General features: G+C 42.0%; 53 protein-coding genes and 3 pseudogenes (1 of these 56 running past the window's edge). 33 read left to right on the plus strand and 23 right to left on the minus strand.

The window, feature by feature from the left end:
- The first annotated feature begins 215 nt into the window (after window positions 1-215).
- The 3 genes from F0249_RS10585 (at window position 216) to F0249_RS10595 (ending at window position 2,554) form a co-directional block, all read left to right on the plus strand.
- Window positions 216-623, plus strand: coding sequence for a hypothetical protein (locus F0249_RS10585; RefSeq protein ID WP_171756649.1), 408 nt, complete (start codon window positions 216-218; stop codon window positions 621-623).
- 94 nt (window positions 624-717) lie between these two features.
- A protein-coding gene (locus tag F0249_RS10590; protein WP_171756650.1) for an IS3 family transposase occupies window positions 718-1,868 on the plus strand; the annotation gives its coding sequence in 2 pieces (ribosomal slippage) (window positions 718-961 and window positions 961-1,868; 1,152 coding nt in all).
- Window positions 1,869-2,305: 437 nt separating this feature from the next.
- Window positions 2,306-2,554 (plus strand): DUF3297 family protein, encoded by a 249-nt coding sequence (locus F0249_RS10595; protein ID WP_029203587.1) that lies wholly within the window; start codon window positions 2,306-2,308, stop codon window positions 2,552-2,554.
- 403 nt (window positions 2,555-2,957) lie between these two features.
- Here F0249_RS10595 and F0249_RS10600 read toward each other — a convergent pair whose 3' ends face one another.
- The 3 genes from F0249_RS10600 to F0249_RS10610 form a co-directional block, all read right to left on the minus strand.
- A complete protein-coding gene (locus tag F0249_RS10600) occupies window positions 2,958-4,913 on the minus strand; it encodes a BCCT family transporter (protein WP_171756651.1) in 1,956 nt (651 codons plus the stop codon).
- Window positions 4,914-5,385: 472 nt separating this feature from the next.
- Window positions 5,386-5,799, minus strand: coding sequence for a VF530 family DNA-binding protein (locus tag F0249_RS10605; RefSeq protein ID WP_113795730.1), 414 nt, complete (start codon window positions 5,797-5,799; stop codon window positions 5,386-5,388).
- A 70-nt stretch (window positions 5,800-5,869) separates the two neighbouring features.
- The gene (locus tag F0249_RS10610; RefSeq protein WP_084654970.1) at window positions 5,870-7,477 is read right to left on the minus strand and encodes an ABC-F family ATPase; all 1,608 of its coding nucleotides are present in this window, start codon (window positions 7,475-7,477) and stop codon (window positions 5,870-5,872) included.
- 342 nt (window positions 7,478-7,819) lie between these two features.
- Here F0249_RS10610 and F0249_RS10615 point away from each other — a divergent pair, with 342 nt between their 5' ends.
- The 4 genes from F0249_RS10615 to pheT all read left to right on the plus strand — a co-directional run bounded on the left by F0249_RS10615 (window position 7,820) and on the right by pheT (window position 13,849).
- The gene (locus F0249_RS10615) at window positions 7,820-8,674 is read left to right on the plus strand and encodes a sulfurtransferase (protein WP_171756652.1); all 855 of its coding nucleotides are present in this window, start codon (window positions 7,820-7,822) and stop codon (window positions 8,672-8,674) included.
- A gap of 159 nt (window positions 8,675-8,833) precedes the next feature.
- Window positions 8,834-9,952 carry a GGDEF domain-containing protein gene (locus tag F0249_RS10620; RefSeq protein WP_171756653.1) on the plus strand — a complete coding sequence of 373 codons (1,119 nt, stop codon included), beginning with the start codon at window positions 8,834-8,836 and terminating at the stop codon, window positions 9,950-9,952.
- 453 nt (window positions 9,953-10,405) lie between these two features.
- Window positions 10,406-11,389, plus strand: a complete 984-nt coding sequence (gene pheS, locus F0249_RS10625; protein ID WP_113795726.1) for a phenylalanine--tRNA ligase subunit alpha — start codon at window positions 10,406-10,408, stop codon at window positions 11,387-11,389.
- An 18-nt stretch (window positions 11,390-11,407) separates the two neighbouring features.
- Entirely contained in the window at window positions 11,408-13,849 is a 2,442-nt protein-coding gene (pheT, locus tag F0249_RS10630; protein ID WP_171756654.1) for a phenylalanine--tRNA ligase subunit beta, read from the plus strand.
- A 177-nt stretch (window positions 13,850-14,026) separates the two neighbouring features.
- On the opposite strand, the gene F0249_RS10635 is transcribed toward pheT, so the two are convergent.
- The 4 genes and pseudogenes from F0249_RS10635 to F0249_RS10640 form a co-directional block, all read right to left on the minus strand.
- A complete protein-coding gene (locus F0249_RS10635) occupies window positions 14,027-15,172 on the minus strand; it encodes a hypothetical protein (protein ID WP_253825314.1) in 1,146 nt (381 codons plus the stop codon).
- Between the two features lie 42 nt (window positions 15,173-15,214).
- Window positions 15,215-15,385, minus strand: a pseudogene (locus tag F0249_RS20225) (hypothetical protein); the annotation flags it as partial.
- Between the two features lie 41 nt (window positions 15,386-15,426).
- Window positions 15,427-15,882 (minus strand): UvrD-helicase domain-containing protein, encoded by a 456-nt coding sequence (locus tag F0249_RS20135; protein ID WP_216599591.1) that lies wholly within the window; start codon window positions 15,880-15,882, stop codon window positions 15,427-15,429.
- The gene (locus F0249_RS10640; RefSeq protein WP_171756655.1) at window positions 15,875-18,115 is read right to left on the minus strand and encodes an ATP-dependent endonuclease; all 2,241 of its coding nucleotides are present in this window, start codon (window positions 18,113-18,115) and stop codon (window positions 15,875-15,877) included. Before F0249_RS10640 ends, F0249_RS20135 begins: the two co-directional genes overlap by 8 nt.
- A gap of 285 nt (window positions 18,116-18,400) precedes the next feature.
- Between F0249_RS10640 and F0249_RS10645 the strand changes: the two genes are divergently transcribed.
- Together F0249_RS10645 and F0249_RS10650 are read left to right on the plus strand one after the other, a co-directional pair.
- Complete coding sequence (locus F0249_RS10645; RefSeq protein ID WP_253825308.1) at window positions 18,401-18,643, plus strand: hypothetical protein; 243 nt, start codon at window positions 18,401-18,403, stop codon at window positions 18,641-18,643.
- Between the two features lie 13 nt (window positions 18,644-18,656).
- Entirely contained in the window at window positions 18,657-18,995 is a 339-nt protein-coding gene (locus F0249_RS10650; protein WP_136994501.1) for a cytosolic protein, read from the plus strand.
- A 171-nt stretch (window positions 18,996-19,166) separates the two neighbouring features.
- On the opposite strand, the gene F0249_RS10655 is transcribed toward F0249_RS10650, so the two are convergent.
- The gene (locus tag F0249_RS10655) at window positions 19,167-19,358 is read right to left on the minus strand and encodes a hypothetical protein (RefSeq protein WP_017052313.1); all 192 of its coding nucleotides are present in this window, start codon (window positions 19,356-19,358) and stop codon (window positions 19,167-19,169) included.
- Between the two features lie 483 nt (window positions 19,359-19,841).
- Here F0249_RS10655 and F0249_RS10660 point away from each other — a divergent pair, with 483 nt between their 5' ends.
- Together F0249_RS10660 and ihfA are read left to right on the plus strand one after the other, a co-directional pair.
- Complete coding sequence (locus F0249_RS10660) at window positions 19,842-20,972, plus strand: HD domain-containing phosphohydrolase (RefSeq protein ID WP_171756656.1); 1,131 nt, start codon at window positions 19,842-19,844, stop codon at window positions 20,970-20,972.
- Window positions 20,973-21,487: 515 nt separating this feature from the next.
- Window positions 21,488-21,784 carry an integration host factor subunit alpha gene (gene ihfA / locus F0249_RS10665; RefSeq protein ID WP_017052310.1) on the plus strand — a complete coding sequence of 99 codons (297 nt, stop codon included), beginning with the start codon at window positions 21,488-21,490 and terminating at the stop codon, window positions 21,782-21,784.
- 125 nt (window positions 21,785-21,909) lie between these two features.
- Here ihfA and F0249_RS10670 read toward each other — a convergent pair whose 3' ends face one another.
- Window positions 21,910-22,680 (minus strand): RelA/SpoT domain-containing protein, encoded by a 771-nt coding sequence (locus F0249_RS10670; RefSeq protein WP_171756657.1) that lies wholly within the window; start codon window positions 22,678-22,680, stop codon window positions 21,910-21,912.
- A gap of 300 nt (window positions 22,681-22,980) precedes the next feature.
- On the opposite strand from F0249_RS10670, the gene F0249_RS10675 reads away from it, so the two are divergent.
- Both F0249_RS10675 and F0249_RS20410 read left to right on the plus strand, forming a co-directional pair.
- Entirely contained in the window at window positions 22,981-23,628 is a 648-nt protein-coding gene (locus tag F0249_RS10675) for a thiopurine S-methyltransferase (RefSeq protein ID WP_113795739.1), read from the plus strand.
- Window positions 23,629-23,757: 129 nt separating this feature from the next.
- Window positions 23,758-23,829, plus strand: a pseudogene (locus F0249_RS20410) (pentapeptide repeat-containing protein); the annotation flags it as partial.
- Window positions 23,830-23,881: 52 nt separating this feature from the next.
- Here F0249_RS20410 and purT read toward each other — a convergent pair.
- The 5 genes from purT to sbcB all read right to left on the minus strand — a co-directional run bounded on the left by purT (window position 23,882) and on the right by sbcB (window position 28,996).
- On the minus strand, window positions 23,882-25,057 hold the full coding sequence (gene purT, locus F0249_RS10685; RefSeq protein WP_171756658.1) for a formate-dependent phosphoribosylglycinamide formyltransferase: 1,176 nt from the start codon (window positions 25,055-25,057) through the stop codon (window positions 23,882-23,884).
- Between the two features lie 207 nt (window positions 25,058-25,264).
- Window positions 25,265-26,152, minus strand: coding sequence for a cytidine deaminase (gene cdd, locus F0249_RS10690; protein WP_171756659.1), 888 nt, complete (start codon window positions 26,150-26,152; stop codon window positions 25,265-25,267).
- A 337-nt stretch (window positions 26,153-26,489) separates the two neighbouring features.
- Complete coding sequence (locus F0249_RS10695; protein ID WP_171756660.1) at window positions 26,490-27,167, minus strand: LrgB family protein; 678 nt, start codon at window positions 27,165-27,167, stop codon at window positions 26,490-26,492.
- Window positions 27,167-27,532, minus strand: a complete 366-nt coding sequence (locus tag F0249_RS10700; protein ID WP_017052304.1) for a CidA/LrgA family protein — start codon at window positions 27,530-27,532, stop codon at window positions 27,167-27,169. The genes F0249_RS10695 and F0249_RS10700 overlap by 1 nt, the downstream gene beginning before the upstream one ends.
- 39 nt (window positions 27,533-27,571) lie before the next feature.
- The gene (gene sbcB, locus F0249_RS10705; protein ID WP_171756661.1) at window positions 27,572-28,996 is read right to left on the minus strand and encodes an exodeoxyribonuclease I; all 1,425 of its coding nucleotides are present in this window, start codon (window positions 28,994-28,996) and stop codon (window positions 27,572-27,574) included.
- A gap of 197 nt (window positions 28,997-29,193) precedes the next feature.
- Here sbcB and F0249_RS10710 point away from each other — a divergent pair, with 197 nt between their 5' ends.
- Window positions 29,194-29,712, plus strand: coding sequence for a DUF2058 domain-containing protein (locus F0249_RS10710; RefSeq protein ID WP_171756662.1), 519 nt, complete (start codon window positions 29,194-29,196; stop codon window positions 29,710-29,712).
- Window positions 29,713-29,792: 80 nt separating this feature from the next.
- Here F0249_RS10710 and F0249_RS10715 read toward each other — a convergent pair whose 3' ends face one another.
- Window positions 29,793-30,500, minus strand: a complete 708-nt coding sequence (locus tag F0249_RS10715) for an NAD(P)H-binding protein (protein WP_171756663.1) — start codon at window positions 30,498-30,500, stop codon at window positions 29,793-29,795.
- A gap of 553 nt (window positions 30,501-31,053) precedes the next feature.
- Between F0249_RS10715 and cobT the strand changes: the two genes are divergently transcribed.
- From cobT to btuD, 8 genes and pseudogenes are all read left to right on the plus strand, one after another.
- On the plus strand, window positions 31,054-32,145 hold the full coding sequence (gene cobT / locus F0249_RS10720; protein ID WP_171756664.1) for a nicotinate-nucleotide--dimethylbenzimidazole phosphoribosyltransferase: 1,092 nt from the start codon (window positions 31,054-31,056) through the stop codon (window positions 32,143-32,145).
- Window positions 32,145-33,059: an adenosylcobinamide-GDP ribazoletransferase gene (locus tag F0249_RS10725; RefSeq protein ID WP_171756665.1), complete on the plus strand. Its 915-nt coding sequence runs from the start codon at window positions 32,145-32,147 to the stop codon at window positions 33,057-33,059. The genes cobT and F0249_RS10725 overlap by 1 nt, the downstream gene beginning before the upstream one ends.
- Before the next feature lie 140 nt (window positions 33,060-33,199).
- Window positions 33,200-33,739, plus strand: a complete 540-nt coding sequence (gene cobU, locus F0249_RS10730; protein ID WP_171756666.1) for a bifunctional adenosylcobinamide kinase/adenosylcobinamide-phosphate guanylyltransferase — start codon at window positions 33,200-33,202, stop codon at window positions 33,737-33,739.
- A 24-nt stretch (window positions 33,740-33,763) separates the two neighbouring features.
- Window positions 33,764-34,318, plus strand: a pseudogene (locus tag F0249_RS10735) (histidine phosphatase family protein); the annotation flags it as partial.
- Window positions 34,319-34,492: 174 nt separating this feature from the next.
- Window positions 34,493-36,301, plus strand: coding sequence for a M3 family oligoendopeptidase (locus F0249_RS10740; protein ID WP_171756667.1), 1,809 nt, complete (start codon window positions 34,493-34,495; stop codon window positions 36,299-36,301).
- A 222-nt stretch (window positions 36,302-36,523) separates the two neighbouring features.
- Complete coding sequence (locus F0249_RS10745; protein WP_113795694.1) at window positions 36,524-37,552, plus strand: succinylglutamate desuccinylase; 1,029 nt, start codon at window positions 36,524-36,526, stop codon at window positions 37,550-37,552.
- 79 nt (window positions 37,553-37,631) lie between these two features.
- Window positions 37,632-38,621, plus strand: coding sequence for a vitamin B12 ABC transporter permease BtuC (gene btuC / locus F0249_RS10750; protein WP_171756668.1), 990 nt, complete (start codon window positions 37,632-37,634; stop codon window positions 38,619-38,621).
- Window positions 38,614-39,381: a vitamin B12 ABC transporter ATP-binding protein BtuD gene (btuD, locus tag F0249_RS10755; protein WP_171756669.1), complete on the plus strand. Its 768-nt coding sequence runs from the start codon at window positions 38,614-38,616 to the stop codon at window positions 39,379-39,381. Before btuC ends, btuD begins: the two co-directional genes overlap by 8 nt.
- A gap of 83 nt (window positions 39,382-39,464) precedes the next feature.
- Here btuD and F0249_RS10760 read toward each other — a convergent pair whose 3' ends face one another.
- From F0249_RS10760 to F0249_RS10770, 3 genes are all read right to left on the minus strand, one after another.
- The gene (locus tag F0249_RS10760; RefSeq protein WP_171756670.1) at window positions 39,465-40,040 is read right to left on the minus strand and encodes a nucleoside triphosphate pyrophosphohydrolase family protein; all 576 of its coding nucleotides are present in this window, start codon (window positions 40,038-40,040) and stop codon (window positions 39,465-39,467) included.
- A 141-nt stretch (window positions 40,041-40,181) separates the two neighbouring features.
- Window positions 40,182-40,751: a DUF1415 domain-containing protein gene (locus tag F0249_RS10765; RefSeq protein ID WP_017052290.1), complete on the minus strand. Its 570-nt coding sequence runs from the start codon at window positions 40,749-40,751 to the stop codon at window positions 40,182-40,184.
- 67 nt (window positions 40,752-40,818) lie between these two features.
- The gene (locus F0249_RS10770) at window positions 40,819-42,024 is read right to left on the minus strand and encodes an MFS transporter (RefSeq protein ID WP_171756671.1); all 1,206 of its coding nucleotides are present in this window, start codon (window positions 42,022-42,024) and stop codon (window positions 40,819-40,821) included.
- A 194-nt stretch (window positions 42,025-42,218) separates the two neighbouring features.
- Between F0249_RS10770 and F0249_RS10775 the strand changes: the two genes are divergently transcribed.
- On the plus strand, window positions 42,219-43,088 hold the full coding sequence (locus F0249_RS10775) for a LysR family transcriptional regulator (RefSeq protein WP_171756672.1): 870 nt from the start codon (window positions 42,219-42,221) through the stop codon (window positions 43,086-43,088).
- A 30-nt stretch (window positions 43,089-43,118) separates the two neighbouring features.
- On the opposite strand, the gene F0249_RS10780 is transcribed toward F0249_RS10775, so the two are convergent.
- Entirely contained in the window at window positions 43,119-43,346 is a 228-nt protein-coding gene (locus tag F0249_RS10780) for a glutaredoxin family protein (protein ID WP_171756673.1), read from the minus strand.
- 134 nt (window positions 43,347-43,480) lie between these two features.
- On the opposite strand from F0249_RS10780, the gene F0249_RS10785 reads away from it, so the two are divergent.
- The 3 genes from F0249_RS10785 to F0249_RS10795 all read left to right on the plus strand — a co-directional run bounded on the left by F0249_RS10785 (window position 43,481) and on the right by F0249_RS10795 (window position 45,693).
- On the plus strand, window positions 43,481-43,993 hold the full coding sequence (locus F0249_RS10785; protein ID WP_171756674.1) for a YgjP-like metallopeptidase domain-containing protein: 513 nt from the start codon (window positions 43,481-43,483) through the stop codon (window positions 43,991-43,993).
- A gap of 6 nt (window positions 43,994-43,999) precedes the next feature.
- The gene (gene rlmF / locus F0249_RS10790) at window positions 44,000-45,385 is read left to right on the plus strand and encodes a 23S rRNA (adenine(1618)-N(6))-methyltransferase RlmF (protein ID WP_171756675.1); all 1,386 of its coding nucleotides are present in this window, start codon (window positions 44,000-44,002) and stop codon (window positions 45,383-45,385) included.
- Between the two features lie 104 nt (window positions 45,386-45,489).
- The gene (locus tag F0249_RS10795; RefSeq protein ID WP_084654949.1) at window positions 45,490-45,693 is read left to right on the plus strand and encodes a hypothetical protein; all 204 of its coding nucleotides are present in this window, start codon (window positions 45,490-45,492) and stop codon (window positions 45,691-45,693) included.
- Between the two features lie 123 nt (window positions 45,694-45,816).
- Here the strand turns inward: F0249_RS10795 and pilW are convergent, their stop codons facing one another.
- Complete coding sequence (pilW, locus tag F0249_RS10800) at window positions 45,817-46,545, minus strand: type IV pilus biogenesis/stability protein PilW (RefSeq protein ID WP_171756676.1); 729 nt, start codon at window positions 46,543-46,545, stop codon at window positions 45,817-45,819.
- Between the two features lie 215 nt (window positions 46,546-46,760).
- Complete coding sequence (gene metA / locus F0249_RS10805; RefSeq protein ID WP_017052282.1) at window positions 46,761-47,702, minus strand: homoserine O-succinyltransferase; 942 nt, start codon at window positions 47,700-47,702, stop codon at window positions 46,761-46,763.
- 241 nt (window positions 47,703-47,943) lie between these two features.
- Between metA and F0249_RS10810 the strand changes: the two genes are divergently transcribed.
- Both F0249_RS10810 and F0249_RS10815 read left to right on the plus strand, forming a co-directional pair.
- Window positions 47,944-48,315 (plus strand): AAA family ATPase, encoded by a 372-nt coding sequence (locus F0249_RS10810; RefSeq protein ID WP_017052281.1) that lies wholly within the window; start codon window positions 47,944-47,946, stop codon window positions 48,313-48,315.
- Between the two features lie 48 nt (window positions 48,316-48,363).
- Window positions 48,364-48,786: a DUF3859 domain-containing protein gene (locus tag F0249_RS10815; protein WP_017052280.1), complete on the plus strand. Its 423-nt coding sequence runs from the start codon at window positions 48,364-48,366 to the stop codon at window positions 48,784-48,786.
- Between the two features lie 75 nt (window positions 48,787-48,861).
- Here F0249_RS10815 and F0249_RS10820 read toward each other — a convergent pair whose 3' ends face one another.
- Together F0249_RS10820 and F0249_RS10825 are read right to left on the minus strand one after the other, a co-directional pair.
- Window positions 48,862-50,637 carry an EAL domain-containing protein gene (locus tag F0249_RS10820; protein ID WP_171756677.1) on the minus strand — a complete coding sequence of 592 codons (1,776 nt, stop codon included), beginning with the start codon at window positions 50,635-50,637 and terminating at the stop codon, window positions 48,862-48,864.
- Between the two features lie 570 nt (window positions 50,638-51,207).
- Window positions 51,208-52,317, minus strand: a complete 1,110-nt coding sequence (locus F0249_RS10825; protein WP_171756678.1) for a M20/M25/M40 family metallo-hydrolase — start codon at window positions 52,315-52,317, stop codon at window positions 51,208-51,210.
- A gap of 586 nt (window positions 52,318-52,903) precedes the next feature.
- On the opposite strand from F0249_RS10825, the gene hppD reads away from it, so the two are divergent.
- The 5 genes from hppD to F0249_RS10850 all read left to right on the plus strand — a co-directional run.
- Window positions 52,904-53,977, plus strand: coding sequence for a 4-hydroxyphenylpyruvate dioxygenase (hppD, locus tag F0249_RS10830; protein WP_171756679.1), 1,074 nt, complete (start codon window positions 52,904-52,906; stop codon window positions 53,975-53,977).
- On the plus strand, window positions 53,970-55,094 hold the full coding sequence (locus F0249_RS10835) for a homogentisate 1,2-dioxygenase (RefSeq protein ID WP_171756680.1): 1,125 nt from the start codon (window positions 53,970-53,972) through the stop codon (window positions 55,092-55,094). Before hppD ends, F0249_RS10835 begins: the two co-directional genes overlap by 8 nt.
- 12 nt (window positions 55,095-55,106) lie before the next feature.
- Window positions 55,107-56,129 (plus strand): fumarylacetoacetate hydrolase family protein, encoded by a 1,023-nt coding sequence (locus F0249_RS10840; RefSeq protein WP_171756681.1) that lies wholly within the window; start codon window positions 55,107-55,109, stop codon window positions 56,127-56,129.
- Window positions 56,130-56,174: 45 nt separating this feature from the next.
- Complete coding sequence (gene maiA, locus F0249_RS10845) at window positions 56,175-56,837, plus strand: maleylacetoacetate isomerase (protein WP_171756682.1); 663 nt, start codon at window positions 56,175-56,177, stop codon at window positions 56,835-56,837.
- 153 nt (window positions 56,838-56,990) lie between these two features.
- Window positions 56,991-57,671 carry the 5' portion of an ABC transporter substrate-binding protein gene (locus tag F0249_RS10850; protein WP_171756683.1) on the plus strand. It continues 144 nt past the right edge of the window, so only the first 681 of its 825 coding nucleotides appear in the window; it begins with the start codon at window positions 56,991-56,993; its stop codon lies off the right edge, out of view.

The raw sequence follows: 57,671 nt of genomic DNA on the forward strand, positions 1-57,671 counted from the left end.
TGACTCCTAACGCTTGGCGAGTTTACTCCGGTTTGAATTTTGTGTTTATGGCGCAGTGATTTAGCTTGGGTGTTATAGCGTTGTCGCACCTTAATTGGGCGTTATACGACGTACGGTCTGAAAAGTCGTTGCATATCATTTTCTTATGTTTAACAATGAGTCTAATCGTTTGTGGAAATATTTTTCTAACTCTTTAACCCAAACGAGGAAGTGGTATGTTTCAAATATCTGACTTTTCAATAGTTGATGGTCGATTGACGGTCAAAAAGGATAGTTATGCTCTTAGCCAGATTAAGAGCGTTAAAGTTGTTGAAAATAAGGTGTCTTCGCACTTAATTAAAGCAACTGTTACTTCAGCTATAGCTTCAAGTATTTTATGGTTGTTCGAGCCATTTTCTACTCCTTGGGGCTTTAGCATCAATGCTGGTTTAGTTGCTTTACTATTTACGTTCCCAGTTGTTTTGTTCCTTTCTATCATTCGCTCAAAGTACCAACTTCAAGTTGAATTTGAGCATCAAGATGAGGTTGGCCTCCAATGGATAACGGTTGCTAGCGGTAGAGCGGTTCAAGAATTAACAGCGTTTAAACGAGTTGAGCAGGACTTGGCGCGTGATATCGCTTAGTATCAAGTTTGAAGTGCGACACTTTCTACAGGTGATCCGCACCAGCAGTTTTGGACACTGAGTTAAGTGAGTACAATCACTAATGAGGTGAACCATGACAAGCAAGAAGAAACGTATTATCCATTCTCCTGAATTTAAAGCAGAAACCCTGAAGCTGGCAGATAAAGTGGGGGTAGCTGCAGCCGCAAGACAGCTCTCATTACATGAATCTCAGATCTACGGTTGGCGAAAAGCCACAAAGAAGAATTCTAATATTAGCCAACGAGAACAAGAATTAGCCGTTGAAGTCGCTAAGCTAAAGAGGCAGTTGGCAGAGCAAGCAGAAGAGCTAGAAATCGTAAAAAAGGCCGCCACCTACTTCGCGAAAAATCTAAAGTAAATTGCTATGAATTTATGCTCGAACACCTGCTGAGTTTTAGTGTTACTCGCATGGCTAAGGTGTTCAGAGTTTCTCGAAGTGGGTTTTATTATTGGGTTGAGAATCGTCACAAGGCGATTCAACGCGAGGCAGCTCGCCAAAAGCTTGATACCAAGGTCAAAGAAGCCTTTGACGTTAGCAAAGAACGAGATGGCTCAAGACGTATTCAAAAGGAATTGGCTGAGAGCGGTGACAACCATAATGTTAAGACCATTGCTGCCAGTATGAAACGTCAGGATTTAGTAGCGAAAGCAGCACGCAAGTTTAAGTGTACAACGGACAGTAAGCATAAAATGCCCGTTGCTCCAAACTTTCTCGCTCAAGATTTTAACGCAACAGCTCCGAATCAAAAATGGGCAGGAGACATCACCTATGTTGCCACAAGCGAAGGCTGGCTGTACTTAGCTGTCATTATTGACCTCTATTCAAGACAAGTTATTGGTTGGTCTATGAATACGAGAATGACGGCCTCACTGGTCTGCGATACCTTATCAATGGCTTTATTTCGCCGAGGTTTCCCTGGGCAGGTTATTACTCATAGCGATCGAGGTAGTCAGTACTGTTCGAAAGACTATCGAGACCTAATAAGCACTTATAATCTAAGGCAAAGTATGAGTAGGAAAGGAAATTGCTGGGATAATGCTTGTGTTGAGAGCTTCTTCCATTCTATGAAAGTTGAAGCAATCCAATACGAACCGATCATGACGAGAGAGCAGATGCGTCAAACGATCTTCGAGTACATCGAGGTTGATTATAATCGAACGAGAAGGCACAGTGCTCTTGGGTACCTAAGCCCAATGAACTTTGAAAAGCAAAATGTCGCTTAGTTAAGTGTCCAGTCTGGCTGGAGCAGATCACTGAGTGCAAAGCCAGTAGATTTGTAACCAATTCAGCACCTTGGCGCAAAACTTGGCTCTGTCGTGTGGGCAACTCATAACAAACAATTTAAGAGTGACTCCCAACGCGTGGCGAGTTTACTCCGGTTTGAATTTAGTGTTTACGTGCAGTGGTTTACTCAGCACGGTCATAGCTAGCAAAGCTTTGTCGGATGGAGAAAGTGGAACATATACTTTAGACTAAGCCTTGGTAGAACAGAGCTGTAATTTTCGTGTACGCCATGACCTTTTCACTTTAAGTTGATGTAATTGTAATCAGTGCATTATTTTATGTGCCATAGCCTTATTATGAGCTGACTTTTTAGGCTTGAGCGAAAGGCTTGTATTGTCTACAATGGCGCACTTTTTATTTACTTCAGGTCATGAAAATGAGCGATACTAACTCAAAACCAACTTTACCAGATCACCTTGCTGGCAACCCACGCAGCCCGCACCATGTGGCTGAATGTTTCGAATACCCAATCGGTATCCGTCTTAATGGTAAAGAACGTACTGATGTTGAAGAATACTGTATTAGCGAAGGTTGGGTAAAAATCCCATCACCTAAAGCATTAGATCGTCGTGGTCAGCCAATTCTGATCACACTAAAAGGTACTGTTGAAGCTTACTATATCTAAAATTAGCTTCTATATATTACTTATTATCAACACATAAGGTTTAGGGTTCTTCTTGCTTTATGTGTTGTATTTCAACCAATAACACTACTTGTTTTTCCTTTCACAAACTTACTCTTCAATTCCCCCAATTCCTTAATTCTCGATGTGACCAGTTGTAACCATGTGAACTGACTTAGTTTACCGTCTTTTCCACGCGTGGCGCCCTGACTATGAATCGATTTTAGCAGTAATATGTTGAGGTTGAATCACGGTGTAATACTGTGAAACGGTTCGTTAACACTAGAGTACATACTGCCGGAGGCCGAAATGGAAGCCGACAGCATGTTTGAGCGATCGTGACTTATCCTGAGGAAATAAAACTGTCGTTTACTCAGAACGATGCCACCAAAACCAGACTAAATGCTTACTCAATGTTGGAGTGTAACCTTGCTTGAATCGCGGCTTTTGTCTCCTCTTGGGCTAAGCTCGCCTCAGTTAACTCTTTGTCTTTCATAAGGTTGTTAAAAGCACTTCGAGCGATTTGAGCTTGCTCAGATGCATCAAGTTTCTGTGTTTTAGCTTTTGCTGCCACTTCGGTTAACAGACGTAACTCTTCGATGATCTCATCTGGAGCATTTCCCAGTTCCAAGCTCGATTCACCTCTCGATAGAGCTTCACGACGCAGTTGTTTTTTGAGTTTCCAAATGGCCTCAATGGATTCGCGTTCGATGTTTGCAGCGTCAATTGCACTATCGCGAAGTAGCTCAAAACGAGCGAGAGCTTGGCCTTCTTTGCTCCAAGGATCGACTTCAGGGAGATCTGATATGTTGATGACAGGATCAACGTAATCATCTTGATGGCTCAAATCCAGCATTGCTGCTTTTACGCCAGAGACCATCAACATGACCGCAATAACAAGCAGGGGTAAGCCTCCGACAATGGCCGCAGTTTGTAAGGTAGCAAGTCCACCCATAAACATTAGAACTGAGGGCATGAAGGATAGGGTGAATGCCCAAAATAGACGGTTCCAACGCATTGGGTCTTCAGTCACATTTGTCTGTACGACAGAGGCTAAGATATAAGAGATTGAATCGAACGTTGTAGCCGTGAAAATGATGCATAGCGCGGTGAACAACGCGATGATTACAGTACTAAATGGCAGTTGCTCTAAAATCGAGAAAATCGCCCGAGTTGCTCCTTCGGCATTCAAGATACCGACCACATCAAGTTGACCTGATAATTGTAGCGATAACCCATAATTACCTAAGATCATAAAGTACATCGCGCAACCTAACGAGCCAAAGAAAACGGCACCAGAAACCATCTGTTTTATGGTTCGCCCGCGAGAGATCCGCGCAACAAATAACCCCATACTTGGCGCAAACACGAGCCACCAAGCCCAATAAAAAATCGTCCAATCTTGAGGGAAGTGAGTATTGGCGAAAGTGCCCATGCCACCAAAAGGTTCTGCCCAAGTTGCCATCACAAAGAAGTTTGAAAGCATACGACCAATAGAGTCTAAACCGGTTTCCAGCATGAATATTGTTGGGCCACAGAATAGAACAAAAAGCAGAAGGCCAATCGCTCCCCAGAAATTGATATTACTGAGAACCTTAATGCCTTCGTCCATCCCTTTATAAGAGGAGTAGGCGAAAATAGCAGTACAAAGCAGTAAGACACCAATCTGACTTCCAGTGGTGGCAGGAATACCAAATAGATAGCTAATTCCTTCATTAATTAAAGGGGCGGCGAGTCCGAGAGTGGTTGCAGCGCCACCCAATAAACCGAAAATAAACAAGATGTCGATAAATTTTCCAAGCTTCCCAAAACTATGGGCTTCGCCAATCACAGGCATAAGAGCCGCTGACACTTTTAAAACCGGTTGCTTGCGGACATAAAAGAAGTAAGCGATAGGAATTGCTGGGATCATGTAAATACACCAAGCGATCGGACCCCAATGGAAGATACCGTAAGTCGCTGCCCAGCGTACGGCTTCTTCACTTCCTGCCTCTAATTGGAAAGGTGGGTTTTGGTAGTAATAAGCCCACTCAATCGTTCCCCAATATAGAATACTCGCCCCTATGCCACCACAAAATAGCATGGCTGCCCAAGAGGCCAATGAGAATTCCGCATCTTCATCGGGATCCCCCAGCTTGATCTGGCCAATGTCAGAAAAAACGATATAAATCATGAAAAAGAACGCCGCTAGCCCAAGCGCTAGATAAGCAAAACCTAACTTGTCTGTCATGAAAGATTTAGCGATTGAAATCCATTCTGCCCCCTCTGTAGGGAAAATGAGTAAAGGAGTGATCACTGAAAAAAGCAGTATTAAAGCACCGAAAAAAGTGGGTTTGTCGATAAGTTCAAAGTGTTTGTTCATGTTATGTTCCGTAACAAATAAACAGTATTAATCGAGCGCACACAGAATCGCCCCCACTACTTGAATATCAGGTAGGGGGTAATTGAAGCGAAAGTATAAATAGTGTGCGAGTAGTTAGCTTTGAAGCGTAAAACGTTGGTGAGAAGACCCTGAATTGGCGTGGTTAAATTTGCGCTAAAATAATCCCAAATTCTATTTTTGTCGATATAAATTTATGCTGATTTTTCATTATATTTGGCGTGAATATAATGATGGAAATTTAAAGAGATGAGTGATGGGTTTGGAAGTGGAAATAGTTATCGGATAGATAAATATTACTCGTGAGGAGAGTAAAAAATCTAAGAAAACAATCGTGCGTTTTGACTGAATTCAAACAAAAAAAAGCCAAATCAATATGGATGATTTGGCTTATCATTTTTGTAGTCAATTCACGTGAGGCTAATCGACATGTCGTTAATGAGGTCTGAGACAATTAGCGACGGTATTGACCTCTGCCACGAGATGCTCTCTCTTTATGAGCAGATGCCGATTTTGCTTGAGAAAGCAGGATAGACTCAACAGTCAATTCCATAGGTTCTCTTGGCTCAAGACCGTGTTTAAATGTACGAGAACGAGGAGGCATGTCGTATTCAAGATCGGATGCTTTTGGCATACGCTTGAAACGGTAAAGATAGAAATTTTCCACTTTCTCTCTTGCCCATTCCGTTTTTTTCAAATATTTGATACTGCTGGCAATGCTTGGTTTGGTATTAAAGCAGTTCAGACGCATTGCCGTATCTAGAATTTCCCAACCGTAGTGATCAACAAGCTCTTGCAGCAGAGTTTCTAGTTTAAGGCCATGTAGTGGGTTGTTCTGTTGAAGTTCGATTCTTTCTTCATCAGTCATAAAGAATTCCTTACGCAATAGCCGCAGTTTTCAGCGGCGGCTATGTATTTAAATTATTAAAATCGCTTAATTATAAAGCGACTTGCAGCATTTTTGTTTGGTGATCCAGATACTCTTCGTAGGTACCTTGGAAGTTGACAAGCTTTTTGTCTTTTACATCAATAATGCGCGTAGCCAATGATGACACAAATTCGCGGTCATGGCTGACAAAAATTAGTGTGCCAGTATACACTTTAAGCGCACTGTTTAAGGCTTCAATGGCTTCCATATCCATGTGGTTCGTTGGTTCGTCCATCACCAGTACGTTGATGTCTTGCATCATTAACTTACCGAAAAGCAGACGGTTTTTCTCACCACCAGAACAGTTTTTAGCTTTTTTGTTAGCATCATCAGCGGTAAAGAGTAAACGACCTAGAATGCCACGAACCATAAGATCATCATGCTTCGCTGTACGCCACTGAGAGATCCAATCGAAAATGGATAAATCGTTGTCAAAGTCAGCGGTGCTATCTTGAGGGCAGTAACCCACAGATGCATTTTCAGACCATTTAATGATGCCTTCATTTTGCTTAAGATCATTCACTAAGCAGCGAAGTAGGGTACTTTTACCGACACCATTTTCGCCGATGACCGCTAATCGAGTTCCAGCCTCAAGGATTAAGTTGCCGCCTTCGAACAGCACTTCATCTTCAAAAGCATGACCAACATTTTCAAGCTCAAGAGCAAGACGGTGAAGCTTTTTACCTTCGCCAAAATCTATAGATGGGCTAATACGGCTCGTTGATTTCACTTCATCAAGCTTGATCTTATCCATCTTTTTAGCACGAGAGCTCGCTTGTTTCGCTTTAGAAGCGTTTGCACCGAAACGGTTTACGAAATCTTGAAGTTCGCTGATTTCAGCACTTTTCTTAGCATTACTTGCAAGAAGCTGATCGCGGATCAAACCTGAAGCTTCAAGGAAGTATTCGTAGTTACCCGGGTAAATACGTAGCTCACCGTAATCAATATCAGCCATGTGAGTACAAACAGAGTTTAGGAAGTGTCTGTCGTGGGAAATAATGATCATCGTACATTTACGTTGATTCAGTTCCTCAGCCAACCAATTGATGGTGTGAATATCCAAGTTGTTGGTTGGTTCATCAAGTAGCAAAATATCAGGGTTCGCAAAAAGCGCCTGTGCCAAAAGAACACGAAGCTTCCAGCCTGGCGCGACATGTTGCATCAAACCAAAATGAAGTTCCTCTTCAATACCAGCTTGAAGAAGAATGTCACCTGCACGGCTCTCTGCGCTGTAGCCATCCATTTCCGCAAATTCACTTTCGAGTTCGGCTACTTTCATGCCGTCCTCTTCGCTCATCTCAGGTAAGCCGTAAATACGGTCACGCTCTTGCTTGATTTCCCAAAGTTTCTTATCACCCATAATCACAACATCAATAACATTATGCTGTTCGAATGCGAATTGGTCTTGGCTAAGAACACCAAGTTTTAGTCCAGGAGTGATAGAGACATTGCCTGAGCTTGGTGTCAGTGCGCCGCTTAGGATCTTCATAAAGGTGGATTTTCCGCATCCGTTCGCACCAATTAAACCATAGCGATTACCATTACCGAATTTGGCAGAAATGTTTTCAAATAAAGGCTCAGCGCCAAATTGCATTGTGATGTTTGCGGTAGATATCAAAGAAGTATTCCTAGGTGTGTACTGACAAGCCGATCAATTGACACGATAGCCAATTTTAGCGATGCGAAAGTAAGGGCAAATAGGCGGCGCATTATACAGAGTTGTAAAGATAAATGTAGTCTAGTTGCGGTTTATTTAAGTTTGATAGCAAAGAAATGATGGCTAACATTTGACAAAAATAGTAAAAAGTAGTGGCTTGGAGGGTGTTGATGCTCATTAGAGTCAGAAATCGGTATTGGGTGTAGGCCTGCATTTCGCATAATATGAGTATTTCATGTAGTGTCTCTCTTTCTGCGTGATGTAAGCGTGAATGTTATAATCTTTTGATTCTGGAGGTATAGGATGGGAAGTCCATTAGTGACGACCGAATGGTTGGCTCAAAACTTAAATAACAAGAATGTCATTGTATTAGATGCCAGTATGGAGACTGTCATTGGTAAAGAGCCTCTCGTCTATCAAACCCCTACTTTTATTCCTCAAAGTCGCAAATTCGATTTAGAAAACGTGTTCATCGATACAGAGTCGACACAGGTTCATGCCTTCCCAACCGTAGATCAATTTACGAAAGCAGCGCAAAAGCTCGGCATTCAACCAGACAGTATTGTTGTGATTTATGACAACCAAGGTATCTATTCTGCGCCTAGGGCATGGTGGATCATGCAATCGATGGGATTTGAAAATAGTTATGTTCTAGATGGTGGTTTACCTAAGTGGATAGAAGAAGGGAAAGCGACCACTGACTCTTTGGAAGTGTCTTCAAATGGTGCTGACAATCTAATAACCAATTATCAACCTCATCGCGTTTGCACATCAGATTTTGTTTTTGACAATCTCACATCAGCCAAATATATGGTTATTGATGCTCGTGGTTCAGAACGCTTTAGTGGTAATGCTGCCGAGCCAAGAGAAGGGGTGCGAAGTGGACACATCCCCAATTCAATCAACCTACCATTTGCACAAGTGCTTGACGGTCTCTGCTATAAATCAGTTAAAGAGTTGGATGAACTGTTTACTGTACATCTAAAGCATGAGAATAAGCCTCTTATTTTCAGTTGTGGTTCAGGGATTACGGCGTGCATCCTATTACTGGCGGCCTGCGTTGCAGGAAAAATGGATTGTCGTTTATACGATGGTTCGTGGGCAGAGTGGGGATCTTGCCCATCATTGCCTGTTAATTCGTTCAGTAATCGTACTTAAAAAAATAAAATCGTTAATTAAACAGGTTTGTTTGCGGATCTATGTCATTTTTTAAGTAGGTCAACCGAATGTAGGTTCTGCCTTTGTGTAAACTACCATTATATAAAATAATCATTTGTTCACTTGAACGATGTCGAGTGAATAGCAGGTACGATAGTAATGAAATCATTCCAGTGGGATAAAAACTTTGAAACGGGCCTCGATGATGTCGATGAACAGCATCAGTTTTTAGTCGAAATAATCAACAAGTATGGCTCATTATTATCAGAAAATACCTTGTCATTTAGCGATATTAACGTCGCTCTGTTTGAGCTTTCTCGCTATGCGGAGTTTCACTTTCGCGAAGAAGAAGCAATGATGAGGGATACCAATATCTATCCTGCACACCTTGAATACCACATTGAAATGCATCGGTCATTTATGTCTGAAGTGATGGGTATGCAAGCCTTTATCACCGAAGATGATCCAAAAAGTGCGGAGCTTCTTTTAGACTTCCTTATCCATTGGCTGGCTTATCACATACTCGGTATTGATCAAAATATGGCTCGCCAAGTGAAAGCGATTGAGTCTGGGGTTTCGCCAGAAGAAGCGTATAAGCAAGGTGAAAAAGAGGTTGATAGTTCAACAGAGCCATTACTTAACGCATTGAATGGACTTTTTGAGCAAGTCTCAGTCAGAAATAAGCAGTTGTTGAAATTGAATCAATCTCTAGAAGATATGGTAGAGAAAAGAACACAACAGCTTTTGCTTGCCAATAGAGAACTTGAACAGCTATCGCTTACTGATGTTCTCACGAAGTTGCCTAACCGCCGTCATGCAATGAAGCAGTTAAATAGCTACTGGAACGAGTCTACCGAGTTAGATTTGCCTTTGGTTTGCATCATGATCGATGCGGATCACTTCAAGTATGTCAATGACACTTACGGGCATGATGCCGGTGATATCGTCTTGATTGAATTATCTCAAGCGTTAAAAGATGCGTTCAGAAGTGATGATTTTGTGTGTCGTCTTGGTGGTGATGAATTTTTTGTTATATGTCCGCAAACCAATTTAGCTGGTGGATTGCATATTGCAGAGTTAACAAGGCTTGAAGTGGAAAAGCTGAACATACCGGTGGGTGATGGTCGCTGGAAGGGAAGTATTAGCATTGGAGTAGCGCAGCGTACCGAGAAAATGGTGACGTACAACGACTTGATTAAAGCGGCAGATGAATCCGTCTACTTAGCGAAACAAGCGGGTAAAAATTGCGTTAAGAGCAACGAACCAACAGAATCTTAAACTACATCGCAGAGTCAATAATCGTTAATGTGGTTTGGCCTATTTAACGTTGATTTACCACTCTTTCTGTTTACCACTTTTTCTGAGGTGAGTGTAAGGGATTAGAAGTCGCGTGAATGTAAAATATCGCGTCTATAAACCAAGCTCTCACCATCATTTCAACAGTATTACCCTCGCTTTGACACGAAAATACGGCAAAGCGCAGCGCAATTTTTACAATATTCGCAATCATTTCAAATATCCCGTTCTCTTTAAATTTGGCTAATTTTGGCCTTTTTCCACAAATTTCTATCCATTTGAATTTATTGTTTAAGGTTATTGATGAAATATCGTCCGATAACCGCTTCATTTCAATATTCAATTTGGCATTGCTTGTCTGTTTGATTACTATGTATAGCTATTCAAAATACCAATACTCCCTTATGGAACTACCACTGGGTAGATGAGGATACGATGCAACATCTAGAAGAGATCATTGCTAATGCAACGACAGCGATTGAAAGCGCTGATTCGTTAGTCGCACTTGATGACGTGCGAGTTCAGTATTTAGGTAAGAAGGGTGAATTAACTCTTCAATTACAAAGCCTAGGTAAACTTCCACCTGAAGAGCGTCGCACTGCTGGTCAAGAGATCAACAAAGCGAAAGGTGCTGTTCAACAAGCGATCGCAGCTCGTAAAGACGCACTACAACGTGCAGAGCTTGAAGCGAAGCTAGCTGCAGAAACTATCGATGTGAGCCTACCAGGTCGTCGCATTGAGAACGGTGGTCTTCACCCAGTTACTCGCACTGTTGAGCGTATCGAGCAGTTCTTTGGTGAGCTTGGCTTTAGCACTGAGTCTGGCCCTGAAATCGAAGATGCATTCCACAACTTCGATGCACTCAACATCGCAGACGATCACCCAGCTCGTACTGACCACGATACGTTCTTCTTTAACCCAGACTTAATGCTACGTACGCACACGTCTGGTGTTCAGATTCGTACTATGGAAAACGGCAAACCACCTTTCCGCTTTATTGCTCCGGGCCGTGTTTACCGTAACGATTACGACCAAACTCACACGCCAATGTTCCACCAAGTGGAAGGTATGTTAGTGGATGAGAACGTAAACTTCGCACAACTTAAAGGTATTCTTAACGATTTCCTTTGTAATTTCTTTGAAGAAGAAGTTGAAGTGCGTTTCCGTCCTTCATTCTTCCCGTTCACAGAGCCTTCAGCTGAAGTTGACGTGAAACGTAAAGATGGCAAATGGCTAGAAGTTCTAGGCTGTGGCATGGTTCACCCTAACGTACTTCGCTCTGTTGGTATCGACCCTGAGAAATACTCTGGTTTTGCATTCGGTATGGGTGTAGAGCGTCTAACGATGCTTCGTTACGGCGTAAATGACCTTCGTGCGTTCTTCGAGAACGACTTACGTTTCCTTAAACAATTCAAGTAATCCGGGGCAGTCAAAACTATGAAATTCAGTGAATCTTGGCTACGCGAGTGGGTTAAACCTGCAATTAACAGCGAAGAGCTAGCTCACCAAATCACTATGGCTGGTTTGGAAGTTGACGATGTAGAACCTGTTGCTGGTGAATTCACCGGCGTTAAAGTAGGTAAAGTGGTTGAGTGCGGTCAGCACCCAGACGCAGACAAACTACAAGTAACTAAAATTGATATCGGCGCTGTTGATGCAGAAGGTAATAAAGAACTTTTAGACATCGTATGTGGTGCATCTAACTGTCGTCTTGGCCTAACGGTAGCAGTAGCAACTGTTGGCGCAGTACTGCCTGGCAACTTCAAAATCAAGAAAGCAAAACTACGTGGCGTTCCATCGCACGGCATGCTTTGTTCTTTCTCTGAGCTAGGTATCGACGTAGAGTCAGACGGCATCCTTGAGCTGCCAGAAGGCACAACGCTAGGTATGGACGTACGTGAGCTTCTTGAGCTTAACGACGTAACTATCGACGTAGACCTAACAGCAAACCGCGCAGACTGCTTCAGCATCCGTGGCCTTGCTCGTGAAGTTGGCGTACTAAACCGCGCAGACGTTACAGAGCCAACAGTTGAAGCTGTTGCAACAAGCATTGAAGACACAGTATCTGTTGAAATCAAAGCAACTGATGCTTGTCCACGTTACCTTGGCCGTGTGGTTAAGAACGTAAACGTGAAAGCGGAATCTCCAATCTGGATACAAGAAAAACTGCGTCGTTGTGGTATCCGTTCAATCGACCCAGTTGTAGATATCACAAACTACGTGATGCTAGAGCAAGGCCAACCAATGCACGCATTTGATCTAGCTAAGATCGAAGGCGGTATCGTGGTTCGTCTAGCAGAGCAGGGCGAAAAGCTAACACTTCTAGATGGCAACGAAGCTGAACTAAACAGCAACACACTTGTTATCGCAGACCAAAACAAAGCACTAGCAATCGCTGGTATCTTTGGCGGTCAAGATTCAGGTGTGACTACTGAAACGACTGACGTACTTCTTGAAGCGGCATTCTTCGCACCGGATCACATCCGTGGTCGCGCACGTGCTTACGGCCTTCACACTGATTCTTCTCTACGTTTCGAACGTGGTGTTGATTCAACACTTCAAGCAGCAGCAATGGAGCGTGCAACACAGCTTCTAGTTGAAATCTGTGGTGGTGAAGTTGCGCCAGTAAACGGCAGCGAATCTGAAGCTGATCTACCTAAAGCAAACGTAGTCGCTCTACGTCGCGCTAAGCTAGACAGCCTACTAGGTCACGAAATCCCATCTACAGACGTAGTGGAAATTCTTACTCGCCTAGGTTGTGACGTTACTGTTGTTGAAGATACAGAAAGCACAGACGCAGGTTGGACGGCAACGTCTCCATCTTGGCGTTTTGATATCGCAATCGAGCAAGACCTAATTGAAGAAGTAGGTCGTATCTACGGTTACGATAACATTCCAAACCAAGCGCCTAAAGCGGCACTTAAAATGAATGACCACAAAGAAGCTGACCAACCGCTTAAGCGCGTTCGTGACCTTCTTGTAGACCGTGGCTACCACGAAGCAATCACATACAGCTTCGTAGAACCAGAACAGCAAAAGCTTGTTGTACCTGGTGTTGAGCCGCTAATCCTGCCATTCCCAATCTCTGCGGACATGTCAGCAATGCGTCTTGGCCTAATCCAAGGTCTTCTAAACACAGTTGTTCACAACCAGAAGCGTCAACAGTCTCGCGTTCGTCTATTCGAATCAGGCCTACGTTTCATCCCTGAAGCAACGGCTGAAAACGGCATGCGCCAAGAAATGATGCTTGCGGGCGTTATCTCTGGTACTCGTGGCGAAGAGCACTGGGACATTGCTACTAACACTGTAGATTTCTTCGATCTTAAAGGTGACCTAGAAGCAGTTCTTGAGCTTTCTGCAAACGAAATCGCATACAGCTTCAAGGCTCTTTCTTCTGAAGCAAAAGAGCGCAACCCAGCACTTCACCCGGGTCAATCGGCTACGATTATGGCTAACGGCAAAGAAGTGGGTATCATTGGTACTGTTCACCCAGAGCTAGAGCGTAAGTTTGGTCTTAACGGCCGCACTATCGTATTCGAAATCGAATGGGCAGCTATCAACACTCGCGTGCTTCCAGAGGCTGTAGCCGTATCTAAGTTCCCTGCAAACCGTCGTGATATCGCAGTAGTTGTTGACGAAGCCGTTGCTTCTGGCGACATCGTTGAAGCGTGTATCGCAGCTGGTGGCAAATTCCTAACAGGCGCTAAACTGTTCGACGTATACGTTGGTCAAGGCGTTGAAGAAGGTAAGAAGAGCCTAGCTATCGCACTTAGCCTACAGTCTGTAGAGCGCACACTAGAAGATGCAGACATCGCTGGTTCAGTAGATGCTATCGTAGCTTCAATCTCAGAGAAATTCGGCGCAGCACTTCGCGACTAATCTCTTCTGATAGATAGAAAAATCAAAGGCCTCGCATTGCGAGGCCTTTTTTGTGTGAATGGGCAAGGCGTTGAAAGTTAATGAATAGAAATACGTTAGCTATTTCATCAAAATATCACTTTGTATTTAGCTGTATTTTCGTCAGTAAATTGTATTCGGGCTAGGCATATACTTAATCTATATCATTTCAATTTCATCTTTCATAAACCAACCAGACGCTATGCTCTTATTCTTAACCGCTTCCGGTTCTTGCGTGTATGCAACTACAGCTAAACTTTTTTGAGCTCTACTACATATTACGTAAAATAGTCTTCTAGTTCGTGATATAACCCAATCTCGACCTTCGGCTTGGTTTTGGATGTCTGTCTTACTTAATGCCTTAGCACCAAACAACTTTTCATATTTAAATAGAAAACCATTTGAGTCATCGTCATCCATAATTGCAACAACACGGTTAAACTCTAGTCCTTTTACACCCTGGTGGGTTCCGAATCCTAATTTTTCACTAAGATATAAAGAATAGTTATTTAAATGACTCAATGGAGCATTTAACGCTCTTTCCCAAGCTAATGAACTATCACTAGATTCATCTTCGTTTTTATTTGGTTCACCATCAGCTTCAACAAAAAGTGCTTTAAGTGTATCTGGAAGGTAAATTAGGTTATTTTTATCTATCAACTTCAAAACTTCACTAATAGAAGGGTCACCATCTACGACCTTGGACGCAACACTACTAACGGAGTCGTCTATTTCTTTTAATGTTGAGATCGGGTCTGTACAGAACCGAGCATTATTAGAACTAATAACACTAGAGTGTTTTTTAATAATATTAGCTATCAAAAAGTCGTTTTGTTCCTTAATTGCGTTTACCAACGGTAAGAAGTGGTTACAGAGAAACCTAAGTGAAGTGTTAGTACCATTCAATAGAGCGTCCTTTAGATGATCCACTTTCGATAATGGCATGTAGAATTTGTCGAAGTTTCCGCGGCTAGCTGCCATAGCATGTTCTAAAGTTAGAACTTTAGTTTGATCTGGTTCCAACCACGCCAAATCCTCGGCAATTGATGACATTTTATGCCTAACATAGCTCTCCACTTCGGGTTTGTTGGCATTGAATGAATCTACGATGAATAACCTTACTACTCCTTGTGCTGCTTCAGCTGCAGGCTCTTGTTTTTTACCATCATCTTCATCCCTAATGTTATTAATTAATGACACTATTCTTTTGGGAGAGCGATAATTAACAATTTTAGATGGTGTCTTCCAATCGCTAGGGAGAGCATCTTCTAAATCATCTTTCCCTCCGCTATAGATCCTTTGCATGAGGTCGCCAAATAGTCCAATAGAGAATTTCGAACGATTTAAGCTTTGTGTCCTTATGAAAGCCTCCATTAACTCCTTTCTAGTGTCTTGACTCTCGTCAATTAGAAGTATGGGGTACCTATTTATCAGTATGTTTTGTAATAAATCACTTTCATTAAGTAACGTAGCTGTTATCTGAATAACTTCTTCATGAGAAACAGTACCTCTCTCCACTTTGTTGCTTGTCGGTGAATATGAAAACTCCCTAACTAAGCTCAATTCATCAGCCTTTTTAATTTAGAGCCTCTTTTCCTTATGTTTTGTTGAGCGGTTTTTCCGTTGATATCCTTCGCTTTCGAGATCTTTAAGTTAAGGACATCTATATCAGTTCTAAGTTTTTCTTTTAGCCAATCTTTTATATCTTCAGTGAATGGCGAAATTAGCTCCCAAACAAAGCTATGGATAGTCGATACATGAAACAAAGGGTCGTAAGATAAACGATGCTGTATTTCATCACATGCTGCGTTAGTGTATGTAATTACTCCAACTCGCTGTCCATTTCGGATCAAGCGAGCTAAGTTATTTTCACGTATCTCTTGAAGCACATTCACTAAAGATCTAGTTTTACCCGAGCCTGCCCCCGCAAATAAAAGAAAGCTCTTAGGTTGATCTAAACTTAGATATTCGTATATTTCACGATCTACACCGATTAAGGCTTTATAATTAGTCACTTAAGGACTCCTTGTTTATTTCAGGAATACTTGGGTCTGGAATCCATATGTATTCTAAACTCATAGTTTCTAATTTTTCTTCTAACCAATTCAAACCTTCTTTTATGTACTCCGGAACTAAGAGTTTTTCTGGTTCAACATCAAAAAGTAGGTCTAATGCCATTTTTGCTTTCTCTCCATCGAGAGCTTTATACATAGCATTACAACAAGCATCTAAAGTTTTCTTTTTTGTCGCCAAATGCATTTGCTTTACCATTCCTGATGATTTATTCAATGTCTTAAATAACTCAAGATTTGTAAGTGCTACAGCATCTTCAAATGTATAGGGGATAACCTCTTTTGGTTTTCTTGCTTTTGGCGTGAATTTTGTCTGAATACCATATTGAAAGGAAACACGTACATTATCTCGAATTTTTTGTTCAGGAGGTAAATCGATCAATTCATCAAAAGTTATATCGTTGAAGTTAAACCAACTTTTTAGAGTATCGCTACCAAACTCTAAAGATGCTCCTCTTTTGGGACGAGTTTTACTTTTTGATGAACTACATGCATCTGTATCTGTTATCACTAGTGTTGGTAGATCTAAGAGCTCAATTAGAGGCTTCAACCTTTGCGCATGTGCACCTCCAATTTCCAAAATAGAAATATAACTTCGTTGTAAGTTCTTGTGATGATGGGCAATAAAGTGCGGAAGTAACATACGCTCAGCTGCTCCCTCAACCAGAATAATCCCGTTTGCAAAAAATAAGTCACAATGAGTTGATTTTAAATACCTTGATACAAACTTTTGTGTGGCTGAAACATTAGACTCTCTTTTTTTCTGCGAAGGGAATACCGTTGAAAGATTCACGACTTCAGCTTGAGGGGTTGGTTGCTTCTCCGATGCTGGACTTCTTTTAAAGTACCGGAGGCTTTCAAACCCAGCTTCGTAAGCAACATAACTAGAGTGGGTGCTTATAACCATCTGTGTAGTTAGGTGCTCTTCAACGGTTCCATATTCTCTAAGTACCTTATAAGCCTTTCGTACAAATACTTGTTGTACTTGGGCGTGTAGGTGAGCTTCAGGTTCTTCAATTAATACTAAGTGTATCGGCTCGATAGCTATATCTTCGTCCGAGCGTCTTTTCCCTATTTTTCCTACCCGAAGCCAACGGTCACGGAAAGTGATCAACTGAAAGATAATGTGGATTAAGTTTTTATATCCTAGACCATTGTATTGCTCAGGAAGAGAAAACGTATGATCTCCAAAGTTTTGCTTTCTAATATCAAACACTACTGCAGCATCATGCTCTAAAGTATCGATGGGGTTTAATCGACTTGATAGTTTTATATCAGGATCTGTAAAACCTGGGTATCCTAGCTCTTTAATCTCCCCTAACGTTTTTTCAAATGCGGTATCTAACCGTTTATCGAACTCAGTTTGAGCTTTTTCAATTGCTTCTAACGCACCTAAGTCATCGGCTTCAGGCATATCCGACGGGTTTAAATGACGTTTATAATATTCATTGAGCTGAGATGATAAGCTGCTTGCTGGTTTACTTGATTCTGAATGAGGGTCAGAAAATCCTCGTTGTGCCTCAATTGTATCAACTCTAAATAGCCCCTTAAAAGGGTCAAAATCAAAACAGATCGAGTCGCTTGTAATTGCTTGAGTTTTGTCGATTTGAGATGGGTCAAGTAAATATGCCTTGATCTCAAATTCAATATGTAATTTTTCTTTTAGATAGTCTTTGAAGTCTCTTGGCCAAAGAGGTAGCTGTTTTTCCTTGTTTACCTCAACAACAGCATTTCGTTCTCGTACATAATTTTCACGTAATCTCTCGAGGTCTTTTGGTTGATATACCAGACGGACACCTAAGGGTTCTCCAGTCCACTTTAGTGTAGGGATGAGATGAGCAACTCTTTGAACTTCCTCAATACCTGCATCTATCCACACATCTAGAGAAGGACAGTAAGGCTGCCAATCTGCCAGATCTAAGCCAGAATGCATCGCTGTATCCTGTTTCATCCAAGATTGAGCAAACTTATTCAGAAACATCCAATTGCACAAAGTAAAATCGGTTGATGCTATCTTTTTGTTTTTATTCTTATCTAGAAAACAAATCAGGGCATCGGTCGCTGAAGTCTTCCCACTGTTATTTGCACCAACTAAAAGCGTTTGCTCCTCAGCGAATTCAACGCGACAGCGTTTTAACTTTCGAAAGTTTTGGATGTCTACAAAGCTAATTTTCATGAGTTTCTCACCAGATAAACATTAAGCAATTATTTTAATATAAAAATGTATATGAAATTTTGATCTATACAGTGAATAAACACTGTAGGTATCGGATTTATAAGTGGATCTGGATGATAAAATAGTTTGAGTAAGTCAATTGAATCGGAAATATTATGTTGTTATAACGTTCTTGCTTACATTCTAAATTCAACCTTGACCTGTCTACAACTTCACATTTTATAGTGACTTATTGATTGAGAGGGGCACTTTCTGTGTTCCCTCTAAAGTAAGTAGAGAGACACTATGAAACGTTTAATTCTAAACATCACACTCTTTGTATTCATGGCACTTGGTAGCATTAATGCCATGGCTCATGATTCAACGGTTAAGTACGGTATTGCTATATCTCACGATGGTGAGCAAATTGCGTATGGCAAAAACGGGAGCGGGGAGAAGGCGCTGATCTTGCCTTTAGCAACAAAATCGCTACTACGTTCTGCCCCTGATAGTGATAGAATCCCCGCATCAGAACTATCGAGAAACTAGGTATTTATCAACAATGTTTATCCATCATGTAAACGACATCGACTGGCTGGTGATTACAGCTTTTGAAGAACTAAAACCGATGTTTATCGAAGATGCAGGCCCAATCCCATCTTACTTCTCTATTAGCAGTGAATTGAGCCTGATTGATCAAGCTAAACGCAGCTATGGATTTTTGCCTACACTCCGTGGTGTGATCACCGATACTGGTACATATCAAAGCAAAGATCTTGATGAAGATTTAAACCCACAACTTGCCTGCCTAGTTGAAGGGCGTGGTCGGGTGTTTATCTATCACGGTGACTATGTGGCTTTTGTGGATGACGAGCAAACCTTTATAACCCGAATGGACTGAAATCGGCATCCCAACCAGTCTACAACTTCATACTTTATAGTGGCTATATTGATTGAGAGGGCGCTTTCTCTGCTCCCTCCAAAACATCACACTCTTGGTATACCTGAGGCATGGTAGCATGAGCGCCATAAGTCATGGTTTAAATGCTCAGCTCGGTACTACAACACAGAACTAACGAGATGCTTTGTTCTTTTTAAGGTACTTGAACCCAGCCCAGATGAGATAACTCACAACGCCGACGATGAGTGCTGAACGAATCAGAATAGGGGCGTCATGCTCAAGTTGAGTGGCATGAGGAACAATACTGGCAAACAACCGGCTCGTAAAAAATAGCCCCATTACTAACATAACAATTTTATTCATGTGACCTTTCCCCCTAATCGACTTGTTGTACAGAACAAACTGCTAATGAATTCACTCATAACGAAGTCTTTATTGTTCTGCATGGAAAGCAAAGAATGCGCCTCTCAAGCGTCGTCGTCAACGCGATATCAGCCAAAAGTAGGTAAGCTTAATTTCCATTTTTGGAACTAACAAACACCAAAAATGGAAATGAAAGGGAGAGAGTGTGAAAACTGAGTCGATGTGATTGGTGATAAATGGAGCGCATGGTGACAGTGATTCGACCGATGTTTATGAAATCAGTGAGATTTTGATCTTAAAAGCAGCGCTTAGGTAAGTGTTTTTATATCCATTTTTTTAACATTTTTTGATCACAGTTTGATAATTGTATTAACCCTATTTTTTAAGTGGCCTCTATATGCAATAGTAATGGTAGTTCAACACATAGTGTGACCGTAACGTTTGAATTTGAGATAAACATAAATATGAAAATAGGTTGGTTATATGTTTGATTACCAGCGACTAAATTATGTTGCGAACACAGAACAAGAACTATCTTCGACATTCACGCAGATATTTAAACTTTCAAAAGAGACTTACCAAAACCTTTCTCGCTTCTCTGTGACGCTGGTTGATGACGATCAGTTAGCGAATTTTTTTGTTTTAGACTCGCTAGAGGGCTCTGCAACCAACGATCTGTATAAAAAAGTGCTATCACTTAGGTCGAGTTTAACTTGTGTCGTTACAGAGCAAAATGTCCGTGTTGTGAGCGACTTAAAACGGTTGAATCAGAATGATCGAACCGTAAAACTTCTTCAGACTGGGCACCGAAGCAGTTACACATCACCGCTAATTTATGATGGAAAAACGATTGGTGTTCTATTTATCAATGCAGACACAGAGAGTTATTTCGATTGTCAAAAACTCCAACGAGATTGTGCATTTATATCGCAGGTTGTTAACGGCCTTATCCTTAAGCACTGCGAGCGTCAGCATCATCTTCGGTCAGCACTCGCGATTGCATTAAACATTGGGCATGCGCGGGATCCGGAGACAAAAGAGCACTTGATTCGAATGGGAAAGTACAGTGAACTGCTGGCAAGGCTGTTGGCGGACACTCATCCAATCGACAATAGATTTATTCATTTAATCGCTCATTACGCTCCTTTTCACGATATTGGCAAATACAAAATTCCAGATGATGTACTTTTTAGTGATAAACGATTTTCATCCGATGACAGAAAAATAATGTCAAAGCACACAATATATGGTGTTGAAATTATAGATGAAGTTCTTTGTTACATAGATAAAGATTGGGTGACAGGAAGCGATATAGGTCTACTCAAAAATATTATTCGACATCATCACGAACGCTATGATGGAAGTGGAAGCCCTGACAATTTGTCGGGCACAAACATTCCATTGGAGTCCAGAATTGTCACTTTAGCTGATGTGTTTGATGCACTATTGAGTAAGAGAGCTTATAAGGAGGCGTGGTCAATGGAAGGTGTAATTGCTTACATAAAAGAGAACAGTGGCTTACTTTTTGATCCCGAATGCGTTGATTTGCTTCTAGATAACCTAGACCAGTTTGTCGCTATTAGAGATAAAAACAGAGATGCAATTGGCGGATAGCACGATGGGTTTGGTGTTACGAAGTATCATGATAACTCAACGGGTTAAAGGTAGACGGTACGCTTGGAATATTTGTTCTCTTCGGGGGATAATATTGAGCATCAAAATGACTTATTCATGTTATGCAACTATTTCAGTGTGACCAATTGAGTATGCACTTTGAGTGTTCAACATACTGATTTTAGTAACTATTTATGAGTAAATACACAAATTGACAAAATTTTTAAGCGATCTATCAAATAGAGTTTTGTACTGATTATTTTGTTGTTTCTGAATTTAAATTCCGCAGTTGTCTATTTTTTGACTTTTGATGTGCTTTTTGTGCTCATTGTACCGAATTCTTATCTGTTTGATTTATATGATGTATATCTAGATGGACTGAAAAAAGTTGGCGAAAATCAGAAGCTTGGCATACACTTTCCAAGTAAAGCCGATATGTTGTTGATTGGCTAAGTGAAATGCTTTGGCGCTACTAATTAAGTAGCAATGTTTAACACACCTTTGAGGATAGTTTTATGGCGCTCACAAAGGCCGATTTGGCTGAAAACTTGTTTGAAAAACTTGGATACAGTAAGCGGGATGCCAAGGAAACGGTTGAAGTGTTTTTTGAAGAAGTTCGTAAAGCACTCGAAAGTGGCGAACAGGTTAAACTTTCTGGTTTTGGTAACTTTGATCTTCGTGAAAAAAGCGAACGTCCGGGCCGAAATCCAAAAACCGGAGAAGACATTCCAATTACTGCTCGCCGTGTAGTTACTTTTAGACCTGGGCAGAAATTAAAAGCTCGCGTTGAAGACATTAAGTTAGATAAGTAAGCTACGCCCAAGCAATTGACCACGCCTCGCGTGGTCTTTTTGTATCTAAAGAATCAAATTAAAAAGGCACGCTGATTAGCGTGCCTTTGTCGTTGTAGCGTTTAAACAAGTATTGTTAGCCGTGACTATGCTGCTTTAAGTTGAGTGGTAATGTAAGGCTGCCAAGCCTGTTGGTACAGTTCTAAAGATTGACGGCGCAAGCTTGTTATCTGCGCTGTTTCAATATCGTTTAGAGCTCGATTTTGTGCACTCGCCACTCGTTCAATGCCTTGGATTATTTCGTAAAGCTCATGTTCGGCCCCACTTTTCACTTCTGCTATTGCTTTTAAGTGCAATTGAACTTCAGCGATGATGTTTGTTTTTGGAAGGCGAACCAACAGGTTTAAATCACGGTAGCCTGAAGGGGCTGGGGATTTAAATCGGTTTTTGACTTTTACGATTTCAGCTTCACGACTAATGGTTTCGTATACTGTGACTAAGCTTTCTACATCGTCTGCAATTATCGTGGCACGAGCGAGGTCGGTGATTCTGTTTGTTTGACCATCAAGTTCTAGATTAATTTTCTCAATGGCACGATCTTGTGACTTCACACCAGCAAAGAGTGCAGAAGAATCAGTTAATAACGCTGTGCTTTTACAGATAGTTTCTAGCTCCAGTTGAGCTTGGTGTGCTTTGCTGTAAAGAATATCAAAATCATCATAAGGTTGAGTTGGTGATGATTGAATGGGTTTTATTCCGTAAAGTCCACTTAGGCTATGTTTGAAAAGCGTAGGAGAGACTTCATTCTGTGAGGATCGGTTTTGTTCAGTGGAAGGTGATGACACGGTTGCTGCAAATGCAGGCGCGCGACTGAGTACCAATAGCATTAATGCTGCTGTACGGAGAAAAGGGGCCATTTACACTCCTAGATTACTGTTACAAAAAAGGGCACTTAAAGGCAGTAACGTGTTTTCAAGAAATCTAACTGTATAACCAAATTTAACTATTAATGACCTTGGGGTAGAAAAACTAAAACCAACCCTGAAGTCTTAATACATCAATAAAATGTGAGCTACATTGCACTTTATTTCTGTTAAAACAGAGAGTAACAAACCTCTTCTTTCGTATGTCAATTTAATGCGAAGGTTTTGTCTGAGCTTGTAATCAGTTACTCTCTATTTGATGTATCCATTATCTACAGTGAATATGAATTAAACATGAACGATCCTGAATTTTGGCATAATAAATGGGCCGCGAATCAAATTGGCTTCCATTTAGAAGATGTAAACCCTCTTTTAACTCAGTTTTGGCAAGCGTTAGATCCATCACGCACACAAAACGTTTTTGTTCCTATGTGTGGTAAAAGCGAAGATTTGATCTGGTTGGCGTCTAAGCACGATAGTGTACAAGGCGTTGAGTTGAGCAAAATTGCTGTGCGGGCTCTGTTTGCTGAGCATTTGTACACGCCATTAGTGACAACGATGAACGGCCAATATGAACGCTATCAGTTTGATGAACTTGATATCTATGCTGGGGACTATTTCAATGCGCCAATTGATGATGTTGAGTTGATTTATGACCGAGCGGCTTTGATCGCTATGCCTGAATCTATGCGTCAAGCTTATGTTGAAAAACTGAAAAGCGTGTTGAAACCAGGAGGAAAGATACTACTGGTAGGCTTAGATTACGCACAAGAAGAGATGGCAGGGCCTCCATTCAGTGTTCCGCATGCAGAGATCAAGACACTGTTTGACGATTTTACTATTACACACCTTTATAGAGATGATGCTGACGAGAATCACCCACGAATTAAAAAAGGGCTGAGTCGATTTGCAGAAGAGGTTTGGCTGTTAGAAGCAAAATAGTGCTGAAACCGTGTGAATCTTTAGTGACGGCGTAACAATGTAATATTTGCTGCAAAGGCTTAGTGGAAAGGAATCCTAGTGGAAACCTAACGCTTTGCAGCAAAAGTTCATTCAGTAAGGGCTTATTTAGCCAAAATCTATCTATCCAGAACCGATCTAACCAGAACCGATCTAACCAGAACCGATCTAAACAAAACCTAGCTAGCAAATATTCATCAAGCACAGACTCGATAGCATTCCTAACATTGTTGGCCTAGAAATGAATAGTAACCTTACTGGCACTCAGTATGGCAGCGTCTACGGCTTCTTCGATAGTCTCACGGCGAGTCAATGCCACACCTAGACGACGCGTTCCATCAATGTCCGGTTTCCCAAATAATCTGATTTGAGTTTGAGGCATTGCCAGTGCATCCTGCAAACCGTCAAAGCAGATGTTGTCCGAAGTACCAGCCGCAAGAACAACAGCAGATGCCGACGGACCATATTGAGTAATGGTGTTGATTGGCATACCAGTGAACGCTCGAACATGCAGAGCAAATTCAGACAACTCTTGAGAAATCAGCGTGACCATTCCGGTATCATGTGGGCGTGGAGAGACTTCATTGAAAACAACGTTATCGCCTTTTACAAACAGTTCTACCCCAAAGATGCCATAACCGCCTAGCGCATTAACTACCGACTCTGCGACACGCTGAGCTTCTTTAAGCGCACTTTCAGACATACGCTGAGGCTGCCACGATTCACGGTAGTCGCCATCTTCTTGACGATGTCCAACAGGCGCACAAAAATGTACACCATCGACAGCACGCACCGTCAGCAGCGTTATTTCATAATCAAAATCGATAAAGCCTTCAACGATGACTCGACCAGCGCCAGTGCGTCCGCCTTCTTGTGCATAATTCCAGGCACAATCAACGTCATTATCGGTTTTTATGACACTTTGTCCCTTACCTGACGAACTCATGACAGGTTTGACGACACAAGGTAGACCGACAAACTCAACGGCGGAAACAAAATCTTCATAAGAATCTGCAAAGCGATAAGGAGAGGTTGGGAGTGATAACTCTTCGGCAGCTAAGCGGCGGATCCCTTCACGGTTCATCGTCAGCAGAGTCGCTTTCGCACTAGGCACCACATTTAATCCATTCGCTTCTAATTCGACCAGCTTATCAGTAGCAATCGCTTCAATCTCAGGAACAACATAATCTGGTTTTTCAAGCTCGATGACTTTCTCCAGAGCTTTACCATCTAACATATCTAGAACATGGCTACGGTGCGCGACATGCATTGCAGGAGCGTTAGGGTAGCGATCACACGCAATGACCTCTAAACCCAACCGCTGACATTCAATGGCGACTTCTTTACCAAGCTCGCCAGAACCTAGTAATAGAACACGAGTTGCGCTTTTGCGCGTAGCTGTACCAAACATGTTAACCCTTAAATTTATGCTTTTCAGAAAATGACTGCGGCGATAATACTGCATTCAAATCAAGAAGCAAACGTTTGCGCAACTGTTCGGTGAAATTTTAAACGTAAAAAAAGACGCTAATGAATAGCGTCTTTCTCAAAATGTAATCATTACGATGCTGAGTGATGTATCGTTACTTCAACATCGCTTGATTATGAGCGTCTCGAATTACAGCGCAGCATAACTAACAGGGATATCAGGGTTAATCGCTTCAAGTGTAGACTGAGTGTCTGCAAGGTGGCTGATTGCCCCTTCTGACATTTCAACTAGAGCAGCAGATTCAATATCCTGAATATCATTACCAGCCATCAGTAGTTGTACAATCGCAACTTGAAGTGGTGGTAGGCTAGGGTTGAATGCTGCATTTTCAGCGTAAGCGCCTAGGTAAGTATTTCCGTTGCTCACTTTAATCGCGACACCACTAAGGTTTTTAGTGTAAGGCGCATGGCTACGGTTTAAAGCACCCAGAGCACTGACAATAAGTGGATCACTTTCAGATGTGGTTGCTTGGTGATCAGTTTTTGTCATCAAGCCAGAAGTAATACCAAGATCAGCAGGGCCGAATGAATCTGGAAGGTACTGTTGAAGTGACATCTCTTCGCGTTCTGGAAGTTGGATCATCAACTCTTTTGCTGTTGTCAGTTCGTTCATAAACTGGCGACAGTGGCCACATGGGCTAAAGTTGATGGTAATGTCGCTCAGTCCTTCTTCACCTTTCATCCAAGCGTGGCTGATAGCCGACTGTTCTGCGTGAACAGTTTGACCAAGTTGTGCGCCAGCCACTTCCATGTTTGCACCGAAATACAAACGGCCAGAAAGACCTCGAACTACCGCTCCAACATAAAATTTGGAGATTGGTGCGTAAGAGTAAGCCGCAGCAAATGGCAGTAGTGCAATGCGCAGTTCGTTATCTTTCATTTGAGTAATAGAAAGAAGCTCATCAAACTGCTCTTTTGATATTGTCGCATCAAAATTGTCAGCAAGAAGAATAGGAGATAAGAACTCTGTAATGTTAGTTGGTGCGGCTTCTAATGCCTGAATAATGCGACTCTTCATGGTGAATCCTTGTATAAGCGTTGAAGTTAATTCTATGACATCAGCAAAATGATGCTGAGGTGCAGGTCACATTATTAAATGTAACGAGGTGTTCTGTTGCAATATTAGAGTGAGGTCACACATGATAACGATTACAAGGGAAAAATTGTTATTCACGTCATGTATTGGTGCCCCTGACTGCGACACAAAGTGGGCGAAATTAAAGAGGATAAGAAGTAAATGGTCAATCGCTGATGATTAATTGACCATATCTAAGGCGAGATTAGAGAATCAACGCCTTTATGACTGAAAGCCTAGTCTTCATTTGAAAGCTTGGTCTTAATTTGAAAACTTAGTCTTAATTTGATAGCCAAACGGCCAAATCAAAGAAAGAGGGCGCAAGAATAGAAGTAATCACACCGCACAGAACTAAGGCCAAAGAGCTAAACGCAGCATCTTTGGGATCGGTTTCTGCACATGTCGCAGTGCCTAATGCATGAGAAACGGTTCCCATGGTTAAACCTTTTGCAATCGGGTGTGTGATATTCAGTAAGCTATAGATAGGGTAGGCAGCAATCGCTCCAAACAATCCCACAATGAGCACCAAAATCGCGGCGATTGCAGGTTCTCCCCCTAAGTGGCTTGAGACTTCCATCGCAATTGGGGTGGTGACCGATTTGCCTAACAAACTTGCTATTAGTGTCATGTCTGCGGAAAAATAAACAGCAATTAGCGTGGCACTCAGCATAGACAGCACGCTGCCAACGCCACAAGCAAGCATGATGATGCGCCAATTCGCACGTATTTGTGGAAGTTGCTCATACAATGGATAAGCGAGGGCAACAACTGCAGGCTGAAGCAAAAAGCTGATCCATTCATTATCTGCATAGTACGTTTCAAATGGAACTTTCAAGAAAGTCAGCAGCGGTATAATGATCGCAATGCTGATCAGCAATGGATTCATAATCGGGCTATTTGATTTTATGCTAAGCCATCGAGCGAATAGGAAAACGGCAATCGTAACGAGTAACCACATTACTTGTTCCCCTTCTTCAAAAATCGGTCTAAACCCCAACCTAAGCTCACTAAAACAATAAGAGTACCGCCAACTGCACTGGCCATAATCGGCAGAGCGTTATTCAGCAGCATATCGAAATGTTCCATGAGCCCGACACTGATGGGCACAAACAGCAGTATCATAAAACGGATGAGTAGGCTTGCAGAAGGTTGAACCCAATGTACCGGAACTAAGCCAGAGGCCATTAACCCGAAAAGAATAAGCATGCCAATGACACTGCCAGGAATTGAGAGTGACAGTAAATGCTGGATCCCAAGCCCAGCGGAAAGGGATCCTAATATCAATGCAAAAGAGACAATGTAGCCAAGAAGCGTTTTCGCCATAGTGAGATATGTTCCATAGAAGATAAGCGTATTTTGTACTTAAGAGACGAGTTTCTCCACGTACTGGTATACCGATTTTAAAAGAGCGATCTTCTTTTCGTCACTTTCATGTTCGTGAACTAAGTTTTCCAGATTAAGCATATAACTTTCAATACGACTTTCGAAGTACTCGCGACTATGGTTTGCCCAGCGTTGTTGTTCTGACTCACTGAGTGTCCAAGGGTAGTTACGCGCACGGTAGCGGAATAACAGTGGCTCAATTCGCGGATCTCGGAATGTAATATCAAGAGATCCAAGATTTTGTGGATCGGCTTGACGAATAATGTCCATCGAAGCTTTGTCCGCTGGAGAGAAAAAGCCTTCGTATAATTTAGTATCTACATCATCAGACGATTCAAATTGACGCTCAATGTTGTGCAGACCAATCAGCTTTTCACGGATCTCAGGATTCTGTCTCAATAAAGCCAAGTGTTTTAAGCACTGCTCACGGTCAATGCCAATGTTGGCTGCATTTTCTGCGGTCAACGTTTTAGCCGGTGCCAGAATTGGGCATTTATTCAAATGGACTAATTTAACTGGAACAGGAAGTTCATCCGCTGCGAGATCGTCACGCTTGGTAAACATACGTTTATGCAGTTGATCAATATCTAGATCAAAAAGTGGGGTTGGATCTTTTGCTAAATCAACAACAATGACGGCATTGTTATTAGTTGGATGCCAAGCAACAGGCACAATCCAACTTGTGTAGGAACAATCTCGACCAAGCATACCTGAAACATGCATCAGAGGAGTCATGTTCACGATGTCCACCAGCTCGTTCAGTTTGCGTTTGTGGCGCATGTTGTAGAGATAATCGAACATCTTAGGTTGTGCTGCTTTGAGCTTTTTCGCCAGCTCAATCGTTGCGATCACATCGGCCATCGCATCATGGGCATTTTCATGTTCGATGCCATTCGCTTTTGAAAGGTGCTCAAGTTTAAAGCTTGGGTAGCCTTCATCGTTCTCAGGCCAAACAATCCCCTCAGGGCGTAAAGCATGACAGGCACGCATTACATCGAGCAGATCCCAGCGAGAGTTGCCGTTCTGCCAGCTCCATGCATACGGATCGATAAAGTTACGGTAACAAGTATAGCGTGTCACTTCATCATCGAATCGAATGCTGTTGTAACCCAAGCTGGTGGTATTTGGCTTTGACAGTTCAGCATGAATTTTAGCGATAAATTCAGGTTCAGGGAGGCCTTCTTTCATCGCTTTCTGTGGCGTGATTCGAGTAATTAAAGCCGCTTCTGGCCCCGGCAGATAATCTGATGGTAGTTGGCAGTAAATAACAAGAGGTTCACCAATAATATTGAAATCTTGGTCGGTACGTACACCAGCAAACTGGCTTGGACGATCCTTGGCAGGACTCACGCCCCAAGTCTCATAATCGAAGAAGAAGTATGTTGGTTGATTCTCTTGCTGCATTGTTAGTTACCAAGTCACTAAATTCATTGCTGATATTAGAGCACTCAAGGGCGCACATAGCAAATAAGGCCGTGCAACATTATGTAGATTGCTTAGCTTTTGACCGAGTGGCGAGCAAATGAACTTGTGAGGTTTTTGATTGGCGGGAAAACAGGTATTATAAGATAATTTTTTAAAATACGTTGATCGGAAATCCCATGTCAAAGTTAAGTTTACAAGAACAGATGCTAAAAGCTGGCTTGGTTAATGAAAAGAAACTAAAGAAAGCGAAGAAAGGTTCTAAAAAATCACGAGTTCAAGCGAAAGAAGCGCGTGAAGCGGTTGAAGCTAATAAAGTGGCTCAAGTAGAACGTGATAAAGAGCTAAGCCTGAAGATGAAAGAGCAACAACTTGCAAAAGAGTTTAAAGCTCAGGTTAAGCAGCTTATCAGCATGAACAAGATTGTCGTCAATAATGGTGAAGTAAAATATAACTTTACTGATGGCACTACTGTGAAATCGCTTTATGTCGATGAGATGACTCGTAAGCAACTTGCGAATGGTCTGCTAAGCCTTGCTCGTGATGAAGAAAGTTACGCGATTATTCCTAGCGTTGTGGCTGAAAAGATTGCAATGCGTGATCAAGAGACGATCATCGAGATTCAAGTGACCGAAGAAGCGCCAGATGAAGATGACCCATACAAAGATTTCGTCGTACCTGACGATTTGATGTGGTAATTGTTCGTTAACAGTGAAGCTTCATCAAGAGTTAATAAAACATCCGCCGCCGTGTGGATGTTTTTATTTTAGAGCCTAGTTTATTGATATTTCGACAGTAAGGCTCTCATTTCGATTGAATTTAAAATATCAATCGAATGGTGCTGAGGCTGAAACATTTTAAACAGCATAGCTTGCGCGACGTCTTCTGCTGGGATCGGGATAAAATTAGCGAATTTCCCTAACATCAACGGCTTAATGAACTTCATAACGAATTGAAGCATCTTCTCGTCACTGCGCGGGGTAGTGCGAACGCCAACCAATGGCCCCGGGCGCATAAATACCACTTGTTCGAAACCCATTTTTGAGACGGTTTGTTCCATCTTTCCTTTACATTTTAGGTAATGAGAAAGCGAATTTTTTGTTGCACCGTAGCTTGAAACAACAGCAATACGCTTTACTCCAAGTAGAAGCATGGTTTGGGCAACGTGACACACAAGATCATAATCCACTTTTTCTAAGGCTTGTTTACTGCCTGCTTGTTTAAGCGTCGTACCCAAACAGATAAACCCAATGCTAGGTTTTTCGAATGAGTCATCCCATTGAGTAACTCGTAACTCGTTGTCAATAATGGTGTGGACTTTGTCGGGTGCACTGGCTTGTGATTGATGAATGTTCAACGGGCGACGACTCAGCGCGTAAATAGAACTAATTGCACTTTCACTGTTGAGGCGATGCAGGAGATCTTGTCCGATTAGGCCAGAAGCGCCTGCAATAATCACGTGTGTATTGTCACCACGAATACTCATCTATTCATTACCTGTAATAAAGACATTCCTATTAATGTAGAGTTAATGGGGAGGGATGTCTGTGATGAACACGCCCGTTCAAAGTATTGGTCACCATTCAGAGTAATGAAAAAGGGATTTTCTTTTTTGGTTTTGACTGAGGTGATCGGCTTTTCTTTGTTTTCTTACTATTTTGATTGGCAAACATAATGGCCTCCATTTGAACCTGTTGTTCAATCAAAAATAAAGCATTCTTCATGCCATTATAATTTTATATCAGGTAATCATGACTTTACGAAGATGAATGACGTATTCAAACTGAATATAGGAGGTTAATTGTTGTTGAGCGATCGGTTTACGTCATAATGCTTCGCTTTTTGAGAACAGGACATTCGAGATTCTATCGTTTTTGAGATGCTATTGCTTTCGAGATGCATTGTTTTCAAGATGCATTGTTTTCAAAATACATTGTTTTCAAGGTGCTATTGCTTTCGAGATTCTATGGTGGATTAAGTGCTTGAATAACAGGTAAACTATTACTAAATCAACGCCTCTAAATAGACAAGGATGCTCTATGAGCTTAAATCGCTCTTATTCACCACAAATTCAACATCGAATTGACCAGAAAACCAAACCAATTGGTGCATTAGGGATGTTAGAAGACGTCGCTCATCAACTTGCTCTTATCCAGAGTCAGGGACAAGAGTCCGCCGTTACTGAAATCCAAATACATAAGCCGTCTATTTTGGTATTTGCTGGCGATCATGGCGTTGCTGATGAAGGTGTCAGTATTGCACCAAGTGCGGTAACACAGCAGATGGTAATGAATTTCTTGCAAGGTGGGGCCGCGATTAACGGTTTCTGCCGAGTCAATGATATTGATTTTCATGTGGTAGATTGTGGTATTTTAATTCCGGTCGATATCGAGTCCTCTCAACTTACCTTGCAACGTTTAGGAACCAGAACTGAAAACTTTACCCACACCTCAGCGATGACGGCTGAACAAGTCGATCTCGGCATTCAATTGGGTAAACGTATCGCACAGCAAACCATTGATGCCGGATGCAATTTGATTATGTTTGGTGAGATGGGTATTGGAAATACCAGCAGTGCCTCTGCGATTTTAGCCGCTTTGACCAATCACCCTGTCGAAGATTGCGTGGGTTTGGGAACGGGTATTAATTCAGAGCAATTGCGAATAAAGATAAACTCAGTATCACAAGGCGTTCAGCGTTGTCTTCATTCAGATCCTCAACATGTGTTATCCGAAGTCGGGGGATTTGAAATTGTTCAGATGGTAGGGGCATTTCTTGGTGCATTTGAAAAGAGAACGCCTATAGTGGTCGACGGTTTTATCGTTTCAGTTGCGGCTTACGTCGTCACGCTTATCGAACCCAATTGTCGTGACTATATGATTTTTGCGCACCGCTCTGAAGAATCTGGGCATAAAATGGTCTTAGAGTTACTCGATGCAAAACCCTTGTTGGATCTCGGTTTGCGTTTGGGAGAAGGTACAGGCGCAGCTCTTGCTCTGCCATTGATAAAAGCCGCAGCGGATTTTTATACGCATATGGCAAGTTTTGAGAGTGCTGGAGTTACCGTTTCTGTAAATGAAGCTTCTGTAGGCAATGATTTTGAAGATCAAGCCCCTGGAGACCAAGCTTAATGCAATTAGGAACAAACACGCTGAACTGGCTTAAATATCAGCGAGAACTCTTTCTCCTGTCATTGAGTTTCTTTTCTCGAATTCCTATTCCAGCAGATACACCATATTCAGATGAGAGAATGAATCGATCTGGACGGTATTTTGCACTCGTGGGTGCAGTTATCGGCTGTCTTTGTTCCTTTGTGTTGTATCTATGCAGTTTTCTTGTGCCAATCCAAATCGCAATATTGATGATGATGGTGTTCAGCCTGTTATTAACGGGAGCTTTCCATGAAGATGGCTTAACCGATATGGCGGATGGAATTGGCGGTGGGATGACGGTCGAACGTCGCCTGCTGATTATGAAAGATAGCCGAATTGGTACCTATGGTGCGGCTACGCTCGTGATGGCATTAGTCGGGAAGTTACTGTTGTTAATTACGATAGCCGATTTGCTCAGTTTGCAGAGTGAAGGCTATGTTCCTACGTTTCTGATGGTGACTTTAATTGCGGCTCATACGTTAAGTCGAACTGTAGCCGCCAGCCTTATCTTCGACATGAAATACGTGAGCGATGCTGATACAAGTAAAAGCAAACCATTAGCGAATAAACAGCGCGCAGGTGAACTGGGTTTTCTTATTTTTTGTGGTTTAGTGAGTTTGATGCTTTTTAGCCTCCCCATTGATGATCTCAGTTTGGCCGTTGCTCACGGCTTGAAGCCAGAGCTATTTATGAAACCAGGGCTATTCATGAAACCAGAGCTATTCATCGTCGCCTTAATCATCTCTGCAATAATATTTCGCTGGTGGTTTAAACGCTGGCTTATCTCTCGAATCGGTGGATTTACCGGAGATTGTTTAGGGGCCGCGCAGCAGTTGATGGAGTTACTCATCTATTTCGTAATTGTGGCTGTTCTTTACCAATTTACCCAATAAAAGCACTAACATTCAGCTCTTGTACTGGTGGAATGTATATATAAGCAGAGGCATATTGGGTAGAGTCGTTAAAAGAATCGTTAGACATGAACCAGTAGATATGAATTATTGGATAACAGTCCTTGAATAAGAGAAATCGAGTGGAAAAGCATTTAATTCTAGGTGGTGCACGTTCTGGGAAGTCGAGCTTTTCAGAATCGAAAGCAAAGCAAGAGGCGGCTGTAGAATCAAAAACGCTTCATTACGTTGCAACCGCCATCGCTTTTGATGATGAGATGAAAGATCGTATCGTACACCATCAGAAAACTCGTGGAGAAGAGTGGCGCGAGCATGAGTGTCCTGTCGCGTTACCTGAATTGCTTGCCACCTTTACACCTGAAGACACGGTTTTAGTCGACTGCTTAACATTGTGGCTCAACAACGTCATTTTTGACTTAGGCTCGGAATTGGATTCGGATCGAATTCAGCGACGAGTGCAACAGTTGGTACAAGTGGTGGAAAGTAGCCCTGCGTCTTTGTATTTCGTATCCAATGAAGTTGGGCTAGGGGTGGTCCCACTAGGAGAAGTGTCTCGCGTTTTTGTCGATCATGCAGGTTGGATGAACCAAGCCTTAGCCAAGGTATGCAGCAATGTCACTTTGGTGGCCGCTGGATTGCCGCTAACATTGAAATCGGCCTAGAGAGTGTCAGTGATGAAGCGTGAAATGAAATGTAAAAACATCTATTTATTGCGCCACGGGCAAGCTGTCGGTGACGCAGCACTGAATGGTCAAACGGATGTTGCTGTGTCTGAATTGACGCAAAAAAATATCGCTAAAGCTATTATCGAAAGTCAGATTCAATTCGACCATATCACCAGTTCGCCTCTGCAACGCTGTGCCAAATTAGCGGAACGCATTGCTCCTATTTTAGGCTGTCAACTGCAGTTAATGCCACAGATTCAAGAGATGTCATTTGGTGATGTCGATGGGGTTGCGTTTAGTCAACTCTCCTCGCAGTGGGCCGTTCTTGAGAGCTTTTGGCAAGATCCAGCAAATCATCAACTGCCGAACGCTGAAACGCTTAATGATTTTCATCACCGAATCATTCAAGGATGGGAACAAATACTACAACGCAATGATGACCATTTACTTGTGGTGACTCATGGCGGGGTGATCAGAATGCTTTTGGCGCATTTGCTGGAACTAGACTGGCAAAACGCCAAGCTATATTCAACTTTAGCCATCGCCAACGCTTCGATTACCCATATACAAGTCTCATATTTAGCGATGGATGGATCAAATAAAGCAGATACTAATTCAGCAGCTAGTGAGACAACCGATTTTGAAGAATACAGCCTGGAAAATGATAATCAGATAAAAGAAGGTCAATACTGGGTCCGTGTGAACTGCATAGGATCAAATGCATGGCCAACAACAGATAAAGGATAGAACATGACAGCACCTAGCTGGGATCTCAGTATTGCCTACAAAGGCTTAGACGATACAAAAATTGAGCAAGATATCGAATTGGTTCAACAATGTATTGAGCTACTTCATCTACATACTGAAAAGCGCGAAACCGTCATTGCGATGCAAAATGCCATTCAAACCACGGAAGCCGCTGGAACATTACTTGCGACGATCAATACCTTCGCCACTTGTTTTGCCTCTGTCGATGCTAAGCACGCAAAGGCCAAAAACCTGATGGGACGAGTGGCTAAATTAAACTCGGATATGGACCAAGCATTCAGCCCATATGAAAACGTTTTGACTCACGCTAGCCAAGACTTTATTGATTCGGTACTTAACCACGCAAGTGCTGATGTATCTGGACAGGCGTTTCAGATCGAATGTTTGAGGAAGCAAGCGGATACAAAATTAAGTATTGCTGAAGAGCAGTTATTATCAGCAATGAAAGTGGATGGGCGAGATGCTTGGGGTCGGTTATACAACAACTTAACGGGCTCTTTGCAAGTGACGCTTAAATCAGCAGAAGCCGATGATGAAGCGATGGGCTTTTCGCAAGCCGCGAGTATTCTGTATGGCAGCGATTTCGATAAACAAGAACCAGCATGGCGAGCGATTCAAGCGGGTATGAAAACCCATCAAGAGACATTCGCATCCATTTTGAATGCTTTATCAGGGTGGCGACATACTGAATATCAAAAGCGGTCAAAAGATCGCGATATACATTTCCTTGAACCGAGTCTTCATGGCAGCCGCATTACGCCTGAAACCTTAGATGCTCTAATGAGTACGGCAAAAAACAATCGCCATATTGGTCAGAAAGCCGGAAAACTAATGGCAAAAGTCCATGGTTTAGATGAAATGAAACCTTGGAACCATTTAGCCGCAATGCCGCCGCTGGGTGAGAAGCAAGCAAAGGTATACCTATTTGATGAAGCGATTGAGGTGATCAAAGAGGCATTTGAAAGTGTCGATCCAGAGATGGCGAGCTTTGTTGAGATGATGGTTGAAAACGGTTGGATTGAGGCGGCCCCAGCGGCAAACAAACGCTTAGGTGCTTACTGCACAAAATTATCGGCGACTCGTAGCCCACTTGTCTTTATGACTTGGAGTGGGAGTCGTTCAGATTTGATGACTTTAGCGCACGAACTCGGACACGCGTTCCACAACTGGGTCATGCGGGATATGCCATTGTGCCAAACCCGTTACCCAATGACGCTGGCGGAAACTGCCTCTATATTCGCTGAAAATATTGTTCGTGATTCACTGCTGCAACAAGCACAAACCGATGATGAAAAGTTAGAGATGTTGTGGGAAGAGCTTTCGACGTCACTTGCACTGTTGGTTAATATCCCTGTTCGTTTCGAATTTGAAAAAGCCTTCTACGAACAACGCCAGCATGGTGAGCTTACCGCAGAACAACTGTGTGAGTTGATGGAGACCTGTTGGAAAGAGTGGTATGGCGATGCGATGTCAGAAGCGGATACCTATTTCTGGGCGAGCAAATTACACTTCAGCATCTCAACCACCAGTTTTTATAACTACCCGTATTTATTCGGTTACTTATTTAGTAAAGGTGTTTATGCACAGCGTGAAGATAAAGGCGACGACTTCTACCATGATTATTTAGCGTTATTGCGTGACACAGGCAGCATGATGGCGGAAGAGGCTGTCGAGAAACATTTAGGAATGGATCTCACACAAACAACATTCTGGCAACAAAGCATTGATATGGTTGCAGAAAAAATCAATGAATTTGAGCTCTTGCTTGATAAGAAGTCGAAAAATAAGTGACAGTGTTTTAATATAGCGTATTAAAACGGGTAAACAGACAGAGTCATAAAATTATTATGACTCTGTATTGATATAATTAATTGATTAATATTTGTACGCCCAAAGCGAAGAGCAATATTATTTACGGTGAATGAACGAATGGTTATCAATAAGTGCGATCTCACCTACATAAATCGCACGTACAATTCATTAACATACCGCTGTGCAATAAAGGAGTAACGCATGACGAAGTCCCTCTTTCGCCAATCATTTCTTTTTGACAGCTTAGACTTAGACCAAGATATGCCTGCAAAGCAGTGTATGCTCGATTCTGGTGCTCAGCTGATTTTACACCAACGTGGTGTTCTTGAAGTGATCCCTGCCGATTTAAGTACAAGCAGCAAAAATATAATCATTTCTTGTGGTATCCATGGCGATGAAACGTCACCAATGGAATTAGTTGATAAGTTAATAGAAGATGTTGAGACAGGATTTCAGACCCTGAATGCTAGGTGTCTATTTATTATTGCTCATCCTCAAGCAACCAATGCGCATACGCGATTTATTGATGAAAACTTAAACCGATTGTTCGATGATAAACCTCGTGAACCTACGCTAGAGTTGGCGATTGCCGATCAACTAAAACAGATCGTCACGCAGTTCTATGCTGGAACGGAAGTGACATCTCGTTGGCATCTTGATCTACATTGCGCGATCCGTTTGTCAAAACACTATTCATTTGCCGTAAGTCCAAAAGTTCGCCATAAAGTGCGTGGCAGAGAGCTGTTTGAGTTCATTGATAGCTCACATATAGAAGCTGTCTTATTGTCGAACTCACCTTCGAGCACTTTCAGTTGGTACAGTGCAGAAAACTTCTCTGCCCAAGCGCTAACGTTGGAACTTGGTCGAGTTGCTCGAATTGGCGAGAATGATTTAGACAAACTTACTGCATTTGATTTGGCTCTGCGTAACTTAATTGCGACTGCCGAGCCTGAGCACCTACCAAAACGTTCGACAACGTATCGTGTCAGTCGAACCATTGTCCGTTTGCATGATGATTTTGATTTCATGTTCAGTGATGATGTGGAGAACTTTACTTGCTTCAAGCATGGTGAAGTATTTGGTCATGATGGTGATAAACCTCTAATGGCAAAGAATGACAATGAAGCGGTTGTTTTTCCAAACCGTAACGTTTCCGTTGGCCAACGAGCAGCATTGATGGTTTGTGAAGTGGAAACGCGCTACGAAAACGATCAATTGGTCTACGATTAAACTATTTTTCCCGTCACAATACTTTCTATTCTAAGGGCTTAACGGTACAGTTAAGCCTGTTTACGCAAAGTATTGTGATATGGATTTTCAACAACTTATTCTTCAAAAACAGATCCGATGGAGACGCTATATTGGTTTGATGAGTCTTCTACTCGTTGCCTTTAGTTGCGCGTATCTCATGGTTGGTGATCTGTTTATTTCCCCTTTTGGTGATATCTCACCGTTAGAACATAAATTATTGGTCGATCTTCGATTACCACGATTACTTGCCGCTATTGCTATCGGTTCTGCACTTGCGGTTTCTGGAGCCAGTTTACAAGTACTACTAGGCAACGTACTCGCTGAACCCGGAGTATTAGGCATCTCTGGTGGTGCGAGTTTGGCAATGGTGATTGTGCTATTCTTCTTACCCTTCGCCCCAACGCCTGAAATATTCATGGTCGCTGCGATCTTGGGATCTCTCTGTTTCACATTAATACTGGTCAGTATGGCGAGAGCGATGAAGCTCACCACAGCACGCTTGCTACTCGTGGGCGTTGCTTTAGGCATTCTTTCTGGCGCGATGGTGACATGGGCATTCTATTTTAGTGATGACCTAAGCCTTCGATTATTGATGTATTGGCTTATGGGCAGTTTAGGTGGCGTCAGTTGGTATCATCACTCCTTGTCGATGGTCATATTGCCAGTGATGGTTTGGCTATGCTTGCAGGGCAGCAAACTCGATAAATTGATGATCGGCGAAACCCATGCAGCGCAACTTGGGGTGAATGTCGCTTCGTTAAGGTGGCGACTGATTTTGGCGGTTTCCATTTTGGTTGGGTGTTCAGTGGCTCTGGGTGGGGTAATCAGCTTTGTTGGCTTAGTTGTACCGCACCTTTTGCGCTTAGCGTTTGGAACAGAAAATCGCTATCTGTTACCGTTATCTGCCATTACTGGCGCAGCGCTACTTGTCTTTTCCGATATTTTGGCGAGAACACTTTTGAATTCTGCGGAACTACCACTCGGCGTAATGACGACAACCATTGGAGCGCCGATTTTTATCTGGATGCTGGTGAAAAACCATGATTAGAGTACAAAACGTCAGTGTTGGTTCTCGGTTATTACCCTTATCATTTCAATTTGATAAAGGTGAAATTGTTCATGTTATCGGGCCTAATGGGAGCGGAAAAAGCACACTTTTAGAAGCGATGTCGGGCATAGTTGGCACATCTTCTATTGTGAAAGGGCAAGTTTTCATTGATGAACATGAAGTCAGTAAGATGAGTCTTGCCGATCTTGCGTTACATCGTGCTTATCTGAGCCAGTCTGCACGTCCTTCATTCAGTCTTGAAGTCTTTCAATTCTTGTCTTTGTCAGTTCCAAATTGTGTTAAGGGGGATTGGCAACGGGTAAATATTGTTCTCGATGAATTGTGCGAATTGCTTCAAATCCAAGATAAGCTGCATCGCTCAATACAGCAACTTTCAGGTGGGGAATGGCAGCGTGTTAGGCTAGCGGCGATGTGCCTACAGGTTTGGCCGACACTCAACCCATATGCAAAACTGATGATTCTTGATGAACCTGCGGCGCCTTTAGATATTGGTCAAGAGGCGTTGCTCTATCAACTCATCGATAAAATCACAGCACTAGGTATCAGCGTGGTGATGGCCAATCACGATCTCAATCGTACGTTGCGTCATGCGCATAAAGTCTTGCTGCTTGATAAAGGGGTAATGGAAAGTTTCGGGAGTACAGACGAAGTACTGCAAGCTGAAAAACTCAGTGCGGTGTTTAAGACAGAAGTTAAGCGTATAGAAGTAGAAAAGCAGCCGCACTTAATTTTTGGATAAAGTGCAACTGCTTCGAGATATTTCATTGTGAGACAAGGGTAGGGGCTTTATTTCAGCTCTACGATCATGGCTCAAATGGAAGATTATTTTGTCAGAGGCGCTAAATCAGCCGGGCGGTAATATACCGATTTTAAAACTTTACCCTGACGAATCGTTTTGCCTTCAGAAACAAAATCTTCAGCACACTTGGCAATGATGTAGTCGCCTTTTTGTACGGCCATTAGCTTGATACCTTGTTGTGCGTAAAAAGCTTCCGTCTCTTGATATTCGGTTTCGTTACGACAAACTTTACTCATATTGCTTGAATGCACTTCGTCCCAGCACGCTACAAATTCAAACGCGCGATTTTTTGCAACGTTGAGTAATAAATCAATCAGGTAATTGATCGCAATATTATCTTCAATTTTGTCATTGCCTAGATGAACCAAACGACCCATTAGTACATATACACTATCAACAATGGCATCCGCTTGTTCTGTTTTACAATCTGCTTCCGCTAGTTCTGTTAACTCTTCAATAGCAAGTGATGTATGCAATGTGTCAGCTTTGCTGTCTAAACTTGCTGGGTCAGCAACTGGAAGGTCAAACGTGCTACGAAATTCTTCGATATCGCGGTAAAGGTGTTGAAAGATATCTGAGGTAAGTTGAGAAAGATGCATGACAGTGTCCATTTATTAGTTCAGCCGCCGATTCTACCAAAGAGGGAAGCAAGCTGCACCCTAGAACTGCACTCTGAAACTGCTTTCTAAAATCGGGCGATGAACACTGTTATTGTATGAACGGCTTAGACTGTATTGATATTACGAGAACAAGTATGGGAAGAGTTTACGACGCTCTTCCGCCGTGAGTGACTCAACACGGGCGATGTTTGTATCTGGGATCGCTTCTGGATTTGGGTAGTGTTTCAGCACTTTTTCCATGCTCTCTTCACGAATCAAATGAAACACAGGATAAGGAGAACGGTTGGTCAGGTTCTCATCATCTTCAGGATCCGCGCCACCAAAGCAGTAGTCTGGGTGGAAAGTCGCAAGTTGGAAAGTGCCATCCCACTCTTGCTGTTTTATCAACGCTTCAATCCAGTCGATGAACATATTGTAATCGAAGAAATCTTGCAGCATGTTGGGAACGACAACCAACGTTGTTTCTAACTCTTTTGCCGTTTTAGATTCAAGGATCATGAACTGTTGAAGAATATCTTCTAGCAGTGTCTCTTCGGTTTCTGCTTCGCTAACAAAAATCTTGATCTGTTTATTACGCTGTGGTTTAGCGGCAAAAGGGCAGAGATTAAGGCCGATTACTACGTCATCTAACCACTGCTTAACTTGGTCGTGGACTTGTTGTGTCGAAGGTGTTGAGCTTTGGGAAGGCATTGCGTGATTCCATTGATATTATTTTTGATTATTACCGACAAGAATACCACGCAGATGCTTAACCAGTTTATGTTTTTGCATTCGAGAAAGAGGAAAGGTCAGTCTGACGAGACTGCAATTTAAAGCAAAGAAAGAAAACGAGCGCATACAGGATCATTCCTCCGGTGATAACACCGCCCCAACTTGCTACTTGCCAGCAATAGAGCAACATGAATCCACCTAAGCTTCCTCCAATATAGTAGTGCCCGAGATACATCGCAGTTGCCGTCGCTTTCGCGGTTGTGGCTTGCTGACTCACCCAACCATAAGCGAGAGTATGGGTGAAAAATGCGCCAAAACTAATGAGCATTAGCCCTAAAATCATAAAGGGAAGCTCATCGATTACGGCTATCCACATTCCTAGCATGCTAATGACTGCGCCGATAGACATGCCAGTGATTGGGTTGTATTGACGGCTCCAACGTCCACTCAGTTTTGAGCTGAAAGTTCCGGCTAAATAACAGAGGAAAATCAGAGACGCGAGGCTAATAGGCAAGTTATGCGGTTCGGATACCAGACGAAAACCCATGACCGAATATAGATTAACGAATAGGGCGAAATTCACGCCACCGATGAGCATGGCTAACCAGATGGTTTTGTTGCGAATGTGAGTAATGAGTGCACGATTATGATGGAAAAACATCCCTCGCTGAGGTGTGAAATTTTTCTGTTTCGGTAGTAAGAAGTAGACCGCGATAGCCCCAAACAAGCTAAAAACAGCGATAACACCTACCGCCCATTGCCAGCTAAAGGAGTCGGTAAGCACACCACCTAAAATTCGGCCTGTAATTCCACCAAGGGAATTTGCCGCAATGTATCCCCCGATGGCTTGAGTAAAAGCCGTGGGAGAGAGTTCTTCTACCATGTAGGCGACGGCGACAGAAGCGAAAGCCGCAAGCACAAGTCCCATCAGTGCTCGTGCTGCAATTAAGAACAGCAAGCTGTCACCTATCAACATCAGCGCGCCAATCATCGGAATTGAAAACAGACCAATAAGTAAAATACGTCGTCTACCAAACGCTTCAGAGCTTATCGCCCACGGGACTAAACTGACAGCGAGTACCAGTGTTGTAGCTGCGAATAACCAGTTGACTTGAGTTTCTGTAACGCCAAAGTGATCGGCCATGTAAGGCAGCATTGGTTGAAAAAGATAAAGGTTACAAAACACAATAAATGAACCAAGCGCAAGTCCGGCGGTGACTTTGAAATACTGCTTGCTGCCTAACTCGATCATGATGATTCCTTAAATATCGTATCTGTAGTGAATTAGCGGGCTATTACGGACTTGCTTAGGTGTGCAGTGACTAAGGTGACACTACACGGAAAATTTAAATGATAGCCAATGTGATCAAGTTATCAGTGGTTTGTGAATTAATGAAATATATTAAATTTATTTAGTTGATATATTTTTTATATGGAAAGGACATAATGGATTCTCGACAGCTTAAACACTTTCTTGCCGTTGCAGAGCATCAGAACTTTACACGTGCAGCGGAGTCTCTGCATATTGCTCAACCTGCACTTTCCATTTCAATCAAAAAGTTTGAACAGCAGCTCGCACTTGAGCTATTTAGGCGCAATGATCGAAAAGTGACGCTGACCCATGAAGGGAACGTTCTTCTTGAACACGCAAAGCGTATTGTTCAACAAATTGATGATGCGGTATTAGCAATGGCGGAGTTGAAAGGGCTTGAAAAAGGAGAGGTCAGGCTTGGCGCTCCTAGCATGGTCGGCTCATATTTTTTGCCTGAAGTTGTGATGGCGTTTAAAAACCTCTATCCAAACCTTAAAATGACCGTCATCAATGCAGGCACTCAAGCAATACGGCAAATGCTGGTGGATGGCGATCTCGACATCGGCGTTATCCTTAACGAAGATGTGCCTGATGAGCTGGATGTTGATCCGCTTTTGAGTTCACAAATGGTCGCAGTGGTCGGGGTGCAACATCCGTTCGCAAAACAGGCTTCTATCTCTTATGAGCAGTTCTTTGATCAAGAGTTAGTGATGTTTAAAACAACCTATTTTCACCGTGAATTCATAGACAAGCTGTGCGACGAGTTTGGCTTTACGCCGAAGTTTTCATTTGAAACGAACCTGTTGCCGATGATTTTGAATATCGTAAGGCGAGAATTTGCGATAACCGCTTTGCTAGAAATTGTGACAGAGAATGAACCAGACGTGGTAGCGATTCCATTTGAAGAACCGGTGCACTTGGATTTAGCGATAGCTTGGCGAAAAGAGGGGTATTTATCTAATGCGGATCGAACTTTTATCAACTTTGTAAAGCAGTATGTATGATTCGCCATACTGCTTTATTTGAATCAAACCTTAGGCGTTGTACATTTTATCGAAGTTCTTTTGATTCCAGCCAACCATGACTTGATCGCCAATTTTTAGTACAGGAATTGAACGAGCCCCCATTGCTTGTAGTTCTTTGCGTCCACGTTGCATTTTAGCATTGGTTAGGCGATATGTGATGCCCTTAGAATCCAAATAGCGTTGGGCATCTTTGCAATGTGGGCACTTATCGGCAACATAAAGAACAATACGTTTCATGGAAATAACCTTCCTAAATCCGGCGATATAAATTATGGGTTGCGAGTGTAACGAATCTGAGGTGAATAGAAAAGGCGGATAGGGTACACTGCGCGTCAATATCGACACAGCCATGCGAAGTTACAAGATTAGTTATGCATCCCTCATTACGCTATATAAACGGTTATCCAAAAAATATCGTCACTCAAGTGGAACAGCTAATACAGACTGAGAAGCTTATTCCTTGGTTTGAACAGCGATATCCAGAAAATCACACCATTAAAAGTGAGAAAGCGTTATTTGAATACGCGATGGATATCAAGAATCGTTACATGAAGAAAACCTCACCGATCAGTAAGGTGGTTTATGATAGCAAGATCCACTTGATCAATAATGCGTTAGGGCTCCATACCTATGTAGCAAAAGTGCATGGCGGCAAAATAAAATCAAAGAATGAAATTAGAATTGCGAGTGTCTTTAAAACCGCTCCTGAGCCACTGTTAAGAATGTTGGTGATTCATGAAATTGCTCATATTAAAGAGAAAGAACATGATAAAGCTTTCTACAAACTGTGTTGCCACATGACCCCTGACTATCATCAGCTAGAACTTGATGCTCGTCTTTTTATGATCTACGTTGATCTGAAAAATGAACAAAATAAGCAGTAGTAAAATATGACTCAATCAAAACAAACGTCTACAACCGAGCCGAAAAAAACGTTATCTCTTAATAAGAGTAGTGATGGGGTGACGGTGTCACAAAAGTCGAATTCAAAGAACCGTCGCTCACAAAAAGCGTCAGCTCAACCTTCAATGACAGATAAAAGTGAGTCTAGCAAAACGGGTTCTAATCAATCAAAAGCGTCGAACTCACAGGCAAAGAGACCGAACACGAAGAACCCGAATTTTAAAAAATCAGATTCTCGCAACAAGCCTAGTGGGAATACCCCTAGCAGTAATAAACCGGGCAGTAATAAACCAAGCAGAAATAAAGCCGGCGGTAATAAACCCCACGGCAAACACGGCGGCAAGCGTTCAGCACCTAAATTAAAGGGTAAAGATGGCTTACATGTTCGTAACCAGCATAAAGGTCGTTATGACTTCGTTGTCCTTGCTCAAGCACTACCTGAATTAAGTGCGCACATTATTAAGAACCCGATGGGGGAATCGAGCATTGATTTCTCGAATCCAGTAGCGGTCAAAATGCTGAACAAATCGTTGCTTGCTCATCATTATGGCGTGAAGCATTGGGATATTCCTGAAGGCTACTTATGTCCACCCATTCCAGGGCGAGCGGATTATATTCATCGCGTTGCTGACTTAATTAATGATGAATTGGATGGGGCTGAGTTTAATCATAAATCTGTTACCGCTCTTGATATCGGTATGGGTGCAAACTGCATCTATCCAATTATTGGTGTCAGTGAATATGGTTGGCGCTTTGTTGCAAGTGACGTTGATCCGCTATCAATCAAGATGGCAAGTTTCATCGCAAGCACAAACCCGCATTTGAAAGGCCGAATCCAGTGTCGCTTACAAAATGACTCTGATTCTATTTTTAAGGGTGTGATCAAGAAAAAAGAACGCTATGACATAACGGTATGTAATCCACCATTCCATAAGTCTCAAGAAGAAGCGCAGCAAGGCAGTCAGCGAAAAATTGACAACTTAAATGCCAATAAAGTAAAACGTGGCGGACGCGCCATTCAAGGAAAACCGTTCAAAGAGACGGCTAATTTGAAAGCGTCATCATCAAAAGCGCCTATACTTAACTTTGGTGGCCAGAACAATGAGTTATGGTGTCCAGGTGGTGAAGCCGAGTTCATCGCGAAGATGGTCAAAGAGAGTGCGGATTATGCACATCAAGTGTTGTGGTTTACTACCTTGATGTCGAAAGGTGAACATGTTGATCAAACGCGAGTGCTACTTGAAAAAGTAGGGGCACGATCAGTTAAATTTGTAGAGATGAGCCAAGGCCAAAAAGTCAGCCGTTTTGTGGCTTGGACATTTTTAGACAAACAGCAGCGACAAGATTGGTTGCTAGGTGAAGAACAAGAGTAAACCAATACCATAAAGACATCACTGAGATTCAACAGGTTAAGAGGTGAGTTAATTAATGAGTAAATAGTTCCATTAATTAGCCACTAAATAGGTTAGGAGGATTCATGGAATTTGAAATTTACCTTCCTTGTAAACCAGACTGGTTATGCGAAAGTTTTATGAGCGTATTTTCAGTTTTGCTACTGATTGGACTTATTCTATTTATTCGCATTATCTACCGTGAATCTCAGAAGATAAAACGACGTACAAAAGTGCGTCGTTTACGTGGTATGGGTAGAGAGAGAAGACGGACTCGCGACAGAAAGTAGTTCTTTCCATCACACGTCTTCCTTAACAATAGCTTCCATCTCAATAGCTTCTATAACAATAGTTTCTGTAACTATGTTTTCCATAACAATGTCTTTCCACAATATGAGCCTATGACTGGGTGCTTATCCTTGCATTTTCGTAAGTTGCTCACGGTATTTATTCTCCAATACTGTGTTTCCTGCTAGCGACTCTAATCTAATCAGAATTTGTAATGAGGTTATTTGATAGCCATATCGTTTATGGAAACGTAACAGGCGTAAGCGAGCGTCATTATATTGAACATTGGTTACCTCTAAATTGGCGAGCTGTAATGTTGATCTTACTCGGTTGGGGTCATGATCTAATGCGCGTTGGAAATACGCCGTTGCCTTTTCAATGTGTTGTGCTTTTAGAGCACAGAACCCCGCATTTTCGTAACTGGCTGAAACGAGATAATAATAAGGCTGTTGAATGGCTTTGTTGAAGTAGCGATCTGCTTGTTCAAACTCTCCCTGCTTGCATAAGAAAGTTCCGTAGTTGTTTAAAACATTCCCATTCCGTGAATCATGCCTAAGTGCAACTTCATAAGATGCTCGCGCTTTGTCATATTCTGATACCACCTCATAGTAATGTGCCATTGAAAGGTGGGAGCGATAATAATTTGGTGAGTGTCTGACGGCGAGCTCTAAATTCTCGCGTGCTTTAACCATGTTTCTGTTTTCTAAGTATCCCAGACCTAGCGAGATCCGTGACTCAGCCATCGCGATTGGATCTGAGGCAGTTTGTGGTTCTCCATCGGTTACAGTCACGCAGCCAGACAGAACCAAAGCCGTGGTGGCTAAAAGGCTCACTTTATACGATACGGTTTTCATCAATAGTCACTCTCCAAACAATGATGCAGATATAGTATGCAAATTGGTCCCTATTAAGTGGTAGGAGTGAAGATATTGCGAGACAGTAAGCAATCTTAAGTTAGATGGAAAAGGTCAAATTGGTTTGAAGCTAGATAAAAAGGCTGTAAACCGGATAAGATAAAAGAAAGCCGCGAACAACGCGGCTTTCTTTTATTGGAATTCGTCCTTAATGATTACTCATCATGAGTGAAATTTGCTTCGCTAAACGCATCAAGATCATATGGCGTCTGTTGGTAAACACAGTAATTTAGCCAATTTGAGAACAGCAAATGCCCGTGACTTCGCCAACTTGCGTTCGGCTTATTGTCCGGATTGTCGTTAGGGTAGTAATTAATTGGAATCACAGGTTCCATGCCTTCGCTTAAGTCGCGGACATATTCATGATGTAAGGTGAAAGCGTCATACTCAGGGTGACCCGTAACAAACACATTTCGTTTATCTTTGGTTGCTGCCAAATAGACACCAGCATCATCAGAACTCGCGAGGATATCAAGATCGGTATGCTCACTTAAATATTCTGGTGAAAAATCAGCATAACGAGAGTGTGGTGCAAGGAAAGTATCATCAAACCCGCGCAGAATTGGGTGGAACTCTTGGTGTAATTTATGGTGATAAACACCAGATAACTTCTCTTTGCGTGTTCGCTTTGGCAAGTTATAGAGCAGTTTGAGACCCGCTTGAGCCGCCCAGCAGACGAACAGAGTTGAAGTGACGTGTTTATTCGCCCAAGACATAATATCTTCAAGGTGTTCCCAATAGATAACATCTTCAAATTGGACTAGCCCGAGTGGCGCACCTGTAATGATCAAACCATCAAAGTTACGCTTCTTAACCATCTCAAATTGGCGGTAGAAGTTGTCTAAATGTTCTGTTGGTGTGTTTTTGCTTGGGCGATCATCGATGCGCAGTAATTCAATATCAACCTGTAAAGGACTATTTGAAAGTAAGCGAAGAAATTGGGTTTCAGTCTCAATCTTTTTAGGCATCAGATTAAGGATCAGCACTTTCAGAGGTCGAATTTCCTGAGTAGAAGCTCGAGATTCAGGCATCACGAAGATATTCTCTTGGCGTAACACATCGGATGCGGGTAATTGATCGGGGATTCGTATTGGCACAGCTTGCTCCCTAAGCTATCTTTGGACGTCTATACATCTAAACCTAACTTAATTAGAGGGAGATGTCGACATCGTATGCAAACTTAATCTGATTTTAATACTTTCGAAGAGCGGTCGATGGGATCACAAAAACAAACAGTGTATGACGTGTTATAAAATAGAGTTATATTCTGTGGTACCAAGGTATAATGCGATTAGAATACAACACGGCTGATAATACTGAAATTGATAGGAATTATGTGTGCAAACCTTAACTTTGATTAGAGGCTTACCGGGCTCAGGTAAATCGACTTTAGCAAAATCATTACCAGCTAAACATGTCGAAGCCGATATGTATTTCGTTAATGATGCCGGTACCTATGAGTTTAATGCATCAAAACTGAAACAAGCGCATGAATGGTGTCAAAAGCAAACTGATGAATGGCTAAAAGCCGGTGATAGTGTGGTTGTCGCCAATACTTTTGTTTGTCACTGGGAAATGGAAGCTTACCAGCGACTCGCGAAGAAGCATCGAGTAGAACTTTGCATATTAGTATGCAGAGAGAGCTATAACAATATTCATGGTGTCGATGCCGCTACGGTTGCGAGAATGAAGCGTCAGTGGCAAGAGTAAAACGTACAGAATTCCAAGACTTTAACTTTTAAAATAGTGATTATAAACATGGCAAAACGTTCTTCAATCGTCGATATGGTCTCTTATGGGATCTACTCTACCTGGGATTCAAAATCTAAAGATCTTCCGAAGATCCAAGAGTTCACGACTCAAGTACCTGCTGAGCTTGATGTCGAATTCGGTTTCATCTTGAACATTAAAAAAGCGAAGGGTGAGAAGATTCGCTACTGCATATATCATCCAGATATCACGACAGATAAAGGTGAAGTATTAGAACCGTTTGATGGTGAGGAATATGTTGGTAACAATGATTGGGATTTTTACTTAGGCGACACTATCTGGGCCCCAATTGAAAATAAAATCGGAAAATGGCGAATGACCGTTGAATTAAAAGGTCAGGTCGTAGCGGATAAAACGTTCGATTTAACCGCTAAAGATGAAGGTCAATTTTGGAAGCGCAGAGGCTTTTAAAAGGCTTGTAGGTTTTAAAAAATATTGGGTTTAATAAATTTATTGAGTTTAATAAATTATAGGGTTTAAAAGGTTTTACGCACAACGTGTATTGGCTGTTTGAGTTTTCTCTAAATGCGTTTTAAGAGGTAAGGGCTTTGAAATCCCAAAGCCTTGAGCAAAATCAATGTCTAACTGTTCGAGAATTTGAGTATGCTGCTCAGATTCAACAAACTCAGCCACAGTTACTAGGTTCATACTCGAAGCTACTTGGCTCATTGCCTGAACCAGTTTCACGTCGGTAGGATTAGTGGTGATGTTTTTGATGAAAGATCCATCTATTTTTAGTACATCAAGTGGCAGCCTACGCAGGTAATCGAAACTCGCGTAACCAGTACCAAAATCATCTAGAGCGATGCAACAACCCGCCTCTCTAAGCTTCTCTATTGTTTGTATCGCAATATCTTCGTTATGTAGTGCCATAGATTCGGTGATTTCAAAACATATCTTATTCAACGGAACCGAATAAATTCTTGCATAATCAATAATTTGATCGGCCAGTTCCACAAAGTTCAAACTTGTAGCTGTCAGGTTAATTGAGCAACGACCAATTTGAGACCAGTTGATAACGTATTCATTGAGCGATTTGAAGGTGTGCTCTACCACCCACTTATCTAACTCTTTTTCTAAGCCAAACTTAAATATCAAAGGAAAAAAACTGGCCGGTATCATATGACGCTGGTGGACTGAGTTTAACCTTAGAAGCACTTCGAAATATTCTTGATTATTGTTAGACCCTAGCTTTTTGTATGGCTGGCAGAAAAGCTCAAAGTCGTCATTTTTAAATGCTTCTTGAATAAAGCTCAGTTTATCAACTTGAGTTGAACTGGATTTACAGCTATCAAGCCAGAGTATATTTGTTCGGTTGTTCGTATATTGCTCACATAGTAATGAGACAATAGACTCAATATTGTTATTGGTTGATATTTCGGTGCAAATCAAAGAACGTTTTACTAATTCGATTGAGTGACCGCTTTTGATAAATTGAAAGTGTTTCAAAGAGAGCAACAACGCGTCTATTTCATTTTGAACATTAACTCTTTCATTAACTGGCAAATAACATAATAGACCGCTTGAAAAGGGGGGCAGATAGCTTCGAGATATAAAGGTTATTCTGTCACCTAAATGTTCACTCAAATTCTTTAAAAACTGAGCTCGACCTTTGTGGCCCAAACATAATGTCTTTGACAATGTAGCTTCGAGATCGATATAAATGAGCACCACTTTAGTATGTTGATTTAGATCTTCTTTCAGCTGAGATAAGTTATAGATGCCTGTATAGGGATCTCGGCGCTCGTGTTCAATCGCGGATTTTGTCGTTAAATACGTTCGGATTGAATGCCCAGCCAGAAGGAAAATCAAGGCTGCAATAATCGCGAAAACTAAAAGTTGATCATAGAACTGATAAGTATCAATCACTTTTAAGTTAAATCGTTGCACAGAGTTGTGAACAGCAAGCACAACCACGGTGGCGGCGATAGCGAATGGACGAATGAGACCAAATCGTCCTAGGCCAACAGCAACACAGTACAGTGATATTAAACATACGGTGTTTAAGATGATGCTGTTATTAATAAACAGAATCGTCAACATGCCTGCCAAACAGGTTGCTAACCAATACCAGTAATGGCTACTTTTAAACCTCGACTTGAGCATTTCATTATCGATGTCTAGAAAGGGAACTGTACGTTTTCTTGTTAACGTACTAACCGTTATGATGAGTAGTGGTGTTAAAATGAGATGAGTGAGATTACCACCAATAATCGCCAGTAACATTAGATCCGGAGCTGGCATTAAAGAGGTTTGCTTCACGCTCTGTAGCCAGTATAAGGAACTGTTAACTACGGGGTAAAGAAACCCTACAACAATAACGTAACTGGTTAAAATGAGAGTGTAATTATAAGGCTCAATTTTCGACTTGATATATTGAAATAACGTGGCAAAAGCATATGAAATTAAAGGAAATAAAATTGAAAACTCTAAGGACGGAACTAAACCTTTACCTGATATAAAATGATAATAGCTAAATAAACTGAGGATCACTACAGGTAGAACTTTAGCGCCTTTAGTAAAAAGAAACACGAAGATGAAAGCAGATGTGAAAGAGAGAACCTGACTTTTTTCTTCAATCAGTGTGAAGAAAATAGAAATATAGAAACTTGCAATTAAAACTATAAATACCGTCATCTGCAAAAGCACTTCAGGTATTATTGTGCTCTGATTTTCTCTTAGTCGTGGCAAAAATACTTGTGTCATCAATTGTCTCACTTAACCGTTACGAAGACAGTTTAACACGGTTATAGAGAACGATGTACATTTAAATGACAGCACACCTTAGGTTGTAAAGATGTGCTGTATATTGTTTTGATTTGACTAAAAGTTTTATGCAGTTGTTAGGTATGTTTTAACAAACTCTGCTGCTTTTACCATGTCATCGATGGCAATATGCTCTTCAGTAGTATGAACTTTAGCCATACCAGTAGAAATATTGACTGTGGTTAAACCTTTCTCGTTGAAGTTATTTGCATCGCTACCGCCACCTGTACCTTTAGTGATTGGCGTTAATCCATTTTTCTCAAACGCTGCTTTAACGTTTTGGATATGCGGGTGATCATCAGCAATAACAAATGCGTTGTAAGCACGTGTTGATTCAATTTCTACTTCAGCACCATGTTTTTCGGCCGCTGCTTTGAAAGTGTTGATCATGTGATCCACTTGAGCTGTTAGTTTGTCGTCGTTCAATGAACGTGCTTCCGCAACAATACGTAATTCAGGCATCACGATGTTAGTCGCTTGTCCACCTTCCACGATACCGATGTTAGCTGTTGTCTCTTCGTCGACACGTAAAAGCTTCATTTGAGTAATCGCATCAGCAGCAACTGCAATCGCACTGATACCTTCTTCAGGAGCAAGACCCGCATGCGCAGGGCGACCTGTGATTTTCGCCACGATTTTTTGTTGGCCTGGCGCAGAGTTAACAATAGTACCAACTGGACCGCCCGTATCTAGAACGATCGCATTGGTTGACTTAATGTAAGACATGTCGAAGTTTTTAGAGCCAAATAATCCACCTTCTTCAAACACAGTGAATGCAATTTCAATGGTCTTGTGCTCAAGGTTATCTGCTTGAATACAACGAACGGCTTCCATGATCGCTGCAATGCCAGATTTATCGTCGCCACCTAAAATAGTGTTGCCTTTAGAACGAATAATGCCATCTTCAATAATAGGTTCGATGCCAATACCAGGAGTTACCGTATCCATGTGGCAGCTTAGTACGATGCTGTCATCAATTTTACCTTCAAGGCGAGCGTAAACATTAAAGCCATTAGACACTTCCTCAGGCACTGCAAGTTTATGTACTTCAAACCCAAGTGCGCTTAATTGCTCGGCTAACGTTTCAGCGATCTGTTTTTCATTGCGTGATTCACTGTCGATTTTCACAAGTTGGCAAAAGTGCTCAACTAGACGTTGTTGATTGATATCAGTCATTGGTTAACTCTCATTATTAATAACTTACTTATTCATAGAGTGCTGAAAGAGAGACGATGCCAGCGTGAAAACCATGAATGAAGCAAGTTGGGAACAGGGAACAGGCAACGAATATAGCTCTAATTTCTGTTACCTATGCCTGTTTTAAATCAAAGAATGGAGCGGTTACCGGCGATCTGAGCAACAAATTTGATAAACAAAGTCAGCGCTGTGAAAAATAAGCCTATTCATTTACTCACTTGCGACAACCATGAGCTAAAGCCGGAACAACTGAGTAACGATTAGAAATAAAAGAGGCATAAATGGCGAATCTAATTTACATGTTGAAGCGCTATTGTAGCCATCTATGGACAGATAAATATGGGGTAGCAGGCTGAAAATAGACGGTTTTAAACGATTCATCCTATCACTGGTCTTTGTGTAACATTAAATTTACATTGTCGCCCGTCTATTACCAAACATTGATTTAAATCAAATGACTTCTCAAATGGCTAAAACTCCCTCAAGGTTAATAATATGTTAATTAAACATTCTCTTAGGCACTAGTTCGCCTAAGTGAAATCGTAGTTCTCTAAAGGAGTAGAGCATGACCACTTCATTTAACCCACTAGGTACCGATGGTTTTGAATTTGTAGAATATACTGCGGCGGATCCTGAAGGGATTGCCAAGCTTAAAGCACTGTTTTTATCTCTTGGTTTTGCTGAAATAGCCAAGCATCGTTCTAAAGAGGCGTGGTTATATCGTCAGGGTGACATTAGCTTTATCGTCAATGCTCAACCGCACAGCCAAGCTGAAGCATTTTCTACCATTCATGGGCCATCTGTTTGTGGCATGGCTTTTCGAGTTTCTGATGCTGGCGCTGCGTATCAGCATGCTGTCGGAAATGGAGGCAGGCCTTACAAAACTGAAATTGGCCCAATGGAGCTAAGCATCCCTGCTATTTATGGTATTGGCGATAGTTTGATCTACTTTGTTGATCGCTACGGAAGCCAAAACATTTATGAAGTTGATTTCAAATTCTATGACGATGCTGAACTGCGTTTACAGACTCAAGGGGTCGGTTTACTCGATATCGATCACTTAACTCATAATGTTAAGCAAGGGCATATGGACGTGTGGTCTGGATTTTATGAGCGTATTGGTAATTTCAGAGAGATCCGTTATTTCGACATTGAAGGCAAACTCACTGGGCTAGTAAGCCGAGCGATGACTGCTCCGTGTGGAAAAATTCGAATTCCAATCAATGAATCTTCAGACGATAAATCACAAATTGAAGAGTTTATACGTGAATATAAAGGTGAAGGTATTCAGCACATCGCGTTGTCGACGGATGATATTTACCAGACCGTCAAAACGTTGCGTGAGCGAGGGATGGATTTCATGCCAACGCCAGACACTTACTATGCCAAAGTGAATGAACGGGTCGAGGGGCATAATGAAAATCTTCAAGATCTTAAAGATTTACGGGTGCTGATTGATGGTGCCCCGATGAAAGATGGCATCCTATTGCAGATCTTTACTCAGACCGTCATTGGGCCCGTATTTTTTGAGATCATTCAGCGCAAGGGCAATGAAGGATTTGGTGAAGGTAACTTCAAGGCGCTGTTTGAATCTATCGAAGAAGATCAAATTCGTCGAGGAGTACTAGATAATGCATAAATGGATCACATTTCCTCATCGGGAGGGAGTGTGCTCTAAGCAAGCACATGCCGACTTCCCAAGCGAGGCTATCTACGAAAGGGAAGCGGGGCGCGGAGGTTTCTTCGGTCCTGCGGCACACTTCCATCATCAACATGCTCCTACGGGATGGAGTGAATGGGAAGGTGAGTTGAGGCCACGTGCATTTGACTGCAACCTTATTGACGAGTCAGAACAAGCGAGTCCGTGGTCTGCTCCTCATATTCTGCATAATAGCAGCTGTAAAATTCGAACTTGGAAAATCAGTAACACGATGGATTTCCTAGTACGAAATGCTGATGGTGATGACTTACTGTTTATTCATGCGGGTAAGGCAGATATGTTCTGTGATTATGGACATATTCAGATTTCTGAAGGGGATTATGTTTTGATCCCTCGCTCGACCTCTTGGCGCTTGGAAGTGAAGGAGCCTCTATTCATCTTGATGATTGAAAGCACCGATGGCTCCTATTCGTTACCTGAGAAAGGGATGGTTGGTCATCATGCCGTATTTGACCCTGCTGTTCTCGAAGTGCCATCCATTAATGATCAATTCAAAGCTCAATACTCAGAGAATACGACCAAAGTTCATATAAAACGCCATGAAAAAAAGAGTGTGATTACCTATCCGTTTAACCCACTTGATGCTGTGGGCTGGCATGGTGATTTGGCGGTAGTCAAACTGAATTGGCGTGATATTCGTCCTTTAATGTCCCACAGGTATCATTTGCCACCTTCCGCTCATACCACTTTTGTTGGGAAAGATTTTGTGGTTTGCACTTTTGTGCCTCGTCCCATTGAGAGCGATCCCGGTGCATTGAAAGTTCCGTTCTATCACAACAATGACGATTATGATGAGGTGCTGTTTTATCACGCGGGTGATTTCTTTAGCCGAGACAACATCGAAGCGGGGATGGTGACCTTTCACCCGGCAGGATTTACCCACGGGCCTCACCCCAAAGCATTTAAAGCCGGATTAGAACATAAGAAAAAGTTTACCGATGAAGTCGCGGTGATGATCGATACCCGACAAGCATTAGAATTTGGCGATGCAGCAAAAAAAGCAGAGAACAAGCAGTATGTTTATAGCTGGCGTTAATGGAGAGAGAAAATGAAATTAGCCACACTCAAAGATGGAACAAGAGACGGCGTACTAGTCATTGTGAGTAAAGATTTAACCCAATGCATTGCACCCACTCATATTGCTCAAACCTTACAATATGCACTGGATAACTGGGACAAGGTTTACTCACAATTGAATGAGTACTATCAAGCTCTGAATAAGGGAGAGTTGTCTGATTCTGTGTCGTTTATTCAGTCACAATGTGAGTCACCGCTGCCAAGAGCTTACCAATGGGCCGATGGCTCAGCATACGTCAATCACGTCGAGTTAGTACGAAAGGCTCGCGGAGCTGAAATGCCACCAAGTTTTTGGACGGACCCACTAATGTACCAAGGTGGATCGGACTCCTTTATTGGTCCTCAAGATGATATTCCAGTGGAAAGCGAACAGTGGGGAATAGATTTTGAAGCGGAAGTCGCTGTGATTACTAGTGACGTACCAATGGGTGCTTCAATCGAACAAGCAAAGGATAGTATTCGTTTAGTGATGTTGGTGAATGATGTATCGCTGCGTGGATTAATTCCTGCTGAATTAGGCAAAGGTTTTGGCTTCTTCCAATCAAAACCATCATCGGCATTTTCACCCGTAGCTCTGACTCCCGATGAATTAGGGCAGGCATGGGATGGTGGGAAATTATCGTTGCCATTGGAGTCCACATTCAATGGCAATTTATTTGGATGCCCTAATGCTGGCACCGATATGACGTTTGAATTTCCTGACTTGATCGTTCATGCCGCACGCTCTCGTCCCTTAGCAAGTGGAGCGATTATAGGCTCCGGTACGGTTTCAAATAAGCAGGGGACTCAGTATGGAACATCCATTTCTGAAGGTGGTGTTGGATATTCATGTATCGCTGAAGTGAGGATGATAGAGACTATTCGTGACGGGCAAGCGAGTACTGAATTCATGAAGTTTGGAGACAGTATAAAGATGGAGATGCATGACTCGGAAGGGAATAACTTGTTTGGTACGATCGAGCAGACCATCGTTCGTCATGATAAGCCGTCTTAATGTGAACTTACTTTATATAAACTTAAGCTAGGGAATACCGCCGATATGAACAATAAAGAAAATACGACGATAATGCTTTATAGCTATTGGCGATCATCGGCGGCATACCGAGTCAGAATCGCGCTGAATTTGAAACAATTAGACTATCAAACTACCCCTGTTCATCTGATTAAGAATGGGGGAGAGCAGCATTCTGAGGCATTTCATGAAATGAATCCTAACGAGCTTGTTCCGGTATTAAAAGATGGCGATCTCGTTCTGAACCAATCAATGACAATCATGGAATATTTGGATGAAACCTATAGTGGTCATCCATTAATTCCTTCAAATGGTGAACAACGTTATACCGTTAAAGCGCTGGCACAAGATGTCGCCATTGATATTCACCCCATCAACAATCTACGAGTACTTCAATATCTTGAGCAAGAGTGCGAAATGACAGCAGAGCACAAGCAGAGCTGGTACAAACATTGGATTGGCATTGGGTTTGAAGCGTTCGAAACCAAACTTAAACACTCCTCTGGTTTGTATTGTGTTGGTGACGAGATCACGCTCGCTGATATTTGTCTTGTACCTCAAGTGTATAACGCAATACGTTTTGGGGTTGATATGACGCCATTTCCTACCATTGAAAGCATCTATGAACGATGTAATCAGCAAGCGGCATTCATTGATGCCATGCCTGAAAATCAAATTGATGCTGAATAAGTAAGAGGTAGAAATAACGATTACGGCAAAGCGAGTTGCTGAGTAAAGCGAATCGCGGTAAAGCTTAAAGGTATCGTACTGACCCCGCTAGACGAATTTTATAATCACTCCTACATTATTAATGATAATAATATAAATATATTTGGAGTGATTATGTTACTCATATCAAGATTAACTCTGATTATTGGCGTATTAAATGCCCTGATTTTAAGGGTGTTGAGCGTAAACAAATGGCTTTTTAGTACGCTACTTTTCAGTGTTACGTTTGCCAATGCGGCTTCATTATCTTCTTTAAACTATCTAACTGAAGAGTACCCCCCTTACAACTTTAGTGAAGATGGCGTGGTAAAAGGAATATCAGTCGACCTGTTAATTGAAGCGGCGCATCACTCTGGGGTCGTGTTAAACAATAAGGACATTACGATTCAACCTTGGGCGAGAGCGTATCGTGATGCACTTGTGAAGCCGAATGTGGCACTGTTTTCGATGACAAGAACGCCCAGTAGGGAAACATTGTTTAAGTGGGTTGGCCCAATAAGTAAAACGAGAGTTGTGGTATTGGCTAAAAAGTCGAATGAAATTGTAATTAATGAAAGCTTGGATTTAGCACAGTTTAAAATAGGCGTGATACGAGATGACGTAGGAGAACAATTGCTGATCAGTCATGGGATCCCAAGAGATTCGATGCAAGAGAGCTCTTATGCTGTGACGTTGGCAGAACAGTTACATAAAGGGCGGATTGATTTATGGGCATATGAAGAGAATGTAGCAAAATGGTGGATTCAAGTGAGTGGCTACAAAGCGAGTGATTTTGAACCCGTCTATATTTTACAA

The organism is Vibrio sp. 03-59-1 (assembly GCF_013114135.1).
GTDB lineage: Bacteria > Pseudomonadota > Gammaproteobacteria > Enterobacterales > Vibrionaceae > Vibrio > Vibrio cortegadensis.

Excerpts from the sequence above, each read along its gene's own strand:
- F0249_RS10585 (WP_171756649.1), top strand. The coding sequence starts at position 216 with ATGTTTCAAATATCTGACTTTTCAATAGTTGATGGTCGATTGACGGTC.
- F0249_RS10595 (WP_029203587.1), top strand. The coding sequence starts at position 2,306 with ATGAGCGATACTAACTCAAAACCAACTTTACCAGATCACCTTGCTGGC.
- F0249_RS10600 (WP_171756651.1), bottom strand. The coding sequence starts at position 4,913 with ATGAACAAACACTTTGAACTTATCGACAAACCCACTTTTTTCGGTGCT.
- F0249_RS10605 (WP_113795730.1), bottom strand. The coding sequence starts at position 5,799 with ATGACTGATGAAGAAAGAATCGAACTTCAACAGAACAACCCACTACAT.
- F0249_RS10615 (WP_171756652.1), top strand. The coding sequence starts at position 7,820 with ATGGGAAGTCCATTAGTGACGACCGAATGGTTGGCTCAAAACTTAAAT.
- F0249_RS10620 (WP_171756653.1), top strand. The coding sequence starts at position 8,834 with ATGAAATCATTCCAGTGGGATAAAAACTTTGAAACGGGCCTCGATGAT.
- pheS (WP_113795726.1), top strand. The coding sequence starts at position 10,406 with ATGCAACATCTAGAAGAGATCATTGCTAATGCAACGACAGCGATTGAA.
- pheT (WP_171756654.1), top strand. The coding sequence starts at position 11,408 with ATGAAATTCAGTGAATCTTGGCTACGCGAGTGGGTTAAACCTGCAATT.
- F0249_RS10635 (WP_253825314.1), bottom strand. The coding sequence starts at position 15,172 with ATGCAAAGGATCTATAGCGGAGGGAAAGATGATTTAGAAGATGCTCTC.
- F0249_RS10640 (WP_171756655.1), bottom strand. The coding sequence starts at position 18,115 with ATGAAAATTAGCTTTGTAGACATCCAAAACTTTCGAAAGTTAAAACGC.
- F0249_RS10645 (WP_253825308.1), top strand. The coding sequence starts at position 18,401 with ATGAAACGTTTAATTCTAAACATCACACTCTTTGTATTCATGGCACTT.
- F0249_RS10650 (WP_136994501.1), top strand. The coding sequence starts at position 18,657 with ATGTTTATCCATCATGTAAACGACATCGACTGGCTGGTGATTACAGCT.
- F0249_RS10655 (WP_017052313.1), bottom strand. The coding sequence starts at position 19,358 with ATGAATAAAATTGTTATGTTAGTAATGGGGCTATTTTTTACGAGCCGG.
- F0249_RS10660 (WP_171756656.1), top strand. The coding sequence starts at position 19,842 with ATGTTTGATTACCAGCGACTAAATTATGTTGCGAACACAGAACAAGAA.
- ihfA (WP_017052310.1), top strand. The coding sequence starts at position 21,488 with ATGGCGCTCACAAAGGCCGATTTGGCTGAAAACTTGTTTGAAAAACTT.
- F0249_RS10670 (WP_171756657.1), bottom strand. The coding sequence starts at position 22,680 with ATGGCCCCTTTTCTCCGTACAGCAGCATTAATGCTATTGGTACTCAGT.
- F0249_RS10675 (WP_113795739.1), top strand. The coding sequence starts at position 22,981 with ATGAACGATCCTGAATTTTGGCATAATAAATGGGCCGCGAATCAAATT.
- purT (WP_171756658.1), bottom strand. The coding sequence starts at position 25,057 with ATGTTTGGTACAGCTACGCGCAAAAGCGCAACTCGTGTTCTATTACTA.
- cdd (WP_171756659.1), bottom strand. The coding sequence starts at position 26,152 with ATGAAGAGTCGCATTATTCAGGCATTAGAAGCCGCACCAACTAACATT.
- F0249_RS10695 (WP_171756660.1), bottom strand. The coding sequence starts at position 27,167 with ATGTGGTTACTCGTTACGATTGCCGTTTTCCTATTCGCTCGATGGCTT.
- F0249_RS10700 (WP_017052304.1), bottom strand. The coding sequence starts at position 27,532 with ATGGCGAAAACGCTTCTTGGCTACATTGTCTCTTTTGCATTGATATTA.
- sbcB (WP_171756661.1), bottom strand. The coding sequence starts at position 28,996 with ATGCAGCAAGAGAATCAACCAACATACTTCTTCTTCGATTATGAGACT.
- F0249_RS10710 (WP_171756662.1), top strand. The coding sequence starts at position 29,194 with ATGTCAAAGTTAAGTTTACAAGAACAGATGCTAAAAGCTGGCTTGGTT.
- F0249_RS10715 (WP_171756663.1), bottom strand. The coding sequence starts at position 30,500 with ATGAGTATTCGTGGTGACAATACACACGTGATTATTGCAGGCGCTTCT.
- cobT (WP_171756664.1), top strand. The coding sequence starts at position 31,054 with ATGAGCTTAAATCGCTCTTATTCACCACAAATTCAACATCGAATTGAC.
- F0249_RS10725 (WP_171756665.1), top strand. The coding sequence starts at position 32,145 with ATGCAATTAGGAACAAACACGCTGAACTGGCTTAAATATCAGCGAGAA.
- F0249_RS10740 (WP_171756667.1), top strand. The coding sequence starts at position 34,493 with ATGACAGCACCTAGCTGGGATCTCAGTATTGCCTACAAAGGCTTAGAC.
- F0249_RS10745 (WP_113795694.1), top strand. The coding sequence starts at position 36,524 with ATGACGAAGTCCCTCTTTCGCCAATCATTTCTTTTTGACAGCTTAGAC.
- btuC (WP_171756668.1), top strand. The coding sequence starts at position 37,632 with ATGGATTTTCAACAACTTATTCTTCAAAAACAGATCCGATGGAGACGC.
- btuD (WP_171756669.1), top strand. The coding sequence starts at position 38,614 with ATGATTAGAGTACAAAACGTCAGTGTTGGTTCTCGGTTATTACCCTTA.
- F0249_RS10760 (WP_171756670.1), bottom strand. The coding sequence starts at position 40,040 with ATGCATCTTTCTCAACTTACCTCAGATATCTTTCAACACCTTTACCGC.
- F0249_RS10765 (WP_017052290.1), bottom strand. The coding sequence starts at position 40,751 with ATGCCTTCCCAAAGCTCAACACCTTCGACACAACAAGTCCACGACCAA.
- F0249_RS10770 (WP_171756671.1), bottom strand. The coding sequence starts at position 42,024 with ATGATCGAGTTAGGCAGCAAGCAGTATTTCAAAGTCACCGCCGGACTT.
- F0249_RS10775 (WP_171756672.1), top strand. The coding sequence starts at position 42,219 with ATGGATTCTCGACAGCTTAAACACTTTCTTGCCGTTGCAGAGCATCAG.
- F0249_RS10780 (WP_171756673.1), bottom strand. The coding sequence starts at position 43,346 with ATGAAACGTATTGTTCTTTATGTTGCCGATAAGTGCCCACATTGCAAA.
- F0249_RS10785 (WP_171756674.1), top strand. The coding sequence starts at position 43,481 with ATGCATCCCTCATTACGCTATATAAACGGTTATCCAAAAAATATCGTC.
- rlmF (WP_171756675.1), top strand. The coding sequence starts at position 44,000 with ATGACTCAATCAAAACAAACGTCTACAACCGAGCCGAAAAAAACGTTA.
- F0249_RS10795 (WP_084654949.1), top strand. The coding sequence starts at position 45,490 with ATGGAATTTGAAATTTACCTTCCTTGTAAACCAGACTGGTTATGCGAA.
- pilW (WP_171756676.1), bottom strand. The coding sequence starts at position 46,545 with ATGAAAACCGTATCGTATAAAGTGAGCCTTTTAGCCACCACGGCTTTG.
- F0249_RS10815 (WP_017052280.1), top strand. The coding sequence starts at position 48,364 with ATGGCAAAACGTTCTTCAATCGTCGATATGGTCTCTTATGGGATCTAC.
- F0249_RS10825 (WP_171756678.1), bottom strand. The coding sequence starts at position 52,317 with ATGACTGATATCAATCAACAACGTCTAGTTGAGCACTTTTGCCAACTT.
- hppD (WP_171756679.1), top strand. The coding sequence starts at position 52,904 with ATGACCACTTCATTTAACCCACTAGGTACCGATGGTTTTGAATTTGTA.
- F0249_RS10835 (WP_171756680.1), top strand. The coding sequence starts at position 53,970 with ATGCATAAATGGATCACATTTCCTCATCGGGAGGGAGTGTGCTCTAAG.
- F0249_RS10840 (WP_171756681.1), top strand. The coding sequence starts at position 55,107 with ATGAAATTAGCCACACTCAAAGATGGAACAAGAGACGGCGTACTAGTC.
- maiA (WP_171756682.1), top strand. The coding sequence starts at position 56,175 with ATGAACAATAAAGAAAATACGACGATAATGCTTTATAGCTATTGGCGA.